This is a genomic window from Shewanella sp. 8A (assembly GCF_023475945.1).
Taxonomy (GTDB): domain Bacteria; phylum Pseudomonadota; class Gammaproteobacteria; order Enterobacterales; family Shewanellaceae; genus Shewanella; species Shewanella xiamenensis.
In genome coordinates, this window is sequence record NZ_JAMDJP010000013.1 from 1 (window position 1) to 57,671 (window position 57,671).

Below are 57,671 nucleotides of genomic sequence, written 5' to 3' on the forward strand. Positions count from 1 at the left end.
AGCTGGATGGTAAACGGGAAAGGGCATATCCACGAGTCCTTAAAATGAGCAAAAACAAGTTTCCGGTTAGACCAAAGAAAAATGCCGTTCACTCTTAAGTGAACGGCATTACGCCTAAGCGGGATTTTTTATGGCTATTAACCTTTTAACACGGCATCGAAGCAGGCTTTAAGAATGCCCAGCCCCGCAGCGAGCTGCTCGTCTGGCACTGTCAATGGCACCAAAATACGCAGCACGTTTCCGTAGGTGCCGCAGGAGAGGAGAATCAATCCTCGGTTTCTAGCCTCGGCTAAGATTTGAGCACAGTACTGAGGTGCAGGTTTGCCATCTTCCATTAATTCAATGGCGATCATCGCCCCTAGACCACGCACATCGGCAATTTGTGGATGTTCGACTTGCATGGTATTTAACGCCGACTTAATCCGCTCGCCAATCGCATTGGCACGCTCAAGCAGCTTTTCCTCTTCAAACACCTCAAGTACGGCAAGCGCCGCCGCACAGGCCAGCGGGTTACCGCCGTAGGTGCCGCCAAGGCCACCGGGGCCAATGGCATCCATGACTTCAGCTTTACCCGTAATACCTGAGAGTGGGAAGCCACCAGCAATGGATTTCGCAAAGGTGGTGATATCAGCACTCACGCCCATTTGCTCCATCGCGAAGAAGGTCCCTGTGCGACCCGCCCCCGTTTGCACTTCATCGGCAATCAGCATAATGCCTTCGCGGTCACAGAGCGCCCGTAAACGCTGCATAAATGCGGGAGATGCGGCATAAAATCCGCCCTCACCTTGCACAGGTTCGAGAATAATTGCGGCAATATCACTTGGCTCCGCATCATTTTTAAAGATGCGCTCAATTGAAGCCATAGCATCATCATCGGATACGCCGTGGAGCGCACAGGGGAATTCAGCGCGAAACACGTTGGCAGACATTAACCCCATGCCTTTACTGTAAGGCGCGACCTTTCCCGTTAATGCCAGTGCCGCCATAGTGCGACCATGATAACCCGAGGTAAAGGCAATCACGCCCGCCCGCTTAGTGTATGCCCGAGCAACTTTAACTGCATTTTCAACCGCTTCTGAACCGCTGGTGAATAAGGCCGTCTTCTTGGCAAAATCCCCCGGCACTAACTGATTCAGTTTTTCACAGACTTGAATATAGCTTTCATAACCCAGCACCATAAAACAAGTGTGGGAGAAGTCCTCAAGCTGCGCCGCAACAGCCGCCTTAACTTTAGGATGTAAATGCCCAGTGTTGAGCACAGCAATACCACCTGCAAAGTCGATAAACTCTCGACCTTCAACATCCCACACACTCGCGTTTTCAGCGCGGGCAGTAAAAATTGGGTGAATTTGACCCACTCCACCAGCTACAGCGGCTTGGCGACGTGCCATCAATGAATCATTAGTTGTGCTCATTTTGTGTTCCTTACTTGCATTCCCAACTTGCTGAAGTCGCATTGCCTGTCAAGCGTCAGTCACTTAAACAGACATACAGATATATTTGATTTCTAAATATTCTTCGATACCGAACTTAGAGCCTTCTCGGCCGAGCCCTGAGGATTTCATTCCGCCAAACGGCGCGACTTCGGTGGAGATCAACCCAGTGTTTACGCCTACCATGCCGTATTCCAATGCCTCGGCCACTTTCCACACTAAGGAGATATCACGGCCATAAAAATAAGCCGCTAACCCAAACTCGGTATCATTGGCTTGCTTAATCACATCGTCCACATCGGTAAACTTAAACAGCGGCGCCAGTGGGCCAAAGGTTTCTTCACGGGCCACGCGCATACTGCTATCGACATGCGTCAGTACCGTGGGCTCGAAGAAGTTACCGCCTAAGCTATGGGGCTTACCGCCCGCAACCACAGTCGCCCCTTTGCTGAGCGCATCCTCAAGATGGCTCAGGACTTTTTCGACCGCCGCTCGATTGATAAGCGGTCCCGTAGTGACGCCTTCAGTAATCCCCTCACCGACCTTTAATTTGCCCACGGCAATGCTGAGCTTGCGGGCAAATTCGTCATACACACCCGCCTGAACATAAATGCGGTTAGCGCAGACACAGGTTTGCCCCGCATTGCGATACTTAGCGATCATGGCGCCTTCGACTGCCGCATCGATATTGGCATCATCGAATACGATAAATGGCGCGTTACCGCCTAATTCTAAAGATAATTTCTTCAGAGTCGGCGCGCATTGCTCCATTAACTTAATGCCCACTTGGGTCGAGCCGGTGAAAGACAACTTACGCACGACTGGGTTGCTGCACATCTCATTACCAATGCCGATAGCATCGCCAGTGATCACACTGAACACACCCGCGGGGATCCCGGCACGCTCGGCAAGCACGGCTAAGGCTAATGCGGTAAAAGGCGTTTGCGGCGCAGGTTTCACCACCATAGTACAACCGGCAGCCAGTGCTGGTGCGGCTTTGCGGGTGATCATCGCCGCTGGGAAGTTCCAAGGAGTAATAGCCGCGGTCACGCCCACGGGCTGCTTGATCACCATGATGCGTTTATCGCCCTGATGCCCAGGAATCGTATCGCCATAGACGCGTTTCGCCTCTTCGGCGAACCATTCGATAAAGGAGGCGGCGTAGGTGACTTCACCCTTCGCTTCGGCAAGGGGTTTGCCCTGCTCAGTGGTCATCATTAGCGCTAAGTCATCACTGTTTTCATTGAGTAATTCAAACCAGCGACGCAGCTTGGCACCACGCTCTTTTGCGGTAAGTGCTCGCCATGCAGGCAATGCCGCTTCAGCTGCCGCAATCGCCGCTTGCGTTTCGACTTGCCCCATCACAGGGACACTGGCGATCACCGCGCCCGTCGCCGGATTAGCGATAACGACAGTTTCTTTTGACTGCGCATCGCACCACTGACCATTGATATAACATTGCTGACGCAGCAGACTCGGGTCTTTTAACAACACAGGAAATTCCTCTCGCTGCGAGGTAATGCCTTACCTCGTATAAAAAATTCAAATAAATTAGATACCTAATTTATCTCTTAGACTGTAATACCATGCTCCCAACGCACTAAAAGGCACACGTAAGGCGTGTCCGCCGGGGAAGGGATAATGGGGCAGCGCCGCAAAAGCATCGAAACGCGTGGCTTGACCATTGAGCATTTCGGCAATTAACTTGCCTGCCAAGTGGGTATAAGTAACGCCATGGCCGCTACAACCCTGTGAATAATAGATATTTTTACCAATACGGCCGACCTGTGGTAAACGCGATAAGGTCAATAAAAAGTTACCCGTCCAAGCGTAATCAACCTTAACCCCTTTTAACTGCGGGAAGGTTTTGAGCATATTCGGGATAATCAGGGATTCAATATCCGCAGGATCGCGGGCACCATAAACAACACCACCACCGTAGATCAGGCGCTTGTCACCAGACAGCCTAAAATAATCAAGCAGATAGTTACAATCTTCGACGCAGTAGTCTTGGGGCAACAGACTTGCAGCCAACTCTTCATCCAAGGGCTCTGTGGTGATCACTTGGGTGCCGCAGGGCATTGATTTAGCTTGTAATTCAGGCATAAGTTTACCGAGGTAAGCGTTACCTGCCACCACTACAAACTTGGCTTTTACACTGCCCTTAGCGGTGTGTACGACAGGACTATCGCCTTCATCGACCCGCAGCACCGCTGAGTCTTCAAAAATCTTGCCGCCAAGGGATTCTACTGCACGGGCTTCACCCAAGGCTAAATTCAGCGGGTGAATATGGCCGCCGCTCTTGTCCAACATACCGCCGACATAGCGCTCAGTATTTACCACAGTTCGAATGCTGTTTGCATCGAGCATCTCAAGCTTGCCAACATGACCATGGCTTTCCCATAACTGCTTTTGATGGCGTAAATGGCCCATTTGCTTTTCGTTCATCGCCGCAAATACGCCGCCATCTTTGAGATCGCAGTCAATGTTGTACTTAGCGATACGTTCACGGATGATGCGTCCGCCCTCGAAGGCCATTTGACCAAAGAGCTTGGCTTGTTCTTTGCCAACGGTTTTTTCAATGGTATCAATGTCACGGCTATAGCTGTTGACGATTTGTCCGCCATTACGCCCCGAGGCTCCCCAACCAATTCGCGCCGCTTCGAGCACCACCACACTAAAACCCGATTCGAGTAAATGCAGTGCGGCAGACAGGCCTGTATACCCCGCACCAATCACACAAACATCGGCTTCAATCGATTCCTGTAAACGCGCGCGCTCAACCTTATCGTTGGCCGATGCCGCATAATATGATCCAGTGTGAGGTATGGCTGACATGATGTTCCCTTGATTTTTATGTTCATTATTTTAAACAACTATCACATCCTACACCTTCAAATCGGGAAACACTAGCCATAAAAGCACAATAATTTACACAATGTTTGATATTTCAAACAATGTGTCCTTTATGTGTTAAACAGATTTGAAAATTGAGTGTAGAGGTACAGATAAGAAGACTTGGCGGGAAGAGAGAAGGATGGCCTTTGGTATCAAGGCCATCCTTTTCGCGAGATATTTCGACTCAGTGCTTGCTCACTCTGCTCTTGAATCTCAGCACTGGAATTCCCGCTTATTTGTGTATGTTAGTACACGTTAGTTAAGCGGCATTCGTTCACGTTTTTCGGCGCGTCTTGCCATATACCACGACAGGAAAGCGATTAACGACACGCACAGAATGATAAGTGTTGCCAAGGCGTTGATCTTAGGCGATACCCCCAAGCGCACCGAGGAGAACACCACCATAGGTAAGGTCGTCGCACCGGGGCCTGAGGCAAAGCTTGCAATCACTAAGTCATCGAGTGACAAACTAAAGGATAACAACCACCCCGCCACTAATGCTGGCGAAATCATAGGCACAGTGATCAGGAAGAAGGTCTTAAGCGGCGTTGCACCAAGATCCATTGCCGCCTCTTCGATTGACATGTCTAACTCACGCAATCTTGAAGACACCACCACAGCCACATAGGCCGCACAGAAGGTCGAATGGGCAATCCATACTGTCACCATGCCGCGCTCTTTCGGCCAACCTAAAAGATCTGCCAAATGCACAAATAGCAGCAATAATGACAAACCCGTGATGACCTCGGGCATAACCAAGGGCGCTGTGATCATATTCGACAAGGTGAGCTTGGCCCATGAACGCTTAAACCGCGTCATCACAAAGGCAGCCATAGTGCCGATAATCACCGCCATAGTAGAGCTGTAAAACGCAATTCTTAGGCTGGTCCACACGGCGTCGAGGATCTGCTGATCGGCAAATAGCTCGCCGTACCACTTAGGTGAAAAACCGCCCCACACTGTCACAAGCTTGGATTCGTTAAAAGAATAGATCACTAGAATCAGCATAGGCGCGTATAAAAAGAACAACCCAAACCACAGCATTACAGAAGAAAAACTCAGCTTTTTCATAGGTCTTTCTCCAAACTACGTGCTTGATAGCGATGGAATAAGGTAATAGGAATAATCAGTAGTGCCAGCATCACAATCGCCAGTGATGAGGCCATAGGCCAATCACGGTTATTGAAGAATTCCTGCCACAACACTTTACCTATCATTAACGAATCTGGTCCGCCGAGCAGTTCAGGGATCACAAACTCGCCTACTGCCGGAATAAATACCAACATCGATCCAGCAATCACCCCACTTTTGGATAAAGGAAAAGTAATTTTCCAGAAAGTGTTAATCCGGCTTGATCCTAAATCCGAAGCAGCCTCAATCAAGCTCATATCTAACTTCACTAAGGTCGCATACAGCGGCAAGATCATAAAGGGCAAATAGGCATAGATAATCCCGATATAGACGGCGATATTGGTGTTCAAGATTTGCAATGGCTCAGAAATGACTCCTAACCACATCAATGTGTTATTGATAATCCCCGTGTTACTTAAGATCCCCATCCAGGCATAAACGCGGATTAAGAACGAGGTCCAGGAAGGTAGCATCACCAATAACAACAGCACGGTTTGCAACCTTGCTGGCGCACGGGCAATGGCGTAGGCCATAGGATAACCAATGATCAAACAACCAATGGTTGAAATGAGCGCCATTTTTAATGAGCTAAGATACGCGGTGTAATACAGCGAATCATCTAGCAACATCAAATAGTTACCCAAATGCAGGAAGATATTTAGTACATCATCTGCATATTGAAAAGTCGCCTCATAGGGCGGAATTGAAATCGCCGCCGTAGAGAAACTAATTTTAAGGACAATGGCAAAGGGCAAGGCGAAGAACAGCAATAGCCAAGTATAAGGTAGACTTATCGTCCAGAAGCGTCCTTTAAGCCATTTAAGTTTGGACTTTATCTTCATGATCTTAACACCACGCCACTGGTGTCCTCCCAACTGATAAACACTTCATCATCCCAGGTTGCATGGTCGGCGCGGCGTTCACGGTTTGTCATACTGCATTGCACAATCTGACCATTTTCAAGGCGAATGTAGTACACCGAGATCCCACCTAAATAGGCAATATCATGCACTATGCCCTTAGCCCAGTTGTATTCACCTTCAGGTTGTTCACGGCTGATAATGGTTTTCTCAGGGCGGACAGCTAGCCATACGTGTTTTTCTTCAACACTGGTGGTTACCCCGTAACCCACATAGAAAGGCTGTACTAAATCATTGGGTTTAATGATGAGATGGTCAACTTCATCCACTTCAATCTCACCGCCAAAGAGGTTCACTGAACCGATAAATTCGGCAATCATGCGACTATTTGGACTCTCGTAGATATCCATAGGAGAGCCGGTTTGAGCTATCCAACCATCACTCATAATCGAGATCCGGCCCGCCATGGTCATGGCCTCTTCCTGATCATGGGTCACCATCACACAGGTCACACCAACACGTTCGAGGATTTCAACCACTTCTAACTGCATCTGAGTACGTAGTTTTTTATCTAGTGCACCCATTGGCTCGTCAAGCAATAATAATTTCGGACGTTTTGCCAAAGATCGAGCAAGGGCGACCCGTTGGCGCTGACCACCAGAAAGCTGATGCGGTTTACGCTTCCCGTATTGCTCCATATGTACCAACTTGAGCATTTCCTGTACGCGTTGCTCAATTTCAGCTTTCGGTAACTTGTCTTGCTTTAAACCAAAGGCGATATTTTGTGCCACTGTCATATGGGGAAATAGCGCATAGGATTGAAACATCATATTGATCGGACGTTCATAAGGCGGTAGATCGGTAATATCTTCACCATCGAGAAAAATCCGCCCAGAGGTCGGTCTTTCGAACCCCGCGAGCATACGCAACAAGGTAGACTTACCCGAGCCTGAGCCTCCAAGTAAGGCAAAAATTTCGCCTTTATTGATCGTCAATGATACGTCGTCAACTGCACGCACATCATCAAACAGCTTACTGACCCGCTCAATCTTAAGCAGGACTTTTTCTTGCGTCTTTGTAGTGGGTTTATTGGTGACGCCCGAGGTGCTTGCCATAGTACTTCTCCACCCGAGTATTGATGTGATAACACGTTCAACACTTGAGATTTACACAATGAATTAATGAATAGAGATTTAATCTTGCAGACTTAATGTCCAAAGGAGCAGCCATTGTCTTGTTTATCAAAAGGGGCAAGCTGTGCTTGCCCCATGTCGATTATTGGCCAGATTTCACTTTGGTCCAGACGCGAGTTAATACACGTTGGATTTTCAATGGACGAATTTCGCCAATATACAATTTATCTAATACTTCTTTTGGTGGATAAATCGCTGGGTCATTGCGAATCGCTTCATCGACTAAGGGCTGTGCAGGATCGTTAGGATTTGCGTAAGCCACATAGTTAGAGATAGGTGCAATCACCTCAGGGCGAAGTAAGTAGTTGATAAGCTTGTGAGCATTCTCCACGTTAGTGGCGTCTGCTGGGATGGCTAACATATCAAACCACAGGTTGGCGCCTTCTTTAGGAATAGAGTAACCAATCTTATTTCCATTACCCGCTTCATCGGCGCGGGCAGCAGCTTGGAACACATCACCAGAGAAACCATAAGCCACGCAAATATCACCATTGGCGAGATCAGAGATATAACGTGATGAATGGAAATACGTCACATAGGGACGAATCTTTTCGAGTAACTCACCGGCTTTTTCGTAATCTTCGGCCTTAGTACTGTTAGGATCGAGCCCAAGATAAATCATCGCCTGTGGCACCATATCATCGGCCGAATCTAACATGGCAAAGCCACATTTAGAGATTTTTTCAGCATATTTTGGGTTAAAGATCAGCTCCATAGAATTTAATGGTGCATCTTCACCCACAGCCGCTTTCACTTTATTGATGTTGTAACCAATACCATTCGTTCCCCACAGATAAGGGACTGCATATTGGTTACCTGGATCAGCCTTCTCTAACAGCTTCATCAGGTCAGCATTGAGGTTTTTAAAATTGGTGAGTTTAGAGCGGTCTAGTGGCTTGAATGCACCGGCCTTAATCTGTTTAGCGAGGAAATGGTTGGATGGGACAACGATGTCATAGCCGCTGCGACCAGATAATAACTTAGCTTCGACAACTTCGTTGCTATCAAACACATCGTAAATCACCCGAATCCCAGTTTCCTTTTTGAAGTTTTCTAAGGTGTCTTCTGCAATATAATCAGACCAATTATATACACGCACAACTTCTTCAGCTTGAGCAGCTACGCTGGCAAGTGATCCTGCGGTTACTAGCGCCAAAGTCGTCATCTTATTAAATAGCTTCATGCTTTCTCCTTTCTCGGGTAGCAGAATTGCCTTTAACAATTCTGAAATTGTGTCACCGACCATCTGCTCGGTTATTGTTGTTATTCTCGACCAATGCTACACCTTAAAAACCGCATCGGCAGTCTCTACAGCACCATAATGCCTTCATCTCTAGGTCGCTGCAATGAATGGGATTATCAGATTTCATGCCAAATTTATCTAAATCTATATTTGCATTAACAAGCATAAAAATAGACTAGTTATCGTAACACCCTACATCTTGCAATATTAAGGCAAATGCCTCAAGCCCCTAGGGAAACCGCTGCAACCATCTTACAAAGTTATTAACTAACAGCCAGTTAAAACCAAACTTACAGGTTCAACTTTATGTATTTACTCTTAGGACCCAAGCACCGCACACACAGACACTAAATGAATGAGCACTCAAAAGAGCAGATAAATCTTCCCTTTATCCAAAGTAAGCACTTAAGGTTAAAAGCACTCTGCACCAAAGTTAAGCAAGCAACCCAAAATGGTGCAGAGAGTTTTTAATCACTGTTTGAATGTTCTCATTGTCAGGCGTTAGAATCCGTTAACAACATGACAATATTGAACAAAAACAGTGCAACCTATGTAAAACATTTTATACACTGAGTAATAAAAATTCTCGCTCCCACGAACTCACCACTCTGCGGAAATTTTCAAGCTCGGCCTGTTTGACGGCCACAAAGCCCGTGGTAAAGGACTCACCTAAATATTCCTTACAGGCATCACTTTCTTCCATCGCGGCTAACGCCTCTTCCAAGGTTAATGGTAAGCAGTGTGGGTTATTGCTCCGGCTTTCATTGGATTTACCTTGAACGGGTGTGGAGGGTTTGAGTCCCTCGACCATACCGATATAACCACAGAGTAAACTCGCAGCAATGGCTAAGTAGCAGTTAGCATCCGCACCAGGAATGCGGTTTTCAATACGACGATTTTGAGGTGAAGATTCCGGAATACGTAAACCACAGGTCCTATTTTCAACACCCCATTCCAAGTTAACGGGCGCAGAGGTTCCCGGTAAGAATCGACGGAACGAGTTAGCATTTGGCGCCATCAAAGGTAGGAGTTCAGGGATAAATTTCTGTAGCCCTGCGATATAGCTCAAAAACAACGCACTTTGTGTACCATCTTCGTTGGTAAATATATTTTTACCCGTTTCTTTGTTAATCACACTTTGATGAATATGCATAGCACTACCCGGCTCATCGGTTACGGGTTTTGCCATAAAGGTAGCGCAAACATTATGCTTTAATGCCGCTTCACGTAGAGTGCGCTTAAACACAAATACCTGATCCGCCAGTGATAACGGGTTACCGTGACTGAAGTTAATCTCCATCTGTGCTGGGCCATCTTCATGGATAAGCGTATCAATATCTAAACCCTGAATTTCGCACCAGTCATACATATCTTCAAACAGAGGATCGTATTCGTTGGCGGCATCAATTGAAAAAGACTGACGCCCCGCTTCCGGTCTGCCTGAGCGGCCAATAGGCGGCTTGAGGGGTAAATCGTGATCATCGCTGCGACTGGTCAGGTAAAACTCCATCTCAGGTGCAATAACAGGCTCCCAGCCTTTTTCATCATAAAGAGACAGCACTTTTTTCAATACGTTACGAGGTGATAATTCGATAGGATTGCCCATTCTGTCGTAACAATCGTGGATCACCTGCGCCGTAGCTTCAATCGTCCAAGGCAGCATAAATACTGCATTTTCATCGGGAACGCAGACAAAATCGATATCAGCATCATCGAGCAAACTGTAATAGATATCATCGTCGACAAAGTCACCGGTGACGGTTTGCAGCAACACGCTTTCGGGTAAGCGCATACCTTTTTCATCGAGAAATTTATCTACTGGGGCAATTTTGCCACGGGCGATACCAGTCATATCGCTGATAACACATTCGACTTCTGTGATTTTTCGTTCTTTTAAAAAAGCGATTAGCTTATTCATTTTATTTCACTCGAGTTGTAGCCCTACGACGACACGCATCGCCAAAGGCATTGAATATTGAGAGGTAAAATGGGTTTTCACTTACTTTCCATTCAGGATGCCATTGCACACCGAGGGCAAATTCAGTGGCATCGATCACGGAGAAAGCCTCCACAAGACCATCAGGAGCACAAGCTTCTGGCCGCAACCCCATCCCAAGGCGCTCCACGCCTTGAGTATGCACAGAGTTAACCTCTGCAGAGTTACGGCCCCAAGCCTCGTAAATGACCCCCCCAGGCTCCACAGTAATACTGTGGGATGGCCCATATTGCACCTCTAACGAGGCCTCTTTATCTTCTCTATGTTCAATAAAACCGCCCACTTCGTGTAACTTCTGGTGCAGACTGCCACCAAAAGCCACGTTCATTTCTTGAAAACCACGGCAAATCCCAAGCACGGGGACTCCCGCAGCAATGGCAGCTCGAATAAGTGGTAGTGTCGTAGCGTCACGCTTAGGATCGTGGTGAGTACCGGCTTCACTCGGTACCCCCGCATAAAGGTGTGGCTCAACGTTAGAGGGCGAACCCGTAAACAGAATACCGTCAAGTCTTGCCAGAATGGCTTCGATAGGTTGGTCCGCGCCTAAGGATGGGATCACAAGTGGCCACCCCTTAGCACCATTTACCACACCTAATAGGTATTTTTCGCCAACAATATTAAAAGGGTGTGAACCCAATCGTTGGTTACACGCAATAACACCAATAAGGGGTAACAGGGTAGACATAACTCACCTTCCAAGCATTTATTCACGAGTACAATGAACAAGTTAATTTTTAATGTTCATTTTTTCACACAGTACACCGAAATTTAACCTCAGGCAAGAGGTTAAACACTTGTTAATGATAGTTTGATTTAAATGCGTAATTTTTAGTTTTAATACAGAAACTTAAACTAACAATCTTTGTTTTTTGATGATAAAACAACCGCCAGCAGTATTGTCAGGATAAAAATTAGCCAAAGATAAAGACTGAAAACCTAAGTTCATTTGAAAAATATTATTTACACTTTGAATGATATATTACAATCCAAAGCCGGACTAATATGGTGAGTAACTGGTGGGATCTCAAAGATAACGCCACCCTAGGCAATCTAGGACAGCGTTACGCAATTAGAAATTAGCAGGGGTTGTAGCACTGATCAGCCGACAAGGCTCATCGAAGGGATTGCGAAATCGATGGGGTAGCTCACTATTAAAGTAATAGCTATCACCCGCTTCTAAGATATATACCTCGTCGCCAACGGTAAGCTCGAACTTACCTTCAATCACCATGGCAGCTTCTTCACCTTCGTGTTTCAGCATTTCCTCGCCCGTATCCGAACCCGGTGGATAGGTTTCACTCATCACCGACATGGCTCGATTGGGAAAATCACGACCAATCAATTTGAATTCTAATGGCCCAGTACCTATGTTGAGGAGTTCATCGGAGCGATATACCACTTTTTGCTCACACTCAATTGAAGCTTCAATTGAGAAAAAATCGACTAAAGACATAGGGATACCCGACAATACTTTTTTCAAAGAACTGACGGATGGGCTAACACTGTTTTTTTCGATCATTGAAATCGTACTGTTAGTCACACCAGCACGCTTAGCCAACTCGCGTTGGGATAAGCCTTTCATTTTTCGAACAGTTCTGAGACTGGCTCCAATATCCAAATTTCACATCTCCCCAAAGGATCGGTCGCCCCGATAGATGAAGAACGGTTGTTCAGGATAAACACCATCCCAAACACATTTTAGCCCTAAAAGCGTGAGTTTAATCGCTTCCGTTGTATTCTAGCTAAAAAGTGTGTTAAATAAAACGAACACTTTAAAGCAGTATCACAAAAGTGTGATGAGTATACTGAGACAAGCCCAATTTACAATAAAAACAATTTTTTGGAGCCCTAATGGCCACTAAACCTCCAGTGCATAGTGAACAATACCCTCACTCTTATTATCTTGATACTGCTAAAGAAATTTACGCTCACCCTCAACTTGAAGGCAGCATAACGGCAGATGTCTGTATTGTGGGTGGCGGCTTTAGCGGCATTAACACAGCGATTGAGCTAAGACAGCGAGGCTTAAGTGTGGTGTTGCTTGAGGCCAAACGAATTGGCTGGGGCGCTTCAGGACGCAATGGCGGCGAGCTGATCCGCGGTATTGGCCATGACCCAGCGCAATTTATAAACGAAATTGGACAAGAAGGTGTCAGTGCGATCCAGCAAATGGGCTTTGAAGCCGTGGAGATCGTCAGAAATCGGATACAGACCCATGATATCGATTGTGACTTACAAATGGGCTATTGCGATCTTGCGGTGAAGCCTCGACATATGATTGAGCTTCAAGACGAATTCGACAGTCTTAAAAGCCTAGGATATCAGCATGAAATAAAGCTGCTGACCCAATCCCAACTCAGTGAAGTTATCGGCTCAGAATTTTACCAAGGTGCCCTAGTGGATATGGGAAGTGGCCATTTACATCCACTTAACTTGGCCTTGGGCGAGGCTCGTGTTGCCCGTAAATTAGGTGCGCAATTATTTGAATACAGCGCCGCAGAAAAGATTATTTCAGGCAATAAACCGCGAGTATTAACGGCAAAAGGCGAAGTGACTTGCCAATATCTCGTACTCGCTGGCAACGCCTATATTGGCCATAAATTAAATAGCTACATCGGCGGTAAGGTGCTTCCTGCGGGGAGTTATCTACTTGCAACCGAACCACTGACAGAAGCGCAATGCCAAAGCATTATCCCGCAAAACATGGCATTTGCAGATATGCGAATTGCACTAGATTACTTCCACTTATCAGCGGATAGACGCTTACTGTTTGGTGGACTTTGTACTTATTCAGGCAAAGACCCAAAGGATATAGAGGCAGCGCTTAGGCCCAATCTTGAAAAGGTATTCCCACAATTAAAAGGCGTACGCATCGATTACGAATGGGGCGGCATGATAGGCATTGGCGCCAACCGTATGCCGCAAATTGGTCGCCTACCCGATGCGAGTAATATTTTTTACGCCCAAGCCTATGCAGGTCATGGCGTAAATGCCACCCACATGGCAGCAAAACTCCTAGCCGAAGCCATTTGTCAGCAAGCAGGATATTTTGATGTATTCGCCAAGATTAAGCATATGACCTTCCCTGGCGGCCCCACATTACGCTCGCCTATGCTGGCTGCGGGTATGCTGTACCACAGGTTTAAGGACTTATTCTAAGGTTTGCCCTGTCGTTGGATAAACGAGCAAGTATCCAACGACCTATAGGGCGCGGGTTAATTTAATCCGCCTACGCCGCCTTGCCCACAGAATAAAAGGCAGTGAACCAAGATAATGCACGATTAACGCCACCAACACGCCAAAACCGATACCACTGGCGGTTAACGGGATGCCAGGCTTAAAGTTAACAATAGTCTGCTCTAAATATTCAAAACGAGCGGGATTGAACATATAGGCGGTTTTCTCGAAGAGATTGCCCTGCTCAAAAGTCTGCATTCCCTGTTGAAGTGTTTGCAGCAGAGCCAACGTCTGGCGCTTTTGCTCGGCATCCGCCCTAACGCTAGGCTCTTCATTTTGCAAATGGCGGGCGATCATGGTTTCCACATCGCTGAAGTGATACGCCTTAGCCGTGGCCTTATAGCCCTCAACTTGCCATTGAGTCGAAGTATAGAGCCCCGCCAAAAATTGCTGATAATGATCGGCTAATTGGGGGAGTTGCAGCGCCATCACTAAGATAAAGCCAAAGATCAATTTATCGAACAATCTGGTTATCATGACAAACTCCTTGATAAGTCAAAGGACATATCACCGTCAATTGATTGCGGCAAGGTTAGCATTCCGAAGGACTGCACTCCACCTAATATCGTTTAACGCTCGATGGGTAAATCGTTGCGACTGCCCCAATCAGCCCAAGAACCATCGTAAAGTACAGCATCAGTATGCCCCGCAGCGACCGAGGCTAAGATTAAAATACAGGCGGTAATACCCGAGCCACAGCTAAAAATCCTTAACGGTTTATCGCTAACAAGCCCTTGAAACAGCTTAACCAATTCGGCCACATCTTTGATTTTGAAGCCATTGAGCACGTCACCAAAGGGGAGATTGACCGAATGGGGAATATGCCCACTGCGCACTCCAGGTCGCGGCTCGCTCACTTGGCCTAAAAAGCGCGCCGATCCCCGTGCATCAATAATCGCACTATCGCTATCATCAAGCTTGGCTAACACAGCCTCAGCATCCATCACCTTCGCAGGCTGATATTCCAGTACAGCAGTCAGTTCCTCACTATCGCTTGCGCCATAATCTATCCCTTCTTCCTGATAGCGAGATGAGGTGACTCTGTATTCAGCCATCCATTGAGGTAAGCCACCATCGAGCACATACACACGGTGAAATCCCATTACTTTGAAAATCCACCAAGCGCGCGGAGATGAATAAATACCTTGATTATCATAGATAACAACCACGCTGTTCGGGCTAATACCAAGCTTGGCAATTCCTTCTACAAACTGTTCAAATTTGGGTAAGGCATGGGTTTGAGAAGACGTTTTATCGCAAAAATCCTCTTCAACATCAAAGCGCCTCGAGCGAGGAATACATACAGGCTCTGAATAGACAATCGGCTCTTTGCCCAAAACCACGGCCATACTGGCGTCGAGTAACACTAAATCAGGCGAGGTAAGATGCGCTTCGAGCCATTGGGTACTGACGAGAGGATATTCCATTGGTTGTCCTTATTGTTGTTTTATTGATTCAAATTCAACACCCCATCGCGATTATCTTGCATTAATGGCGTATTGAAGTTTCGGGGTATTTTTACAGCAATTTAACCTGAAAACGCCCCCTAAATACTTTCAAAAGATTTAGGCTTAGTGGTGATTCACCTCCACTAAACCAGCTATTTTCTACAGGTGCAACAAGCATTTTTCGATAACCTTGATACTTAACGGCCTATAATCGCTGAATCAAAACTAAGCCAATACATTGAATAACAATATAAAAAAACACGCTCAACTTGAGGTTTTGAAAGGCTAAACCGAGATAGCGCCAGATAAACCATCTTATCTTTAACCCTAGCTCACCAGCTAGCCATCTTCGCCCTTACTACCTCTAGTCTAATAGGTACCATTTACTCTTTATCTGTAGGTAAAGTGAGGCTCACAATTCTACGTGCACAGCTCAAAATAATTGGCCTCATAATAAAGACTTATGCTATAAGTTACCCCATTAGGAATAGGCTAATATGGACATAAAATGCGTGTTTGCGGTGAGACTAAGGCTAAAATTGAGCAGCGATGTTTTTCGACACTGTTTTTTTTACTGAGTACCTCACTATTATTGTTATTCTTAGTCAGCCATCAAGCTAAAGCTCAAGAAAGTCAAAATGTTACACAAAGCTCCTCATCTCAGACTGTTACCTTAGCAGCCGAAGATAGTTGGCCCCCATTTGCAAACCAGTTTGGCCAAGGCATTTCTCATCGACTGATCGAAGCCGCATTTAAACAAGCTCACATTGAGGTCAATAGTCTTGTTGTGCCCTACAGCCGAGCCTTGATGATGGCCGAAAAAGGGGCTGTCGATGGAGTATTTAATGTCACCAGAGAAGCCAGCACAGAGCAACGTTTCGTCTTTGGGGAGATGCCATTATTTGTCGCAACAGCCTCATTCTATCAACGAAAGCAACGTTCTTTACTTGCTGAAAACAAATGGCAAATACCAAAAGGCAGCAATGTTGGAGTAATAAAAAGCTATGAATATGGGGACGAATTTCCTGAATTAGTCAAACAACGTCAATTGAACATCGTCACGGTCGCCACCCAACAGCAACTTATCAATTTGCTGCTGATTGGCCGAATCGATGCGGCTGTTATGTTTGATCTTGTCGCACAAGAAAACCTACAAAAGATGGGCGTAAGCAATGAAGTCATCGCCGCCTTTGACAACCACAGCAGTCAGATTTATTTAGCGTTCTCGAAGGAAAACCCTAAAGCTGCGTTATTGGCTAAAGCCCTCGATCAAGGCTTATCCATGCTGAAAGAAAATGGCCAATATCAGCAATTGTTGAGTGCTAATTAATTACCTAATCCAGCCTTGAAGTTAGCTCCCCACACTCTGTTCTTGAATGCGGATAATCTCTTGATTGACCCACTGCAATAACTGTTTAATGGCTTTAGATAAAATCTGATTTTGGCGCACAATATAGCCTAGGCTTGTACTTGGAAAATCCGGCAGTGGTGTCACCTTACTCTTTAAGTTTGTCTTAGTGTAAATGGAAAACTCAGGCACAATAGCTACCCCAAAGCCAGCCTCCGCCCAATCGATTTGGGCATCAACACTGCCGACTTCCATAATCCGATAGCGAGGCAAATTTAAGCTAGGTAAGGCGGGATCAAGCAGCTCGCGGGTACGGGTATCGTGCCCAAGTAAAATCAAGGTAGGTTGCTCCGCTAATGGCATATCATCACGCCCTTGACTCTGCTGCCATAGCGCTAAATTATTCCCAAGTGCGCACCATTTGATTTGCTGCAACTCAGTAAAATGTAGCGGCTGACTTTCTTTCTGTGCGATGACAAAACCTAAATCCGCCTCGGCATTGGTGACCAGTTCCGAGGCTTGAAACGAAGTCGTATTAAGCAGGGAAAAATCAATCCCGGGGAATTCCGCTTTAAACAATTGAAAAGGCTGAATTAACAACAAGCGAGAAATGATGTCGCTAGCCGCTATGGTTAAGGTACCTTGGCTAAGATCGTTGATGGCATTGAGATCCGCCTGACACACTTGCAACTCCATCAAGGTCTTCTGACTGCTCTCGAGCAAACGGAACCCCGCCTGAGTTAACCTAAACGGATTACGTTCAATCAACTTCACCCGCGTGTTTTGCTCAAGTTGTTTGATATGCAGGCTGACATTGGGCTGTGTCATATGCAGCGCCGCAGCTGCCTTACCAAAGTGTTTACACTCAGCCAATGTCACAAAGGTTTTTAGCCAATGAAGTTCGAGCATTGCTTTTATCTCCATCCATCATTCCCAATGGCGTCATGATATATGACTTTCTTATCGATGCGATAACTATAATTAATTTCTCTTATTCGATAACGGGGTCTAGCATAACCGCTTAATTCCTGTGGAGATGATGTTATGCCGTCTATCGTAGTTGTGGGTGCAAATTGGGGTGATGAAGGCAAAGGCCGCATCGTAGATTATTTAGCCGCAGATGCTGCTGCGAGTGTTCGCTTTCAAGGCGGTAACAACGCAGGCCATACAGTCGTAAACGACTATGGCACCTTTAAATTACACCAATTACCTAGCGGTATTTTCAATCCAAACTGCGTTGCAGTACTTGGCCCAGGCATGGTGATCAGCCCTGAAAAACTCAGTGTTGAGATCGCCGAAGTCGAAGCGGCTGGCATTGAAGTTAAGTTATGCATTTCTGACCGCGCAACCCTTTGCTTACCGATCCACGCACTGGAAGATACCTTAGAAGAACAACGTCTAGGCGATCTGGCCTACGGTTCAACCCGTCAAGGTATCGCTCCAGCCTATGGCGATCGTGTGATGAAAAAAGGCATTCTGGTTGGTTGGTTAAAGCAACCAGAAGTGCTGCAAGAGCGCATTCAATTTATGCTTGATTGGAAGCTACCACAGTTAAAGGCGCTCTATCCAAGCTGTGACTTTTCCCAAACTGCCGCCGAAATGACTCAGTGGTTATTAGATGTCACCGCGCCATGGCGTCCCTTTATCTGTAACGTGACAGAGCCATTAAAAGCGCTGCAAAAACAAGATGCTAACTTACTGTTTGAAGCGCAATTAGGCGCAGGTCGTGACTTAATTTACGGTGAATATCCGTACACAACCTCTTCTAACGTGACGGCGGCTTTCGCAGGTTTAGGCAGTGGCTTACCCGCGCTGCGCCCAGAGCGCATCATTGCCGTAGCCAAAGCCTTTAGCTCATCTGTCGGTACTGGTACTTTAGTTACCGCGATGGAAGAGCAGGATGACTTCCGTAAAAACGCCAACGAGTTTGGTGCGACTACGGGTCGTCCACGTGATATGGGTTACTTCGATGCCGTTGCGACTCGTAATGGTGTTGAGCTGCAAGCAGCAACTGAAATCGCCCTGACCAAGATTGACTGCCTGACAGGCATGAAAGATCTCAAGATTTGTGTTGCCTACGACGGTGAGCACACTGAGAACCCAATTTGGCCACAAACGGCTGCATTAAGCCCAGTGTATGAGCAAATGGAAAGCTGGAGTGAAGACATCACCACTTGCCGTACCTTCGAAAGTCTGCCAAAGGCTGCACAACATTATGTTGAACGCATCGAAGCCCTCATGGGCGTGCGCGTCAGCATGGTGTCAGTTGGGCCTGAGCGCGATCAAATGATCATTCGCTAACGCATCGATTACCCTACAAAAAAGCCATATTCGTTTCGGCGAATATGGCTTTTTACTTTTGCTTTTTATACTCATCCTCCATTCCAATGGGACTGAGCGACTCTCTTGGGTTTTGTTTCACAAAATAAACCGCTAGACTGCCCTCAAATGAATAATCCTATATCGATGATTTTATGCCGCAATTTAGCCCGACTTATTCTTTTCCTGTGCAAATTTACTACGAAGATACCGACTTTTCTGGTGTGGTGTATCACCCGAACTTTTTGAAATACTTCGAGCGTGCCCGTGAGCATGTGATTGGCGCCGAGCGTTTACGCGAGCTCTGGCAACAGCAACAATTAGGTTTCGCCGTGTATCGCAGTGATATGTTGTGCCATGAAGGCGTGGAATTTGCCGACATCATCGATATCCGCACTAAGTTCTACTTTGAGAGTAAATACCGCACTGTATGGCAGCAGGAAATTTGGCGACCCAACGGCAAAAAACCTGCGGTCACGGCCACCATTGAAATGGTCTGTATGAATCAAGCGCGACAACTCGCGCCGATGCCAGCAGAGTTAATCGCTCAATTAAGCTTAGGAATGTGACCCCATATTGACACAAAGCATTTTGGGTGCAGGACGGAGTCGATGCCAGTGCATCTCAAGCTCTACTGCCCGCATTGGCTTGGCGTAGCATATGCCTTGAATCCGATCGACGCCCATCTTGACTAAGAAATTAAGCACCTCTTGGGTTTCGACGCCTTCGACCGTTACTTCATAACCGAGTTTTTTAGCAATATTAATGCTGGCCTCAAGGATATATTCAGAGGGTTCGTTCGGTTTCAGATCCTCAAGAAATGCTTTATCAATCTTCACTTCGTTTGCAGGTAAATGTTTTAAATAAGCGAGGGAAGAATGACCAGTACCAAAATCATCGATGGCGAGTTTTACCCCAAGGCTGCGGATTTGCGCTAAGGTATCAACGGCTTTATTTAAATCTGCCATCAAAGTACTCTCAGTAATTTCAATCATTAAGCATTCTGGCGGTAACTGGTAATGCTTTAGGCGCGCATCGATTTCATGGGGTAAGGTTTCACTATCGAGATCGCGAGTCGCTAAATTCAACGCAACACAAACAGAAATCCCCGCTAATCGCCATTTTACCTGCTGCTGGAGCACTTGTTCTAAGGCCCAATGGCTAACGAGATCGATCATACCCGCGCATTCGGCAAGTGGGATAAATTCCCCAGGAGAAACCAATCCTAGCTCTTCATGTTCCCAGCGGATTAATGCCTCGACCTGAGTGCATCCGCCTGAAGCAACATCCTGCTTAGGTTGGTAAACCATGTATAAATGATTGCGTTGTAAACCATTAGGCAAGCTATCAATAATCTTTAATTCTCGCAGCTGGCGAATATCGTCATTCTCACTGTAACAGGCTATTTCAATTCGAGTTGAACGGGCTTTTTTGAGTGCCAAATCGAGTCTTCTGAGCATATTACTCACGTCGGCATGGTGCTGCGCTAATTGCAAACAGCCAATTTGTAGGCGCACACTGACTGGCGTATCCTTAATTTTAAAGGGTACCTGCAAGCGACCACGTAAATGCAGCAACGACTCCTGCGACAAACTCTGCTCATAATAGAGAAAAAACTCATCACCATTTAAGCGGGCAATCAGTTTCGGCTTTAGGCTTAAGCCAGTTAACCGCTCGGCAAACTGTTTTAGCAAAATATCGCCAAACACAAACCCAAAAAGATCGTTCACATAGCGAAAACGATAAATATCAATAAGTACTAAAGTACCTTGTGTGATAGGCATTAACGAAGCCAGTGCGCGTTTAAGCCCAACACGATTATTTAACCCTGTCAGCTTATCTTTGCCCATCCCCGCGGGTAACGCGGCTAACATCTCATTTAAGGAATGATACAGGGACGCATACTCTTGCGGCACATCTGCAATATTAAGTGGGCTTCGGTCCGTCTTTTGCTTTTCAAGTTGAGGGCATAACTGTGCTAAGAATTGCTGCTGTTGGCGCAATGCTTGGGATCTTGTGCGTAAAAGAAACAGCACGGCGATCAAAACGATAACCAACGCTAAACTGATAAACTCCAGAATAACCATATCTAGGCCTCAATCTTACAGCGTAAGCTAATGACCAATATTTCCTCACCATAGGACAAGATTAATTTCCTTCTAAGCCCTAGGATTACTGGTAACTTTCTTTGATTGAATGGAATTTATCCATAAATTCATCACTTGCTAAGTCATTCGCCGAGACGGGTAATCCACGGCTAACAAACACATCCATCCGCTGCTCAAAATCAGCTCCTGCGCGTAACTCACCAGTGTAGAATGCCGCGGCGCGAATAAAATCTAAGTAGGTAACATGGTCGGGTAAATAGGGCAAATCAGCCCATCGCTCAACCACTTCCATCACCTCTGGTGCAAAATCCCAACTTTTTAACACGGCACGACCTAAAGGGCCTTGCATTTTACGTACTAAAGAACGCAATTGCTCAATACTGGTAAATAACTCAGGATGGGCCTCCGCCTCGGTGAGCACAGGCAAAGCACCGATATTATGGACTAAACCTGCAAGGGTTAAAGTGTCTAAATTTAACTGGCTAGGACGACGCTTATTGTACATCTGCAATATGGCACAAGCCGCTGCCGTCACATCGATAGAAGTACGCCAAACCTCATCCATCACTTCCCACACCATTTCATTGGTGGAAATAAATAGCTGCTCCATCGCCACTGATGTCGCAATACTCTTAATTTGGATTAAGCCAATGCGGGAGACTGCGCTATTAATACTCTCGGCGGGAATCCCACGACTATACAAGGCACTGTTGGCCACTTTAATAATACGCGCCGAAATGGCCGCATCTTGACCAATCACCTCAGCCACTTGCTTAAGACTTGCATCTGAGCGGCTCACCACTTCTTGCACCCGCATGGCGACTTCAGGCAAGGTTGGCAATACTAAGGCATCATCTTTTAATTTTTTAAGTAATCCGACTAACAGTAGATGTTCAGTAGACATCTTCGCTCCCATCAATCTGCAAACATAAAGCGGTAATAGTTGGAGTATATCAGTTGACGATCATTTGATGGGCAGAAAAAAGCATCAGACGTTAATTATTTGTATGACGCTGTTATCAATTTAGTCTCACGACAAAACATTTTACGCTTTGATATCTCAGATTAAGTTAAAGGTGAAAATCAATGGAAACACACAAATGGATTCATGGTCTCGCGCGATCGTCAGAGTAAGAATGGTAGGTATATTCGTAAAACGCGAACTATACCTAATCTTAGACGTAGCAATTTGCATAACCCTACTTTGATTGTGTAAAATGCCGCCCCCGCGCACTGCGCCTCCATCTACCAACCAATTCGAGAGTCATTATGTTTAAACCAGAGTTGTTATCTCCCGCTGGGACGCTGAAAAACATGCGTTACGCCTTTGCCTATGGTGCAGATGCCGTGTATGCCGGTCAGCCGAGATACAGCCTAAGGGTACGTAATAACGACTTTAAAATGGAAAACCTCGCAACGGGTATCGAAGAAGCCCATGCGTTAGGTAAAAAGCTTTATGTGGTGAGTAACATTGCCCCCCACAACGCTAAGCTCAAAACCTATATCAAGGATATGGAACCCGTGGTAGCGATGAAGCCCGATGCGCTGATCATGTCAGACCCAGGTTTAATCATGATGGTGCGTGAAGCCTTCCCTGAGCAAGTGGTGCATTTATCGGTACAAGCCAACGCCATTAACTGGGCATCGGTCAAATTCTGGCAGACCCAAGGCATTAAACGGGTGATTTTATCCCGCGAATTATCCTTAGATGAAATCGAAGAAATTCGCCAACGTTGCCCCGATATCGAGTTAGAAGTGTTTGTCCACGGCGCCCTGTGTATGGCCTACTCAGGCCGTTGTTTGCTGTCGGGTTACATCAACAAACGCGATCCAAACCAAGGCACTTGCACTAACGCCTGCCGTTGGAAATACGATGTGCATGAAGCGCAGCAAACCGACTCGGGCGATATCATCGCTCTGTCGCCACAAGCTAATGCGGTGCAAATCGAGACGCCGACCCTAGGCGCGGGTCCTGCGACCGATCAAATCTTCCTGCTGCAAGAAGCCAATCGCCCCGGCGAATACATGCCAGCGTTTGAAGATGAGCATGGCACTTATATCATGAACTCTAAGGACTTGCGCGCAATCCAACACGTTGAGCGTTTGGCCAAAATGGGCATCGACTCGCTGAAGATCGAAGGCCGTACTAAGTCTTTCTACTATGTGGCCCGTACCGCACAGCTATACCGTCAGGCCATCGACGATGCCGCCTCAGGCAAGAGCTTCGATCGCAGCTTGATGAACCAACTCGAAGGCTTAGCGCACCGCGGTTATACCGAAGGCTTCTTACGTCGCCACGTGCATGATGAATACCAAAACTACGACTATGGCTACTCGGTCAGCGATACCCAACAATTTGTCGGTGAATTAACAGGTAAACGCAATCTGGCTGGCCTTGCCGAAATCGAAGTGAAGAACAAATTCTCTGTCGGTGATAGTGTTGAATTAATGACGCCGCAGGGCAATATCAGCCTCACTATCGAACAACTCGAAAACCGCAAAGCCGAAGCGGTTGAAGCGGGATTAGGTTCGGGCCATACCGTTTACTTGCCCGTGCCGAAAGAGGTTGATCTGAACCACGGCATTTTACTGCGTAACCTGCCTCAAGGTCAGGATACCCGTAACCCACACGAAGCAGGCTAAGGCATGGCATTACTGATCGACGACAGCTGCATCAATTGCGACATGTGTGAACCTGAATGCCCAAATCAGGCCATCACCATGGGGGAAGAAATCTATGAAATCGACCCAGACCGCTGCACCGAATGCGTAGGCCACTACGATAAGCCGACCTGCGTCTCCGTCTGTCCGATTGATTGTATTGACCCAGACCCTAACCGCGTCGAGTCCCACGACGAGCTGTTGGTCAAATTTGCCATTCTCACGCAAAAAATTTGAGTGAGCGTCAGCCGTTTAAACTTAACCAAAAGCCCCGCAATGTCAGCGGGGCTTTGTTTATCGGTTGATTACAACCACGTTCGCATCAGCTTAAGCTTGGTGATTTAGCTAAAATCACCGTCGGTTTTGCCTCAAGCTGCAAACGCACAATGGCATCGGCCAGCTTTTCAACGCTTAAGCGGATCGGCGCAGGTAAGCTGGCAAATTCGATACTGAGCAGCAGATTTTTCACCTCAAGCCCTAACTCGGTATCGCCCTCGATGCTGAGTTTACGTTGGAAAAACAACGTGTCTGGGTCTTCTTTCGCCGCCGCAACTAACAATAATTCCGCAGACTTGGCACTAAATGTCACTTGGGCATCGGTCAGTTCACGCACCTGCCAACGGCCATCGAAACTCACTTCAAAATGCAGATTTAGATCTTCAACTCGAATCGCAACCCACTTACCTGCCAAAAAATCTAACTCGCCATCTTCGGCCTGCGGTGCCAGTAGCTGCGTTAGGAGTTGGCTAAGTACCTTGGCCTTGAGGCTAAAGGGCACTTTGGAGAGTGGCAAACGGATCAGTTTTGGGGTGAGTTCTAACAATTGTTTAGCAAGATTAGCTGAAAAAACAGCGGACATAAGCAGTTACCTAAGGATAAAAAACACTATATCTCCCAGTTTACCGAGATTTTATGATCTTAAACCTGTTTTAAATCAATTCACCGCCATTCAATCTTCCCTACACTCTGCCCCTGTTATTTTATCGGGAGCACCATTATGGAGTTGTTGTGTCCAGCAGGAAACCTAGCCTCGCTAAAGTCGGCGCTGCAGGCCGGAGCCGATGCTGTCTACCTTGGGTTAAAGGATGATACCAATGCACGTTCATTCGCGGGCTTAAACTTCACCCCTGCAAAATTACAGGAAGCCGCCGAGCTCACCCATCAGCGGGGCAAGAAAATCTTCCTCACCTTAAATACCTTTCCTAAGCCAAATGAAGAGCACCGTTGGTATCAAGCTATCGACTTGGCGGCCAGTATTGGCGTTGATGCCTTAATCGTTGCCGATCTGTCGCTGCTCGACTATGCCCACAGGCAATATCCGCATATTCCGCTGCATTTATCGGTACAGGCCAGCGCCACCAACTTGGGCGCACTGAGCTTTTATAAAGAGGCTTTTAATATCGCGCGGGTGGTATTACCCAGAGTGCTGTCGATGAAACAAGTACGTGACTTAGCCAAGGTCAGCCCTGTCGATTTAGAGGTCTTTGCCTTTGGCAGTCTGTGCATTATGGCCGAAGGCCGCTGCCACTTATCCTCCTATGTTACCGGTCAATCACCAAACACTGGTGGCTCTTGCTCGCCAGCGAAACACGTGCGCTGGCAAGAACAGGGCAAAGACAGATTGACCCGCCTCAACGAAGTCTTGATTGATAAATCAGGGCTCGATGAACAAATGGGCTACCCTGTGGTCTGTAAAGGCCGTTATCTCACCCAAGACGATGATAAACCGCAATATCTGCTCGAGTCTCCCACCAGCTTAAATACCCTTAGCTTGCTGCCTGAGCTTGCCAAAGCGGGCATAGTGTCACTTAAGATTGAGGGGCGTCAGCGCAGCCCTGCCTATGTAGAACAGGTGACTAAGGTTTGGCGTCAAGCGATTGATACCTATCTTCATCAACCAGATAAATTCCAGACGCAGGCCCATTGGGAGCAAGCCCTCGCTAAAGTCTCCGAAGGCCAAATTACTACCTTAGGCGCCTACGAGCGTGACTGGCAGTAGCCCTAGCGATAACCACGAAGAAGAAACGATTATGAAAATTTCCCTCGGCCCACTGCTCTATTGCTGGGAAAAACAACAGGTCATCGACTTTTACCAGCAGGTGGCCAATAGTCAGATCCCGTTAGTTTATTTGGGTGAAGCCGTCTGTAGCCGTCGACGCGAACTCAAATTTGGTGACTATCTCGAACTGGCCAAAATGCTGAAATCTGCGGGTAAAGAGGTAGTGCTGTCGACACTCGCCCTTATCGAAGCGCCCTCGGAATACACAGAGCTTAAACGTCAGGTCGATAATGGCGAATTTAGCATTGAGGCCAACGACATGGCGGCCGTGTATCTCGCCAAGGAGCACAAGCTGCCCTTTGTCTGCGGCGCCAGCATCAACAACTATAATCGCGCTAGTCTAGATATTTTGCAGCGCTTTGGTATGCAGCGCTTTGTGATGCCAGTAGAACTGTCGAAGGCTTGGCTGAGCCAAGTGGTCGCGCAAAAGCCCGTATTCGAAGTCGAAGTGCTCGGCCATGGCTACTTGCCGCTCGCCCACTCGGCGCGCTGCTTTACCGCTAGGCATCAACATTTGTCGAAGGACAGCTGCGAAACCGTTTGCCGCCAATACAGCAAGGGTTTACTAGCACAAACCCAAGAAGCTCAACCTTTGCTGAGGTTAAATGGCATTCAAACCCAGTCGGCCAGCTGTGTCGATTTACGCAGTGAAATCAATGAAATGATAAAGGTTGGCGTAGATGTGTTTCGGGTTTCGCCCAGCAGCGTAGCCTGTATCACTCAGGCCGATGCGCTGTTCGAGGCATTAACTAGCGAGGCAACGGACGCTCAGTTTCCTCTTAGCGATGAGCACTGTAACGGTTACTGGTTTGGCGAAGCAGGGCTAAAATCCTTCGTCAGATAAAAGACATAGCCTACTTCACTCAAGCGTTGGCTCCTGGCAGAATGTGGGGAGACATGATGGTGGCGTTAATAGCAGCGCCACCGTCCAACTTAATAGACTCCCAAGCCCAATCCATTCCAGCAATGCAGGCCACCATAAATCGGGCCTTGGCAATTGCAGTATCATTTCTTGATAGAAAGGTCTGTCTCCTTCCGTTAAGCCCAATGCTAACAGCGGCACATAGAGAAAAGTCATCATACTGAGCAATACCAACAGCGCTAATAATATCGTCAAGCGCTGACGGTGCTGCGAGCCGAATCCCACCCATAGTAGATAACAAATTGCACTTAAGCTGCCAAAGTAGAAAAACCATTTAAGTGCGAGGATATGCAAGTGATACACATTGACCGGAAATAGCCCAACACAGGCCAAGGCTAAAAACGTCAGTGCTAGAGAGCAAAAGAAAGGATACCCCCAAAACCCGCTTACAGTCTGTAGTGAGGAAAGACAATAAAAAACAACGCTTAAACTGCCAAAAAATAAACCGCCATTGAGTACCACTGCAAAGCTAGAATGGCCATAGGTACCCAATTCACTCAGTGTATGATTTAAAAAATTGAAGGAGCGTGTTTCAGAATAATCAAATCCGAATACCGCCACACAGATCCCCAGCATCAATCCAAAAATACCAAGAAAACCAAACTTAGTGGCAAGTGCCGAGCCCCTTGTCGCCATATTCATTTTTATAACAGTCATGGATAATTTAGCCAAACCAAAGTAGTACTAACTTACATGGAATTACAAAGAATTAAAGCGGCCCCTATCCTCTTTAGCGTAATATTTTATTTCATCACTATTCGCGATTTTTTAGTCATCGCAAAAACACTCCGAATTTAGTCATTTTTCAATAAAATATATGCAAATCCAAAGTTAAAAATGAATAAATAATCACAATAAATTCAATTATCGCTGTATCGTCCCAAAAGGTTAACCCATCATTGCCACCAGTGTTAGTTCGCTCACATTAAGTTAGCAACAACTGAAGCCCCGATACGATTCATGGACAAAAAAGCATCTAAAAGTGTATTTAGTGAAGATCCATTGAGAAAATTTTGAACAAAATATCACAAAAAAACCAATAACCCCAAGAGCAAAACAACTCAATAAACAATTCGCAACATAACAATGTAATCACTTGATTCAATTAAAATAAACTGCATCGAAACGTAATTTCGCACCCAAATCATTCATTAGAAATCGCCCAAATAACTATGCTATTTTGCTGCTTATCTCAAACAAATTTCCGAATCGTTTTACATGGCGGCGCTAAGCGAGTAATCTTCCCCCTTCTCGATTTTGAGTTGAATGAAAATGCACCTCACCCCAGCAAAGAATGCGGTTTTGAGAGAGCATTGATTCAAGTTTATTTGTGCGACTCGTACTTTAAGGTGTACACCATTGGCTACTGAACATAAAAACCGCAACATTAAGACGATACTCACCTTTATCGTCCCTTCGCTGATCGGTCTGCTGCTGTTTATGACCCCTATCAGCTATAACGATGCGATAACTATTCCCATCGCAATCATCTCTAAAGCACTGCAAAGCGTGTTAAGCGATGTATTAACCTTAATCGTGACTGTGATTGTTGTCGCCATGGCCTTTGCCTCTGTGCTGACAAAGTTACTCAAACCTAAGTTTGTGCTGAACAATCACTTCCTCAATGGTTTACTCAACATCAGCCCGCTGTGGCTTACCACCCGTGTCGTTGGCGCTGTCTTTATCGTGCTGACCTACTTTGGCATTGGCCCCGAAGCGATTAACTCTTCAAGTACCGGTGCCTTAGTGCTGAACGACCTGTTACCGGTACTCTTCTCGGTGTTTATCTTCGCTGGTATGTTGCTGCCACTGCTATTAAACTTCGGTCTATTAGAGCTATTTGGTACTCTGCTGACCAAAGTGATGCGCCCCGTGTTTAACCTGCCAGGTCGCAGCGCCATCGACTGTATGGCCTCTTGGTTAGGTGATGGTAGCGTTGGGATCCTGTTGACAAGCAAGCAATACGAAGCGCGTTTTTACACCCAAAGGGAAGCCGCAGTTATCGGTACCACCTTCTCGGCGGTGTCAATTACCTTCAGCTTAGTGGTGATCTCACAGGTAAAGTTAGAGCATATGTTTGTGCCCTTCTACCTGACCGTGTGTTTAGCGGGTTTTGCGGCCGCCGTGATTGTGCCTAAGCTGCCGCCACTGTCGTGGAAAAAAGATAACTATATCGACGATACGCCACGTCAACCTGATGATGAGATGATCCCCGCAGGACACGGCGCACTCTCTTGGGGCTTTGATAAAGCGCTCGAGAAAGCGGCCAGTGCTGGTGGTATCAAAGCCGTCTTAAATGAAGGTATTAAAAACGTTATCGATATGATATTTGGCATTCTCCCTGTAGTAATGGCCATTGGTACCACGGCGCTGATCATCGCCGAGCATACGTCCATCTTCAATTACTTAGGTATGCCGTTTATTCCGTTACTGGAACTGCTGCATATCCCTGAAGCCACCGAAGCCTCTAAAACCATCGTTGTTGGCTTTGCCGATATGTTTATTCCGTCGATTTTAGCCAGCTCTATCGAATCGGATATGACCCGCTTTGTGATTGCCGCCTTATCAGTAACCCAGCTGATTTACATGAGCGAAGTGGGCGCACTGCTGATTGGCAGTAAGATCCCAGTGAATTTTGTTGAGCTTTTTGTCGTGTTCGTACTGCGCACCTTAGTGACTCTGCCAGTCATTGCTGGCGTGGCTCATTTGCTGTTCTAAGCGCAACATCACCTTAAATATCAAGGGGAGTCAGATTTAACTGACTCCCCTTTTTTGTATCACTTATAAATGCATTCATTAACGAACTCATACACAAACAGGCTGTTTTGATTACTTCGTTGGGTGTGGGTTAGTCGTACAAACTCCACTCGCCACCATATAACTCAGTTTTACAGGAAGTCATTTAGAATTTCTGGATACTACTGTTGAAAGATAAAGTTTGGCCGTTTAATTCTTTAAGTGCTGTCTTTTGGTGAGCCATGGCATTCGCGTAATTTGTAAGTTTTAAAAAGAAATACGCAGCATGTTTTGGGACAAAAGCATGTTAGATTCCCAACTCTAATTATTGAGTTTCGGATTAAAATTTCTATGGAGATAACTACCAAAGCAGCGGCGCGCGTTAGCGCGTCCAGCCCGCAGTGCGATGCTGCCTTTGCTTGTTAGTGGTTTTTCACAAATAGCTCGCATTTATAGCCGCCTTCCTCACTTTCCAGGTTTTCACTAACGTAGAGGGTATATTTCCCTGGCTTAGAAAATATCGTCTCATTACCACCTTTGTTATCCCAGCGATACCCAGTCGTGGTTGGGGCTATTTCAATTTCTTTTGCACTTTCAAACTGTTGAGAAGACATTAAAGACTTCATGGTTGATGGCGCTGCGCCAACTACCAAAAATAGCCATAAGTTTTCATCGTGCCTATATAAAGCAAGCTCCTTTCCGTGGTGCCCACTAAGATTAACTCGAAGAACATCGCCACGGCTTAACATGCGTGGAGTGCAAGACAGCATATCATCTGATTCTATCCAGATAGCCTCTGGAGCCTCAGATTCCTCAGCGTTCCCATGCAAGCTAATAAAAGCAAAGATAAAAAGCAGGACTCTATTCATCATTCACCACTAACGCCCGCCTAAGGGGCTGGCAACGCATAACACTAAACTCAAACACAACAACCGAAACCACCGCGGCTCATTGGGACTGGAAACGCCACGCGTTGACAGTCCCTCTTGAGGCGTTTGTTAGCTTTAAATCATATTTTCCGCATCATGACGGCAAATCTGACACTTAAAGTCTTCTTCTAAATATGACTGATACAAAGACTCATCATCAACCAAACCACCATTAGTACATGATGATTCGTAGTTACCTTCATCATCTTCAATAAAGCCAACTGGGCCTTCACAAACAACAGCTTCAAGTAAAGGAAGAATAACTTTTTCATAGTGATAAATTTGCTTTCCCTTAATAGACGACAGATCGCCATTATTATCTCTTAATATCTCAGCAATAATCAGGCTAATATTCCCATCTAAACCACATTCTGCGGCTTTGTCCATGATGTAATGTTCGTTATCTAATAGATGATTGATGACATCTAAATTCATTTTTATCTCCATTTGCATATGTAAAGGACTGATTTAAGCTAACATTTTATTCATGCGCGTTTACCTCGTTAGACCAGTGAAAACGCGCACAGTTAACTATCTGTATGCAAAGAACTTATCAACTTTCTGCCAAATACACCATCTGGAAAAACGCGCATGCGCGTTTTCCAAATAAATCCGGCCACCCAATATAAATCAATAACATAATGCACTTTATGTTTGCCTACAACTTGTCCGAAGTTAAAATGGTTTAAATAGGGACAATCAACAATCGCGGGGACAGCATCTAAGGCAATAAATTGCGCTAACTCATTAAAAAATGGGGTATTTAAGACGAAATAAATTGGCCCATAGAGCTTGGGATGTGTTCTGGATGAGGCTTTTGAAGTGATATAAGCAGTTGTCATTTACTGTTAAAGTGCTGGCAGCATTTAGCAAAATGCCGTCGTCGCTTTTCTAAGTGTTCGCAGTAATCGGTCAGTTCTTGCAAGGTGCCCACTGGACCGTAAAATAGCTTGCCAAATTCGGTTGTCAGCTTGAGCCAATTGTCATGGGGAATATTTAATCTGTTCAGTATCTTGGCGCTACTTTCGCTGATGCATCCACGTTTATCATTGCGAATGATTCGGCCGGTATCATCCACCAATTGAAGGTAATCGGTTAAGGAAAATGCAATGCCATTGGGTTGGTTGTCGCACTCATTACCAATAAAAGGTAGTAGATTGCTCGGCTGCTCACCTTTTAACGCCGCCCGAATGCGTAGTTGAATACTGGTATGGTCGGATTGTTCTGGCGTATCAGCCAGTTGAGCTCTGATCGGATTTAAATCGACGTAAGTCATACAGGCTAACACGGCGGCTTCATCCAGTAAGGCCTGAGATTTAAACCGACCTTCCCAGAACCTGCCTGTGCAGTTATCTTCTTGATTTGCTTGCCTTGCAATCGGTTCATTCAAACAGCGCATAAACCATGAAATATCACACAAACGACTGCGATAAAGGGCGATTGAATGCTTTAATCTGCTGACCTCATGCGCTTCAACTAACTCACCTTTGGCGAACTTTTGTGTTAACTCATCGCCTTTAAACAACTTATGCCACAGCTCAAGCACTTCGCGGTCAGTCCAACGATTTGCACTGTCGATATCCACCCGCAGCACCAAATGCAGATGATTCGACATCACCGCAAATGCTGCCACATCAATAGCAAAAACGGCTTCAAGTTCAAATAATAATGACTCGACCCAAACACGGCGATGGTCATAGTTTTTACCCGAGTAACTATCATCGCCACATAAAAAAGCCCGCCGAACAACGCGGCTACAGCAATGGTAATAGGGAGTGTCTTCAAGACTTATCTGAGTTCTACGAGGGCGCGGCATACAAACCTCCTTGTTCAATGCTTAACCAAAGCATAGTAGGAGGTTTACTACCGCGCTATTAAAGCTGGGTGTCCAATTTCGGAATAAAAACTCATGCATATATGCAATTAGAGTGGTGGGCAAAAATGGAGTGCTGAATCGCTTTGGGGCAAAAATAAGTTAACTCAATCTATCGACAGTCAATGCACCCAGAACGGAATCTTGTTGGATTAACTCCAGCCTAATCCACCTAGCTGTCATCTGCATGTCACTTAAGCTTCATCATTCAGTCAAAGCCCGTCACTAATCTCTAAGGCAGTCAACAGCCGCATAGGGTGAATATGAGATGACTGGAGCTAATTACAGGGGACTTGATCGCACGCTTATCGACGCACTTAAGACTCCCCGCAATTCTTCCCGTAACACTCCTTCCAACTCTTCCGACAATGCTCCATCCAGTGTTTACGACACTTCCTTCTCAACCCCACATATTGCCAACGCCAGCAATGCCGCAAATAACCAAACCATCACAGTCAACGCCCTCTGGCTATCGGATATCCATCTCGGTTGTAAGGATTGCAAAGCCGACTATCTGTTAAGCCTATTAAATACCGTGCGTTGTCAACACTTGTATCTGGTCGGCGATATTGTGGATTTATGGGCGCTCAAACGCCGCCTGCACTGGCCCGAGAGCCACAATAAGGTATTGCAAAAGCTGATTGAACTGGCACAAAACGGCACTCAGGTGATGTATCTGCCGGGTAACCACGATGAGTTAATCAAGCCCTATGCCGAACTGACACTACTGAATATCAAGATTGCTCGCCAACATATCCATCAGGGGATTGGCGGCCACAAACTATTAATGCTGCATGGCGATCAGTTCGATGCCGATGTTTGCGTTGGCCGCTTCTACGCCATCTTAGGCGATCATCTCTACGACTTGTTGCTATTCCTCAACCGCAATCTCCATCGTCTGCGTGAACGTTTAGGCTACCCGTATTGGTCACTCGCCAGCTATATCAAATCCCGCGTTGGCAAGGCGCAGACCGCTATCGCCCGTTTTCGCCAGGCCGTAGTGAATTATGCCCAGCACTATGATGTGGACGGCGTGATCTGCGGCCATATCCACCAGCCAGAGCTATCGATTCACGCTCGAGATAACCAATACAGTACGCCGGATAAACGCCAAATAGTCTATGCCAATGATGGTGACTGGGTAGAAAACTGTAGCCTGATCACCGAAACCTTAAACGGGGAATTACAACTCTGCCGCTGGAATGAGCAACACTTAAATCTCGATATTCTGAGCAGTATTGTGCTGGCGAAAACGCCGCCCAAAGCGCCCATTCGAATGCCTACTCAAGCCTCAAAACCTATTCCACAAACGGCTACAAACAGCCCCAAACAAGCAGAAATCCAACCAAGGGATGTCGCCTAATTATGAACCCATTAACACCTCATACCCCAAACACTGAATCATTAAGTCCTAACACATTAAGCGCCAACGCATTAACGCAGGACGCAGCCATGCTAATGCCTACCTTAAAAGCCTGTTCGATGATCTTTACCGTCGATAATGTGGTGGAGCAAAACCTGCCCGCCCTCAAGGACAAACCTTGGTTAGCCAAGCCGACTAAGGCCATGCTGCGCTACCTGTTGAATGAAAAACAATGTAACGAGATAGCCAATCAATTTGCCTATCTGCAAGGGGTCGATTTTGTCGAGCAAGTGCTCGCCAGCTTCGATTTTAGCTTTACCGTGCCCGCCAACGAGGTCGAAAATATTCCCTGCGAGGGCCGCGTGGTGATCTTCGCCAATCATCCGATTGGCTCCCTCGATGCCCTCGCCCTGATTAAACTCGTCAGCGAAATCCGCCCCGATATCAAGGTTGTGGCGAACGAGCTCCTGATGGCGCTCGAACCTTTGCATTCAATCCTGCTGCCAGTGCGTAATATGACGGGCGGCACACCGAAACAGCACCTCGAAAAAATCCACCAGCATCTGCGCAATGAAGGCGCGGTACTGATTTTCCCGTCGGGGGAAGTCTCTCGCCTGCGTCCGAGCGGCGTGCGCGATACCCAGTGGCACTCGGGCTTTTTAAAGATGGCGATTTCCTGTAATGCGCCGCTGCTGCCGATTTTTTTGGATGCCAAAAATTCTGCCACCTTCTACGGCGCCTCGATGATTTACAAACCCTTAGCTACATTGCTACTGGTCAAGGAGATGTTTAAACAGGCCAAGCGCAATATGCCTATTCGCATCGGCGAGCTTATTCCGAATGAAGCCGTGCGCTCAATGGATTTCCCGCTAAAGACCAAGATAAAACTGCTTAAAAATCATCTGTATCGCATTGGCAAAGATAAAGACCCGCTGTTTATTACCCAAAGCGCCATCGCCCACCCTGAGTCGCGCCGAGAGTTGCAGGCCGCGCTGCAACAATGTGAACTCCTCGGTGAAACCCAAGATAACAAGCTGATTTATTTGTATCAGCATCAGGACAGCAACCCCATCATGCGCGAAATTGGCCGCCTGCGGGAAATGGCCTTTCGCGCCGTCGGCGAAGGCACGGGCAAGCGCCGCGATATCGATAAATACGATTCCTACTACCAACATCTGGTGCTGTGGGATAAAGAACAGTTTGAAATTGTCGGCGCCTATCGTTTCGCCAGCGGCGAGCAAGTGCTAAATCGCTACGGCGACAACGCCCTCTACAGCCAATCCCTGTTCCAATATACCGACAGCTTTATGCCCTACGTCAAACAAGGCTTAGAACTTGGCCGCAGTTTTGTGCAGCCCAAATATTGGGGCAAACGCAGTCTCGACTACCTCTGGTTTGGCATTGGCGCCTTCCTCGCTAAACACCCAGAATATCGCTACCTGTTTGGCCCTGTTTCCATCAGTAATCAACTGCCTGGCAGCGCGCGGGAGATGCTAGTGCATTTCTACTCCAAGGAGTTTGCGCCAGCAGAGCAGCTCGCGGTATCCATGTCGCCCTTTGGACTATCCAAGCAGCGCAAATTGCAGTTGGATGAAATCTATTCGGGCGAGGATTACCAAAGCCACTTTAAGCAGCTAAAACAAATGCTGGCGAGTATGGGCGCCGCGGTGCCAACCCTGTACAAGCAGTATGGCGAGCTGTGTAAGCAGGATGGGGTGAAGTTTCTCGCCTTTGGTATCGATGCCGATTTTGGCGACTGTGTCGATGGTTTGGTTCTGGTCGATACCCATAAACTCAAGGGGAAAAAGTATCAACGTTATATCGGTGCTCATTTACCTGAAGACTTACGCAATCCTTTGATGGCTGAAGATGGATCAGACGAGCAGGATTAAGCATAATCCTGTTTAAGGTATTGGCTAAATAAACATCGGTCTGTTATAAGTATCTGTAATACAGTGCATTAAGGATACATATCCTTGTAAGGGTTTATCATGCCGATCATTATCGCCGATATTATGCGCACCCGAGTCGTCACAGTCGAAATGGACGATCGTTTAACCGTGGCGAAGGAGATTTTCGAGCAGGCAAACTTCCACCATCTGCTGGTAGTGGATGAATATAAACTCGAAGGCGTACTGTCGGAGCGCGACTTGCTGCGTGCTATCAGTCCGAATCTGGGCAGCAGCGCCGAAACCTCGAAAGATCTCGAAACCCTGCAAAAACGCGTCCATCAAGTAATGACCCGCAATCCGGTAACCGTAGCGCCACATGTGTCGCTCGATGTCGCCAGCCGTACCTTGCTGGAACACAATATTGGTTGTTTACCCGTACTGGAAAACGGCGATCTGGTGGGGATAGTAACTTGGAAGGATTTACTGCGAGCCTATTGTGAACACAATGAGGTGAATGAAAGCGAGTGCTAACGGCACTCGCTTTCGACTTTATAAACTAGATCGCCCAGCCGCCCATATAGAAGGCTACAAGGCCCAACGTAATGGCGAGTACGCCTAACTTAAGTTGACGAATTTCACCGCTAAAAATACGGCCAACCACTAAAGTCACAAACCCGAGCATAATACCGGTCACAATGTTACAGCTGAGGATGATGAACACAGCGCAGGTTAAGCCCGCCATCGCATCGACCTTGTCATTAAAGTCCAGCTTAGTCACATTGCTGAGCATCAATAGCCCGACATACATCAGCGCAGGCGCAGTGGCATAAGCCGGCACCAAATAGCTGAGCGGAGCAAGGAATACCATTAGCAGGAATAATCCGCCCACTATGGTCGCGGTTAAACCCGTCTTACCGCCCGCCGCCGTACCCGCTGCCGATTCGATATACACGGCCGCAGGTGCGCCGCCAACGATACCCGCAAACATGCTGCTGACAGAATCCGAAGTTAATGCCTTGCCACCGCCAACGATATTATCGTCTTTATCCAGCAGATTAGCTTGACCCGCTACCGCGCGGATGGTGCCGGTGGCATCAAAAATCGCCGTCATCACCAGTGCGAGTACAATCGGTAATACCACAGGATTCAAGGCGCCCATAATATCCATTTGGCCAATCAGCGAGTGCTCAGAGGTAAAATCAGGCACGGCGAATAAACCTTGGAATTTCACGCTTGGATCAAACACTAAACCGAACAGGGATAGGCCGATAATCACCAGTAAAATCCCGCCGGGTACGCCGCGACGCTCTAAACCAATCGTCGCAGCTAAACCTAGGACGGTGGCGATAACGGGCAGGCTGTTAATATCGCCTAACTTCACTGGCAGACCCGCGTCATTGGCCACAATCAACTGCACACTGTTAGTAGCAATTAAGAGTAAAAACAAGCCAATACCGATACCTGTACCATGGGCAATCCCCTTGGGTAGGTTAGCCAGCACCCATTGACGCACACCCGTAACGCTCACGATGGTAAAAATTACGCCCATCCAAAAGATGGCGCCTAAGGTGACAGGGATACTCATGCCCTGACCTAACACCAAGCCGAAGGCGGTAAAGGCGGTGAGTGAAATCGCACAACCAATGGCCATGGGCAGATTCGCCCAGAGTCCCATCAGCAGCGAGCCAAAGGAGGCAATTAAACAGGTAGCGACGAACACGGCACCGGGGTCGAATCCGGCTTTACCTAACATATTGGGTACCACAATCACTGAGTACACCATAGCGAGGAAGGTGGTTAACCCTGCAATCACTTCTTGGCGAACTGTGCTACCACGTTGTTGAATTGAAAAAAAACGGTTCAGAAATGAACCAGAGGGTACGGCTGTTGAACTCAATTGCTCAGACATATCTTGTTATACCTTGTGATCTCTTAAAATAGGGTCGATACCAATTGGTTTTACCATTGGCGACGCCGGCTACGGCAGATTAGAGCCCCAAATCCAATGACTTGGGTGAGAGATCCACATCATTCTCCTACATCGGGAAAAATCCATGATCTGCAAGCAGTGACGCTTTGCCCAGTTAAAATCACTTTAACCATGCAAACGCAGCCTTTGTTGGCCGCGGATAATACTGTAAACGCCGCCAGATAGCTAAGACCTCGCCTGCACTTCAGTAAATAATTAGCCAAAAAAGTCAAAATCAGTGTTTAAAAAAACACCTAAACTGCATATCAAACTGCCGATAGCGATCACAGAAATAAGATTAACGCTCTGTCAGTAAAACAAAAAATGATGGGATTTTTAAAATTTTCATAATTTTTCATATATTGTCAAAGCCCATTCATCCCAACAGGCAAGTCCATTCACATCTCCCCTTTATAGTGCTCCCATCAAAAATCGCTTTCGAACGGAGCTCTTCCCAATGACAAAGCCCACCATGCAAACATCGGATAAGTCCTCACGCAGCAATGAGTTAAAGGCGCTGGGATTCATCATTTTCATACTCTTTCCCGCACTGACTATCGCGGGGATCAGTCTCTACGGTTTCATCATTTGGATGATCCAAGCCTTCGGCGGCGTTGTCGGCCACTAATTCACTGAAACTTTGAGGACGCTATTATGAAGTGGTTAATCAACCTCTGGCGCACACTAAACAAACCCACAAAAGCTCTCACCTTAGGCGCTGTCAGCATCAGTGCTTTTATCATGGGCATCATCTTCTGGGGCGGATTTAACACCGCATTGGAAGCCACCAACACCGAAGCCTTCTGTATCAGCTGCCACAGTATGGAAAGCAAGCCTTACCAAGAGTTACAGGAAACTGTGCATTGGTCGAATCATTCAGGTGTGCGCGCCACCTGCCCCGACTGCCACGTGCCCCACAACTGGAGCCGTAAGATTGCCCGTAAGATGGAAGCTTCCCACGATGTCTGGGGCTGGTTATTCAATACGGTCAACACCCCTGAAAAATTTGAAGCTAAACGTCTCGAAATGGCGAGCCGCGAATGGAAACGTTTCGATCGCGACAATTCTCTGGCGTGTAAAAACTGCCACAACTACAACTCGATGAAGTGGGAAAGCATGTCACCGCTGGCGCAAAAACAGATGAAACGCGCCGCCGAAATTGACCAAAGCTGTATCGATTGCCACAAAGGCATTGCTCACCATCTACCTGAAATGGGCACGGCCCGTGCACCTGAACTCATCGCCGAAGTCGGCGCTGGCGTCAGCTCACTGGAAACCAACCAAACCTACTACAGTGCCCTAACTAAGCCACTGTTCTTTAGTGAAAAAGGTGACGTTGAAGCCGGTACCTTAAACGTCGCGACTAAAGTCAAAGTGCTCGAAACTAAAGGTAAGCGCATCAAAATTGCTATCGATGGCTGGCGTAAGAAAATCGGCGCAGGCCGCGTGATCTACATGGACTTTGGCGTAAACATTCTGTCGGCACAGTTAAGCAAAGATGCAGCAGAAACCGAAGGTGTTATCCAAACCTTTGAAGAGAAAGAAGACCCAATGACAGGCCTGAAATGGCAACGGGTTGAAGCCCAAATCTGGACCGATAAGGATTACCTGCTCACCGAGCTGCAACCACTCTGGGGCTATGCCCGCGATACCTTCCGCTCAAGCTGTAGTGTGTGCCATACCCAGCCAGATGAAGCGCATTTCGATGCCAATACCTGGCCAGGCATGTTCCAAGGCATGTTGGCCTTCGTGAACATGGACCAAGACACTCAAGCGCTGGTGCAGAAATATCTGCAAGAACATTCGTCAACCTTCGTGAAAAAAGAGCACTAATTCGGGAGTAATACCATGAACAGAAGAGACTTTTTAAAAGGCTTAGCCTCAACCTCTTTCGTTGCTTTAGGTGGCAGCTCAGTGTTAGCGCCCTTAAATGCGCTCGCCAGCACAGGCTTAAATGAAGACGAATGGCTGACCACAGGCTCACACTTTGGCGCCTTTAAAATCAAACGTAAAAACGGTGTAATTGCCGAGGTCAAAGCCTTCGATTTAGATAAATATCCAACGGATATGATTAACGGTATCCGCGGTATGGTCTATAACCCATCCCGCGTGCGTTACCCTATGGTTCGCTTAGATTTTTTACTCAAAGGCCATAAGAGCAATACCCAGCAACGGGGAGATTTCCGCTTCGTTCGCGTGACCTGGGATAAAGCATTAAAGCTGTTTAAACACTCACTCGATGAAATCCAAACCCAATACGGTCCATCGGGCTTACACGCGGGGCAAACAGGCTGGCGCGCAACCGGGCAACTGCATTCCAGCACCAGCCATATGCAGCGTGCGGTGGGGATGCACGGCAACTATGTGAAGAAAATCGGAGACTACTCCACCGGTGCCGGCCAAACCATTCTGCCCTATGTATTAGGCTCAACCGAAGTGTATGCCCAAGGCACCTCTTGGCCGCTGATCTTAGAAAACAGCAACACGATTGTGCTCTGGTCGAACGATCCTTACAAAAACCTGCAAGTGGGTTGGAACGCCGAAACCCATGAGGCTTTCGCTTACCTCGCGCAGTTAAAAGAGAAGGTCAAACAGGGCAAGATCCGCGTGATCAGTATCGACCCTGTAGTCACCAAAACCCAGGCTTACCTTGGCTGTGAGCAGTTATATGTCAACCCACAGACTGACGTGACGCTGATGCTGGCCATCGCCCATGAGATGATCACCCAAAAGCTGTGCGATGATAAATTCATCCAAGGCTACAGCTTAGGCTTTGAAGAGTTTGTGCCTTACGTGATGGGCACTAAAGACGGTATCGCCAAAACCCCTGAGTGGGCGGCGCCAATCTGTGGAGTTGAGCCACACATCATCCGCGATCTGGCGAAAACCTTAGTTAAGGGCCGCACCCAAATCATGATGGGTTGGTGTATTCAGCGCCAACAACACGGTGAGCAACCTTACTGGATGGCTGCAGTCCTCGCGACCATGATAGGTCAAATCGGCTTACCCGGCGGCGGCATCAGCTATGGTCACCACTACTCTAGTATTGGTGTGCCTGCAACAAATGCGGCGGCGCCAGGCGCCTTCCCGCGTAACTTAGACGAGAACCAAAAACCCCTGTTCGACAGCACCGACTTTAAAGGCGCAAGCAGCACCATTCCCGTCGCCCGTTGGATTGATGCGATCCTCGAGCCCGGTAAAACCATTGATGCCAACGGTTCGAAAGTAGTGTATCCCGATATTAAGATGATGATTTTCTCGGGCAATAACCCATGGAACCACCATCAAGACCGTAACCGCATGAAGCAAGCCTTCCATAAGTTGGAATGCGTGGTCACTATCGATGTGAACTGGACGGCGACTTGCCGCTTCTCCGACATAGTGCTGCCCGCTTGCACCACCTATGAGCGCAACGATATCGACGTATACGGCGCCTATGCTAACCGCGGTATTTTGGCGATGCAGAAGATGGTGGAGCCGCTGTTTGAGAGTTTGTCAGACTTTGAAATCTTCACTCGCTTTGCCGCATTGATGGGTAAAGAGAAAGAATACACCCGTAATATGAGCGAAATGGAGTGGATAGAAACCCTCTATAACGAGTGTAAAGCCGCGAACGCGGGTAAGTATGAGATGCCAGATTTTGCCACCTTCTGGAAGCAAGGTTATGTGCACTTTGGTGATGGAGAGCTGTGGACACGCCACGCCGACTTTAGAAACGATCCTGAAATCAATCCATTAGGTACGCCGTCTGGCTTAATTGAAATCTTCAGCCGTAAGATTGAACAGTTCGGTTATGACGACTGCCAAGGCCATCCCATTTGGATGGAAAAAGCCGAGCGTAGCCATGGTGGCCCGGGTTCGGACAAATACCCTGTGTGGTTACAATCTTGCCACCCGGATAAACGTCTGCACTCACAGATGTGTGAGTCGAAAGAATACCGCGAAACCTACACAGTCAATGGCCGCGAACCCATCTATATCAGCCCTGTGGATGCCAAAGCGCGCGGCATTAAAGATGGCGATATAGTGCGTGTCTTTAACGACCGTGGCCAACTGTTAGCGGGCGCAGTGGTATCGGATCGCTTCCCTAAAGGTGTAGTGCGAATTCATGAAGGCGCATGGTATGGCCCAGTGGGTAAAGATGGCAGCGTTGAAGGCGGCGCCGAAATCGGTGCCCTGTGTAGCTATGGCGACCCGAATACTCTGACCTTAGACATTGGCACCTCTAAGTTGGCTCAAGCCTGCTCAGCCTATACTTGTCTGGTCGAGTTTGAGAAATACCAAGGCAAAGTCCCTAAGGTCAGCTCCTTCGATGGTCCTATCGAAGTCGAAATCTAACCGAGCCCACAAGGCGATGCGCCTAGTCAACTAGGCGCATTCCACTGTTATTCTTGAGGAACATGCGATGAGCAACGTCGATATCAATCATGCCAGAGCCTTAGTGTATCAGCTGCTGTCTTCTCTGTTTGCCCGTGAAATTGATGAGCAGCGCCTTAAGCAACTCACCAGTGAGCAAGCGCAGCAATTCTGGACACAACTGGGTTATGCGCCCGAGTTTAGTGCGCCAGTCGTCAGCATACAGAAGGTGCTGAATGGCTTAACGAGCGATGAAGCCTTGCTCGAACTTGCCGCCGATTATTGCGGTTTATTCCTTGTAGGCACAAAGCACAGCGCGTCGCCCTATGCCAGCCTGTACTTGAGCTCCGAGGAAGAACCCTTGCTATTTGGGCAGCAGCATCAACAAATGAGCGAGTTTTTACACCAGAGTAAACTGCAAGTGCAGAGTCACTTCCCTGAACCTGCCGATCACTTAGCCGTGATCCTCGCCTATATGGGACACTTAGCTTGCCACAGTGAAGATGCTGCCCAGTTAAGCTTCCTAAACGCTTGTATAGATTCATGGTTATCAAAGTTTGTCGCCAAGGTCGTTGAGTGCGATAGCAAGCACAGCAATGGCTTTTACAGTGCTCTCGCCACACTCACCCTCGCTTGGGTGCAGCAAGATAAACAGCAGTTAGAACAGGCAATGCATTGATCGCCATAAGCCTAAAACCCGAGTAGTGTTAAACCAGAGTCGCATTAAGACTCAAGGTGATGACTCATGTCTTGTCCTAGAATAAAATAACGAAAAGCGGCTCCCATGGGAGCCGCTGTTTTATTCCTCGATTTGCATTAGTTAGGCAGAAATACGAGCAGGAAAGGACGACTCACTTATAGAGTTAGCGTCCTGTCGCGAATCCTTTGCTGCTAGCCCTGTGTTGCGAGCCACTGCTCAAACGCTGTCATCGACGCCTGCCAGCAAGCGATTAATTCAGTGACGGCTTTGCTATCCAATACATTTTCCCCTGTGGTGTTGTGTGTTTTCTCCCACTGCTGACAACACTCGGTCAGTGCTTTTAGCCCCATGCTGGCACTGCTGCCCTTAAGCGCGTGCAATAGTTTTGCGCCCTCGCTGAAATGCGCCACAGAGCTTAACGCCGAGAGTCGCTCAATTTGCTCGGCACTGGAGGTTCGATAGAGCGCCAACATATCACTCACGGCTTTCAAGCCTAAGACCTCAAGATCTTGCTGTAACTGGTTAAGATCTAACAAGGTTTTAGCCGATTGAGCCAATGACTCCGAAGATGCGAAGGTTAAGGAAGGACTCGCTGGCAACGCAGGACTCTCACTCCCCGAAGAAGATGGCGCACACGCTGGCAACGAAGCAACGCCCAGCCATTCAGTCAGCGTTTGTAGACTCAAGGGTTTGGCTAACACAGTATCAAACCCCGCCTCCCGATAGAGGCTAAGATCCTCCGTCTGCATCTGCGCGGTAAAGGCGGCGAACTTCACACTCTCATTAACACTCTCATTAACAATGTCATTTGTCAGTAATGCCTTTAGCTGTGGTAATAATGCAAGCCCTGAACCATCACTCAGTTGGATATCGAGCATCACAGCATCGAATGCCTTATCGCCACTCACATGCGCTAGCGCCTGCTGGCAACTGACGGCCAAACAAGAACTATGGCCTAAATGCGCTAAAAATCCCTGCGCGACCATGGCGTTGACCTTGTTGTCCTCTATCACTAACACCCGCAGGGGATTAACCCGTTTTTGCACCTCTGTTTGCGTATCCAACGCCTTATCACACTGGGTAAAACTCAGCTCAAAACCAAACTCGCTGCCCTTGCCTGGCTCGCTCTTGACCCAAATGCCTGACCCCTCTGCATCCATCAGTACAACTAACTGTTTGCAGATGGCAAGCCCTAAGCCTGTCCCACGGCAGCGCCCCTGATTAGGCAATACGCAGTAAGGCATAAATAATTGCTCGCGCACCTCGGGCGCAATCCCCACGCCGGTATCGGCCACCACAAAGGCCAACTTATCGCCTCGCACGCTGACATTCAGACTCACGCCGCCTTCGGGGGTGAATTTAATGCCGTTACCAATCAGGTTAAACAGCACTTGCCTCAGCTTAGGGCCATCGATCTGAATACACGCGGGTAACTGGGGACGATTTAGTCTTAGACTCAATCCCGCCAAATTGGCGCCCGCTACCATAATTGCCAGCACTTCATCGAGCAGTGCGTTGATATCCGTAGGCCTAGGCTCATTGGTTAAATTGCCCTGCTCGAGGCGGGAGAAATCGAGAATATCGCTCAGCACGGTTTGCAGCAGCGTGCCGCTGTATTGCGACAGCGCGAGCATCTGTTGCTGCGCGGGCGGTAACTGACTATGGCCGAGCAAGGTAAGCGTCCCGAGTAAGCCGTTGAGCGGGGTGCGAATCTCATGGCTCATGGTCGCTAGGAATTGGGATTTTGCCTGACTCGCCTCCTCGGCAACGATTCTTGCCTTAGCATGGCCTTTGGCCTCCGCATCAAGGCGCAGGTTGGCTTCGGCCAATTCCTGTGTGCGCGTGGCCACGGTTTGTTCAAGGGCCTTTTTATGCTCGGTCAGCTCATCGGCGACCAGACGTAAATCCGCCTGCAATTTCAGGTTGTGGGCTGTTTTTCGCTTAAATGCCTCGATGGCATTGGCCATGGCGGTCAACTCATCGTCGCCGTGGGCATCGAGGCTCACATTGGTGTCCCCTAAACTTAAGCGCGACATAGCCTCGGTCGCCTGATTTAACCTCAAGGCAATGCCGCGATAGATCACCCGATAAACCACGACTGCTATGATAACCAACATTAATATGCCCGTGCCCCACAACCCCAAGCGGGCGTAAGACAACTGCATTAAATAATCACTACGCGCCAACTCCGCCCGCTGTTGCTGTTGATTAAGCGCACTATCCACCAGCGTATTGAGGCTATAGAGTTTTTCCGCTAACTCCTGCTGCTGCCGCTGTTGCCGCTGCAAACTTTGACTCAGTTCTCGCTGTAATTTAATAATTTTGGGGGTATGGAGAAGAACAGCCAGTTCCGCCTTTAGCGCATTGAGCCTGCCGGGATCGCGTATCAGCTCAGAAACTGTCGTTAGCGCCATTAAATCGATACCCACCTCTGCCGCAGGCGAATCTGTGTTTGCGCTCGATGCCTGATCGATAGCCGTCCCTTGTTTTGGATGATTCTGCGCCATGGGGTGCGATGATGCAGTGCTGGCAAAGGTTGCCAATAAACGGGGAACACTCAATTGCAGCTCGGACTGTAATTCAGATGCTTCAAATAACTGACTGAGCAGCGCAATTTGATGCACTAACTTGAGCGCGCGATTGAGCTGTTCTTGGATATCGAGCTCACGTTCAATCACATCATCAAGCAGTTGCCCACTGCGTTTATTCCCCGCCATATCGGGATAAGCTTGGCTGAGTTTTGCTAAAATCGCCGAGTCGACTACCGCCAATTCGGATTGCAATAACTCAGAGGCATGGGCTGCGGCAAGTGATAACTCACGGGCCCTAAGCTGCAACTCATCGCCCAAGGTAATGCGCTGGCCCACACTCTTACCCAATAAGGTTAATTGCTCGATGATTTGCTCAGCTAATACAGATAAATGATTATCTTCGTTCACATCCAGTGTCAGTAACACTTTGATGCTATTTAACATTGTGGCGCTTTCAAGGTTGAGCTTACGGCCGATAAATTCCCGCTGCCGCTCATCCTCCACTTGGCCTAACTGGGTCACGCCATCGGATAAGGCATTAGAGGCCTGCACTAATTGGCGCGCGGCTTGAGAGGCGGGTAAGGATTCTTCATACAGATAACTGTCAGCCTGCTTGAGCCAATGTAAACTCAGGCTACCTAAGCTAACCAGTAGCAACAGCAATACCCCAAGCACACCGAAGGCTAGCATGAGTCTGCCGGTTAAACTACTTCGCGATAAAGATAAAGGCGCCACACTTGTTCCTTCTGTTACAATGCCTTCGAAATGTTCACTGTGGATGATACGAGACAATGGGAAAATTTTGGCAAGCTTTGCTCACACTCACCACTTTTGGCCTGTTATGTTTATCGCCTGCCAATGCCAACAGCCAAACTTGGCCATTAGAGCAACGCCATCCCTTTAATGCCAAAATTCAGCAGGCGCAGGCGCTTGATTATCATCCTCTCACTAAAGCTCAACAAGCTTGGCGTCTATGTGTCCTCGTCCCTCACCTGAAGGACGCTTATTGGATTGGCATCGATTATGGCCTAATCCAACATGCCAAATTCCTTGGCGTATCTTTAGATCTGTTCGAAGCGGGCAGCTACTACCATCAGGATAAGCAACTCGAACAGTTACGCACCTGCATGAGCGGTGACTACGACGCAATTTTACTCGGCGCAGTGAGCCCCAATCTGCTCGAACAGTTTTCCGAGCCGCTAACCAAACCCGTGCTCGCCTTAGTGAATAAACTTAATTCAGAACAAGTGCAGACCCATATCGGCGTTAACTGGTATCAAATGGGGCTAAGCGCGGGCCATTTTATTAAGGCGGATGCCAAGGCACATACGCCAACCCAGCCGACCACCTTGGCTCTCTTAGCCGGCCCCGAAAACCTCGGCGGCACCGATTTAGTCGAGCAAGGGATTCGTCATGCGCTTGAAGGTAGCAATGTTAGCATCAGTGCAATTCAGCACGCCGATAACAATCGCAATCTCTACCGCGATCAACTACAGATACTGCTAAAAGCCCAGCAGCCTAACTATATTCTAGGTAGTGCGGTGGCGATAGAAGCCGCCGTTAGCACCCTCAAACAAAAACAGCTGACGCAAGATATCAAGCTGGTGAGCAGTTACTTATCTCCCGCGATTCTGCGCGGCTTGATGCGGCAAAAAGTGGTCTACAGCAATGATGATTTGGTCGTGTTGCAGGGCAAACTCGCCATCGATGTTACGGTAAAACAGCTCGAAGGCGCCGCGCCTTTTGGCGATATAGATCCAGCTATCGTTGAGCGCACCGCCTCAAAAAATACCCTGTCGGCACTTGGCTTTAGCCTTGCCGAAGCGGATTTTTATCCCTTGTATCAAGTGCGCCCTTGAGCGCTTAACACAAGATCTAAGTTAGAGATCAGTCATCCACCTTAGCGGCAAATAAATACCCCTCACCATGGACAGTGACAAAGAGCTCGGGATTGAGCTTATTACGTAGACGGCGGATAATAACATCTATGGTTCTGTCATTCACATCATGATTGCGATGACTGGTTTGCTGCATTAAGCGCTCGCGAGAAAGTACCTGCTGCGGATGCAAAGCAAAGGCGGTTAATAACTCAAATTCGGCCTTAGTGAGCTTGATAAGCTCCTCCCCTTGGCGCAGCTTACGGCTATTTAATTCAAGCTGATAGCCTTCAAAACTTATCAAATCATCGGGCTGTGATAATTCCTGCACCAGCGCCTGTTCGGCTTGTTTTACCAAAGAAATCCGCCATAGCAGGTTTTTTACCCTCACCAATAGTTCCCGCAGTTCGAAGGGCTTAGTCACATAATCATCGGCGCCCATCTCCAGGCCAACGATTTTATCAATCGATTCATCACGGCCAGAGACTAAGATAATCCCCACATGGGAGCGGCTGCGTAACTCGCGGGTTAAACTTAAGCCATCGACCCCAGGCAGGTTAATATCTAACATAATTAAATCGATATGTTGACGATTAAACTCGTACCACATTTGCTCGCCATCGGCAGCCTCAATCACACGATAACCTTCCTTTTCAAAGTATCCCTTCAATCGCGCACGAATAACTGCTTCATCATCGACAACGAGCACACTATAGGCCATGTTCAACTTCTCTTATTTTGCTTAACTGAATTATTCATACTTTTTCATATTTGCATATGAAGGAAAGGTAAAATATGCGATCTACATTACTTTATTGCACAAAAATCTGCCGAGCTTTTACACTCTCCTCAATATGACATATGCTTAGGCATATTGATTGGTGTGGGCGCTAACAAACTATGAAAGATAAAGAATTAGTGATTGATGAAAGACGACATTTTTCACGGATCCTCTTTGCCGCAAGTGCGTCAATACACCAAGGTGAAAAGCAATGGCAAACCTCAATATTGGATCTCAGCCTAAATGGCGCTTTAGTGGAAGAACCCGCAGGATTTAGCCATTCAGATGAGCCTATCATCCTTAACTTTACTCTGCAGGGCTCCGATATTGAGCTGCAAATGGAAACTGAGTTGGTGCATCAACGTAATCACCAACTAGGGCTTAAATGTAACATTATCGATGTCGACAGCATCAGCCACCTCAAACGCATCGTTGAGCTAAACTTAGGCGATGCCTCAATTCTGAACCGTGAATTGGCGCTCTTTGTAGAAAAACATCATTCCGCCGATTAAACACCACGGATAGTGATTGGGTGGTACGGGCTTGACTCCCGAGTAAAAACAAACAGCGCTTAAGGCGCTGTTTGTTTTTTAGATTAGATTGCTTCAAGGGCTTCTGATAGCTTGGAAACGCCCACCACTTCCATTCCCACTGGCGGTTTTTTCGGCACGTTCGCTCGAGGCACTATCGCTCGTTTAAAACCATGCTTAGCGGCTTCGACTAAACGTTCTTGCCCATTTGGCACAGGTCGAATTTCGCCAGATAAGCCCACTTCACCAAACACCACTAAATCACTCGGTAAAATATCGCCACGAAAACTCGATACCATGGCCAGTAGCAGGGTTAAGTCGGCACTGGTTTCGGTTACTTTAACCCCGCCAACCACGTTCACAAACACGTCCTGATCCGACATTTGCAAGCCACCGTGGCGATGCATCACCGCAAGCAACATGGCCAAACGGTTTGCATCCATCCCCACTGCCACACGGCGCGGATTGGACATGGCAGAATTATCCACAAGCACTTGCAGTTCAACCAGTAACGGGCGCGTACCTTCCCACACCACCATGACCAAGGAGCCCGAGGATTCTTCCTCGCCGCGGGAGAGGAAAATTGCGGATGGGTTAGCCACTTCCTTCAAGCCACGTTCCGTCATGGCAAATACGCCCAGCTCGTTGATCGCCCCGAAGCGGTTCTTGTGGGAGCGCAAAGTACGATAACGGCTGTCGCTATCCCCTTCAAACATCACCGAGCAATCGATACAGTGCTCGAGCACTTTTGGCCCGGCGAGGCTGCCATCTTTGGTGACATGACCCACCATAATAACAGCAATGCCATTTTGCTTCGCGAAACGGGTTAGATAGGAGGCTGATTCACGTACCTGCGACACGCTGCCGGGACTCGACGCTACATCGCTCATATGCATAACTTGAATAGAGTCGACAACGATGACTTTTGGTGATTCTTTCAGGGCGACTTCGCAGATCAACTCCACACTGGTTTCGGATAACATCCTCAGTTTATTGGTTGGCAAGCCAAGACGATGGGCCCGCATCGCCACCTGTTGGAGCGATTCTTCCCCAGTAACATAAAGCGCGGGCATTTTCTCGGCTAAATGGCATAGGGTCTGAAGCAGCAAAGTACTCTTACCAGCTCCGGGATGGCCGCCAATCAAAATCGCCGATCCAGGCACAATGCCGCCTCCAAGTACCCGGTCGAGTTCACCAAAGTGGCTCACTATACGTGGCAAGGCATTGAGATCAATTTGGTCTAAGGTTTTGACTTCGCTACTGCCTGCACCAGCGTAACCGGCAAACTGAGTCCCCCGTCCGGGCGAGGCAGCACCTAAGCGCACTTCAGTTATCGTATTCCACTCGTGACAAGCACTGCATTGCCCTTGCCAACGGGGAAAATCCTGTCCACACTCATTGCACACGTACGCGGTTTTATTCTTTGCCATAACTTATTAAAATCTGTATAAAATCAATTTAAGTAACTGTGAATACTGCCGACATTAGACTAACACAGCACGCATAAAATCAGCATTAGAAAAGACCACTACATGAGTTTAGATAACCATAGTGCACTCATAGAACAACTCAAGCCGCTGCTCATGGAACCTAACTTCCAGGAGATTTTCCAGCAGCTGACTGTCGATGAAAACAATTCCACCCGTTTTTTATTAAAAATGGAGTTGAATCGTTTAGCTTCGCCCTGCACGCGGATTATTGACCTTAGGGATAAGTCAGAGTTGCCCTGTAGTGAAGTCATGCTGGGTCAGCAGCGCCATTTTCTCGATGAGCCAGCTAAACATAGCCTGCAAGAGGCCATGTCCTTATACCGTAACAAATACACTTTAGGTGTATATGAATACGTCATCGCCGCCCATCAACTTCGGCGACAAAAACTACGCCAGGTGACACAACAAAGCGATACCGTCGAACTCGAACCCTTTATGGTGCCAGGCGTTGTACTCGGCAGTTATTTTAATCGCACTGAAGAGCGGATGAATTACAGTATCCGCATTGCCGTTTCCCAACCTGGCAGACCTGAAATGCCGGGGATCACCGTTGATTTATCCATTGGTGGTGCGCGCATTCGCTTGGCGGCGAATCATCCTTTTGACCTCGATAAACCGCTAAAGGTAAAGCTTCTCGAGCTAAGTGAAGAATATTATTACCCCGATCTACAACTTGGAGTCGATTACCACATTGTTGATAGCCAAACTAATGGTGAATTTATTTGGTTAAGATTGAAGCGTATTGGTGGCACTGATGCGCTAGGTGAAATGCTGGGCAATTTGATTCGAGGCTATAAACTCCGTTATAAACTCGATGTGAACGATGTTTTGGTGACAGCATCCGGCCTGGGATTCGAGCGTCATTATCTGCCGCATTTGCCACATTTACCGTTATTTTTGAATCAACAAACCCAATCAATTAGCCATATGCTGCTGAGTCGAGATAATCAGCAGATAGTGCATTATTTTCAAGATGAGAACGATATCAGCCAGTTACCAGCAATGCTGACATCAGCACGGCTTTCTGCGCTACTTAGCCATCCCGAAAATCCTGACTATGGGTTATTTTTTACGTTTACCTACAACGCCCAAGGCTGCTTGTATTTTTATTCGGCTACCTTAGCCGAATTAAAAGCTAAAGGCTTGGTATCATTGTTTTTAGGTTTTGCTTCAACCAAACCAAGCTGGCGTATTTTTAAACTGGTTCCTGATAAAATTTACCATGCTAAAGGCTATCGCCGAGCGACATTGCCTGGGGATGATGCCAAATATAGTCCGCTGGTCGAACAACAGTTAGCGCTGTTTAGCCATATGCTACAACTTATCGATCTGACCAATGAGGATGAAAGAGCGACCTATAAAGCCTGGCAGGATGATAGCAATGCCAATGCCCTAAAAGCTTTCGGCCAGCAACGGCTCAGCACCCACCAAATCAAACCGATTGCAATGCAATTTAGTGAGCGGCGGCAGGAAGCACGCTTCGCCTTTAAAACCTTAGTCAATGTCTCGCAGGGTGGCCTAAAAGCAACAGGAATCACCTTAGATATCTCAGGTCGTGGCATGCAGCTCACGCTCGACAATCCCACGGCGTTTGTAACCAATAAACCCTTGATGATCAGTTTACCTAAACTGCAAACCATTGCCGGCAAAACTCAACTCGAGAATTTACCCTACCGCTTAGTTCGAACCCGTAAGAATGGCGTCACGTTACATTTAGCCGCTGTCATGGGCCATACGCCCCATGTCGGTGTCGAGTTTTTAAACAAATTGATCGCCCACAATAAAGAAAAGCTAGAACAACTCACTGAAAATAATAGTGAAGCAAACGAACTTGCTGATGGACTAAAAAATATCCTATTACGCGAACTCCATTCTGTGCCCTACTTCGTTGAAAAAACGACTAAATCAGCACAAGTGGCTTGCTTAGGCGTCAGTACTGAACATGATGAAATTAGTGATATTTTTGCCGCGGGTTCTTCAGATACGTTGCAATATAACCTCGCTCCGCTGCTCAAGGATGGCTTTTTTAAACGGGATATTCTCGACCCCATCCGCCAAATGAAACCCCAGCAGGATATGGATTTTATTGAAGTCTTTATTCAACTGACGCGTCAGTCCCGCGGCCGATTCCATTTAAAATGTATACCCGCGATTGAAGTCGGTGATGCTCAAGCTAAAGTCGCGTTTATCACCCAAAGTAAATTGGCTGGACGCTTTATGGCACTGCGAATTTACCGAGGAGCCACCGAAAAACCAGATATGGGATATCTGCGCCGCGAATTGGAATATATCAATATCCATGCAAATCACAGGGCAAAACAACTTGAAGATCAGCTCTGGCGTATTATCGGTGTAGGTGAATTGCTGGATATCACCCAAGAGGTGGAATTAAGATACCCAGTGTTACATAAACAGGCCTAACTTATTCCTCGTCTTTTAATACCGCGAGTTCAAAGCCTAAATACCAATCGCGGATCAGCGGAAAATGGTCACTCATCGCATCCAGATGAGTCAGCATATCCGCATGGCCATAGTCGTGTTTAAAGCCGTTCGCCTTTGAGAGCAAAGTGAATTTCACTTGGCGAAAGCCACACTCAGAGATCATATCGGCGACATCTTCAGGATGCCCAAGCACAGTATCGTTTTGCCCCGCTATAAACCAAGCGACGGGCCAGTTGGCTGCCTTAGCCGCCTTGGCATAATCAAAACCGTCATCGTGATCGCGCCACTCACCTCGCACCCAATCAATACTTTGATTCAATGATGCCCGACTCTCGTTATCCATACCGACACGCAGTTTATCGGCGGCGAGATATCCCTGCCCAACCGCTAAACTTGGTGCAAGGCGATTCCAAAACACATCGACCATCAACCATTTTTTGAAAGATTTGACGCGAATAGTGCGTTTACTGCCGAAGGTGAGCAGTGAACGCACACTTTGCTGCAGTTCAGGGTAACGCGCTAAGGCGCTCGCCATCAACACTCCGCCCCAGGAATGGGCGCACCAATGCACACGTGAGGGGGATATTTTCCCCTGTTCCTGACAGGCCTGATTATGAATATTCAAAATATACTGTTGTACTAATAGCAATTGCTCACGGATCACCTCACCTTGTCCTAAGGTAAAATCTCGACTGATTTTTGGTAAACTTAATCCTCGTCCAGCGGTATCGAGCACATAAACCACAAAACCCGCCTTAGCAAGAAAACATCCCAAACCACGACCGCTCTGGCTGTAAAAAACTCGGCCATTTGACATAGCGCCATGCAACATCAGGATCGGCGGTTTAGAAAAATCAGCAGTAATTGGCAACAACTGGCGCAAGTGTAACTGTCCATCCCGATAAGGAAGATAGAGGGAGGTTTGTGAAAATATTTGAGCAGAATGCTCATCTGGAGTTGAAGTCAAAGTCAGTCACTGGTAGTCCATTAATGAACACTAAACTACCAGTTAAGCCTCAAAAAACAAGAGTCATTACTCTAATGTCGCCACATAATCGACTGAGACTCTTATTAACACTGCAATAGATAAGGCAATACTCTAAGGTCCAAACTACGGATCCGAGCATCTGCTGCGGCGGCAAGTTTGGGCTTGGCATGGAAGGCAATCCCAAAGTCAGCCGCCTGCACCATAGGAATATCGTTAGCACCATCACCTATCGCCACACGTTGCCCCACTGGGATTTGCCATTCTTGGCTACAACGGTTGACCACATCGGCCTTAAACTGGGCATCGACGACTTTTCCGGTGACGGCTCCCGCCAGCTGACCGTCCGTTATGACTAATTCATTGGCAAAGGCCGCATCTAAATTCAGCAGCTGTTTTAAGTGACCAACAAACGGCGTGAAGCCTCCTGAAGCCACAACGAGGCGCCAATGGTGCGACTTAAGCTCGGTCAACATAGCCTCAAGACCCGGCATCAATGGCAAAGTGTCACACAAGGTTTGAATAATCTTGGCATCGGCGCCCTGAAGCTGGGCAACCCTTTGGCGCAGACTCTGCTCAAAATCCAACTCGCCCTGCATCGCGCGCTCAGTGATCGCCGCCACTTGCTCGCCAACCCCAGCCCTCGCGGCAAGCTCATCAATACATTCAATTTGGATCGCGGTAGAATCCATGTCCATCACCAGTAAACCGGGCTCGCTCAGTTTAGGTAATGGGCCATGAATTAAATGTAACTCTACCTGAGATGGACAGGTTGCTAACAATTCGGCACTGGGCTCTACAGGCAGCGCTAATTCGACGCAATGCAGTGCCACTTGACGACGAATAGGTGCAATGGAGAGCATGGTTAATTTGAGACTTTCAGCCAGAGAAACAATCCAAGTCGCAAGAGAGTCCTCAAGACTTAAATCTTCGTAAATCAGACGCATAGCAAATACACTCAGGGATGACCGCGTAGACGATTCCTGATAAGCCTCAAAACTGAGCCCCTGATATTCAAAACGAGGTAAAGGGTTAGCTGCTAACCATACAAACAGCGGATTTTGGTTCAAGCTTTCCATAGGACTCGTGTTCTCCAACTATCGGGCTCACGCAGAATCAATTATGATTAGGCAAGCGCTCTCATTATTAAGGGTCAAAGTGTTATATCTTAAAGGGCTAAAGAAAAGCCATAAAATCAGTAGACTGCTCCAAATCGCCATCGCCTTGACCTTGATGGTCGGCTTAGTGCAATTGTGGCAAACAAGCCTACTACAAGGTCAGCTGCTTCTAAAGTCCCAAACGCAAAAGATGGCCAGATTACTGGTGCAGCAAACGGCCTATAGCGCGGCGCCCGCCCTACAATTACAAAATGATGAGCAACTCCAGTGGCTCGCCAGCGCTCTAGTTGAAGATCCTAAGGTGATGTCAGCTGCAATATTTAGCGATCAAGGAATACGCTTAGCCTTTGCTCAAAGCCTGACTAAAGATGCCTTAGATCCCGAATCAGAAGAAATGAGTCTGCTACTGAGCAAATATCCCCCCTATGTTGAACCCGTGACTCAGGATGGCAAGAATTTAGGTTATGTCGAGGTTAGGCTCGATACCAAACTATTTTTTAATGAAATCAAAGAAGCGCATAACCTGAATATGGAGCAGCAACAAATAATGCTGCTGGTTGCTGGCCTAATAGGCATGTTGTTATCCCGCGCTTTATCTTTTAAACGCGCCGATTTTGACCGTCGCCGCACCCGCGCCAAATTGCGTAAAAACCCTAAAAAGAATAAAGCGATAAAAGCCCCTGAAGCGGCTGAGGAATCGAAGTCTGCGGGTCATCAGGATGAGCAGTTGGATGAAGTCATCGCGAGTGATACAGAGGCCGCTCAAAAGCCGACAGAAAATAAAGAAACCGAAGAAAATAAACAAACTACAGATACTTTGCCTTTAGGAAAAATCACAGAAAACGCTAAAGTGCCGGATGAAAACAGTAATCAAGCCAGTATTCAGCCTAAAGTGAAGAAGGCCAAAGCCATTACAGAAACAAAAACTGAGTCTGAGCAAATGCCAGAGCAAGTGTCTGATCTGAAAACTGAGTTGAAACCAGAAACAGCACCTGAGATAGGAGCAAAGGATGATTCATCATCCAACACTATGCCTCAGTCTAAAACGCAGTCGACGCAAGCTGTTGCGTCGGCCACAGAGCCACAAACCTCAGTATCCACCCCGAATAAACCTAAGGTTAAATCGGTCCGCCGCGTGAAGACCAATACCTCGAAATCCTCCGCGGAGAAAGTCCCTGTTCAACCGAGCGATTTAGACACAGACTCAACGGGTTAATTGAAGCGTCTCAGGTCAAACTGAGGCATCTTTGGTCTGCGCCGCATTACAGGATTTTATCCATCGAACATTTGGCAGCACGGTTTAGCAGGCTAATCTAAAAGAAGACAGGGTAATAAAAAGGGTTCGCAATGCGAACCCTTTTCTTATGACTGCATTAGCAACACATTACAGCGTAATTGCAGCGTCTAATGTCATCACGATCATATCGTTGAACGTGGTTTGACGCTCATCAGAAGTGGTTTTTTCGCCAGTACGGATATGGTCAGATACCGTTACCACACACAGTGCACGGGCACCGAATTCATGGGCAACACCGTATAAACCAGCGGCTTCCATCTCTACGCCTAACACGCCCATTTTTTCCATCACGTCAAACATTTGTGGATCAGGAGTGTAGAACAGGTCGGCAGAGAAAACGTTACCAACACGGATCTTAGTGCCTTTCACTTTGGCAGATTCGATCACGGCATTCATCAGCTCGTAGTTCGCGATAGCCGCGAAATCTTGGCCTTTGAAACGTAAACGGTTAACTTGAGAATCGGTACAAGCCCCCATGCCGATGATCACATCGCGCACTTTAACGTCAGTGCTGATCGCGCCACAAGTACCCACGCGGATCAGGTTCTTAACGCCGTAGTCTTTAATTAATTCGGTTGCATAGATTGAGCATGAAGGAATACCCATGCCTGAACCCATAACAGAAATACGTTTACCTTTGTAAGTACCAGTAAAACCTAGCATGTTTCGAACGTCAGTCACTTGCTCAACATTTTCTAAGAATGTTTCAGCAATATATTTTGCACGTAATGGATCGCCAGGAAACAGAACCGTCTCAGCGAATGCGCCCTCTACAGCATTAATGTGTGGTGTTGCCATCGAAATAACCCCTGTTTATTTTATTAAGACTTAAGTCTTTGTTTACTGACGGCCCAATGCTGGCCGCCAAATCGAGATCTTGCACGTTTACTTAGATAAACGACTCACCGTATTCCATCGGCTCAAGCTTGAAGTAGCTAGCGATAGATTGGCCGATATCGGCGAAACTGTTACGGCGACCGAGTGAGCCGGCTTTCAGTCCTGCGCCATAAGCCAATACAGGCACATATTCACGAGTATGGTCCGTACCTTGCCATGTTGGGTCGCAACCATGGTCAGCGGTGAGGATTAACAGATCGTCCTCATCCAGCAGCGCCAGCATTTCAGGTAAACGCGAGTCGAAATACTCCAGCCCTTTCGCATAACCTGCTACATCACGGCGGTGGCCATAGTGGGAGTCAAAATCAACAAAGTTAGTGAATACGATAGTATTTTCACCCGCTGATTTCACTTCGGCTAACGTTGCATCAAATAACGCTTCTAAACCGTTTGCCTTCACCTTTTTGGTGATGCCACAGTAAGCGTAAATGTCGGCAATCTTACCCACACTCACCACTTCACCACCGGCGGCTTTTAACTTATCTAACACTGTCTTCGCTGGCGGCTCGAGGGAGTAATCCTTACGGTTACCAGTACGAGCAAAGTCGCTTGGGCCAGTACCATCGAATGGACGCGCAATCACACGGCCAATGTTATAAGGTTCTAACTCTTCACGAGCGATTTCGCAAAGACGATATAAATTTTCTAAGCCAAATGTGCCTTCATGGCAGGCAATCTGGAATACAGAATCTGCCGAGGTGTAAAAAATTGGCTTGCCAGAGCGCATATGCTCTTCGCCTAATTCTTCCAGAATAGTAGTACCAGAAGCATGGCAGTTACCTAAAAAGCCATCGAGTCCCGCACGGGCCAAAATCTTATCGGTCAGCTCTTTAGGGAATGAGTTTTGGTGCTCGCTAAAATAGCCCCATTCGAATAATACGGGTACTCCCGCCATTTCCCAGTGACCGCTCGGGGTATCTTTACCCGAACTTAATTCCTGAGCGTGGCCATAGGCACCAATCAGCTCAACATTGTCCGCAAAGCCTGGTGCAAACGCCCCAGTACTCTCCATCGCGGCATGGGCTAACCCTAAACGGGCCAAGTTTGGC

The 57,671-nt window shown here is 47.4% G+C and carries 49 protein-coding genes (1 of these 49 running past the window's edge); 20 read left to right on the plus strand and 29 right to left on the minus strand.

Annotated elements, in window-relative coordinates; translation table 11 throughout:
* Window positions 1–137 precede the first annotated feature (137 nt).
* From gabT to M0413_RS11715, 10 genes are all read right to left on the minus strand, one after another.
* A complete protein-coding gene (gabT, locus tag M0413_RS11670; protein WP_249554322.1) occupies window positions 138–1,415 on the minus strand; it encodes a 4-aminobutyrate--2-oxoglutarate transaminase in 1,278 nt (425 codons plus the stop codon).
* Window positions 1,416–1,478: 63 nt separating this feature from the next.
* Window positions 1,479–2,927: an NADP-dependent succinate-semialdehyde dehydrogenase gene (gabD, locus tag M0413_RS11675; RefSeq protein ID WP_249554324.1), complete on the minus strand. Its 1,449-nt coding sequence runs from the start codon at window positions 2,925–2,927 to the stop codon at window positions 1,479–1,481.
* A gap of 57 nt (window positions 2,928–2,984) precedes the next feature.
* Window positions 2,985–4,271, minus strand: a complete 1,287-nt coding sequence (locus tag M0413_RS11680; RefSeq protein ID WP_249554327.1) for an NAD(P)/FAD-dependent oxidoreductase — start codon at window positions 4,269–4,271, stop codon at window positions 2,985–2,987.
* 315 nt (window positions 4,272–4,586) lie between these two features.
* Complete coding sequence (locus tag M0413_RS11685; RefSeq protein ID WP_037415420.1) at window positions 4,587–5,402, minus strand: ABC transporter permease subunit; 816 nt, start codon at window positions 5,400–5,402, stop codon at window positions 4,587–4,589.
* Window positions 5,399–6,304 (minus strand): ABC transporter permease subunit, encoded by a 906-nt coding sequence (locus M0413_RS11690; protein ID WP_037415417.1) that lies wholly within the window; start codon window positions 6,302–6,304, stop codon window positions 5,399–5,401. The genes M0413_RS11685 and M0413_RS11690 overlap by 4 nt, the downstream gene beginning before the upstream one ends.
* Window positions 6,301–7,437: a polyamine ABC transporter ATP-binding protein gene (gene potA / locus M0413_RS11695; RefSeq protein ID WP_037428537.1), complete on the minus strand. Its 1,137-nt coding sequence runs from the start codon at window positions 7,435–7,437 to the stop codon at window positions 6,301–6,303. The genes M0413_RS11690 and potA overlap by 4 nt, the downstream gene beginning before the upstream one ends.
* A gap of 160 nt (window positions 7,438–7,597) precedes the next feature.
* The gene (locus M0413_RS11700) at window positions 7,598–8,698 is read right to left on the minus strand and encodes a polyamine ABC transporter substrate-binding protein (protein WP_037415411.1); all 1,101 of its coding nucleotides are present in this window, start codon (window positions 8,696–8,698) and stop codon (window positions 7,598–7,600) included.
* Window positions 8,699–9,320: 622 nt separating this feature from the next.
* The gene (locus M0413_RS11705; protein ID WP_037415407.1) at window positions 9,321–10,676 is read right to left on the minus strand and encodes a glutamine synthetase family protein; all 1,356 of its coding nucleotides are present in this window, start codon (window positions 10,674–10,676) and stop codon (window positions 9,321–9,323) included.
* Between the two features lies 1 nt (window position 10,677).
* Window positions 10,678–11,439: a gamma-glutamyl-gamma-aminobutyrate hydrolase family protein gene (locus M0413_RS11710; protein ID WP_037415404.1), complete on the minus strand. Its 762-nt coding sequence runs from the start codon at window positions 11,437–11,439 to the stop codon at window positions 10,678–10,680.
* A gap of 384 nt (window positions 11,440–11,823) precedes the next feature.
* Window positions 11,824–12,372 carry a cupin domain-containing protein gene (locus tag M0413_RS11715; RefSeq protein WP_037415400.1) on the minus strand — a complete coding sequence of 183 codons (549 nt, stop codon included), beginning with the start codon at window positions 12,370–12,372 and terminating at the stop codon, window positions 11,824–11,826.
* A gap of 233 nt (window positions 12,373–12,605) precedes the next feature.
* Here M0413_RS11715 and M0413_RS11720 point away from each other — a divergent pair, with 233 nt between their 5' ends.
* Window positions 12,606–13,913, plus strand: a complete 1,308-nt coding sequence (locus tag M0413_RS11720; RefSeq protein WP_249554328.1) for an NAD(P)/FAD-dependent oxidoreductase — start codon at window positions 12,606–12,608, stop codon at window positions 13,911–13,913.
* Window positions 13,914–13,955: 42 nt separating this feature from the next.
* Here M0413_RS11720 and M0413_RS11725 read toward each other — a convergent pair whose 3' ends face one another.
* Window positions 13,956–14,468: a DUF2937 family protein gene (locus M0413_RS11725; RefSeq protein ID WP_069454462.1), complete on the minus strand. Its 513-nt coding sequence runs from the start codon at window positions 14,466–14,468 to the stop codon at window positions 13,956–13,958.
* 92 nt (window positions 14,469–14,560) lie between these two features.
* Window positions 14,561–15,418 carry a sulfurtransferase gene (locus M0413_RS11730; RefSeq protein WP_249554330.1) on the minus strand — a complete coding sequence of 286 codons (858 nt, stop codon included), beginning with the start codon at window positions 15,416–15,418 and terminating at the stop codon, window positions 14,561–14,563.
* 529 nt (window positions 15,419–15,947) lie between these two features.
* On the opposite strand from M0413_RS11730, the gene M0413_RS11735 reads away from it, so the two are divergent.
* Window positions 15,948–16,769 (plus strand): substrate-binding periplasmic protein, encoded by an 822-nt coding sequence (locus M0413_RS11735; RefSeq protein WP_249554332.1) that lies wholly within the window; start codon window positions 15,948–15,950, stop codon window positions 16,767–16,769.
* A 21-nt stretch (window positions 16,770–16,790) separates the two neighbouring features.
* Here the strand turns inward: M0413_RS11735 and M0413_RS11740 are convergent, their stop codons facing one another.
* Window positions 16,791–17,696 carry a LysR family transcriptional regulator gene (locus M0413_RS11740; protein ID WP_249554406.1) on the minus strand — a complete coding sequence of 302 codons (906 nt, stop codon included), beginning with the start codon at window positions 17,694–17,696 and terminating at the stop codon, window positions 16,791–16,793.
* Between the two features lie 135 nt (window positions 17,697–17,831).
* Here M0413_RS11740 and M0413_RS11745 point away from each other — a divergent pair, with 135 nt between their 5' ends.
* Together M0413_RS11745 and M0413_RS11750 are read left to right on the plus strand one after the other, a co-directional pair.
* Entirely contained in the window at window positions 17,832–19,088 is a 1,257-nt protein-coding gene (locus M0413_RS11745) for an adenylosuccinate synthase (RefSeq protein ID WP_037415384.1), read from the plus strand.
* Between the two features lie 173 nt (window positions 19,089–19,261).
* Complete coding sequence (locus tag M0413_RS11750; protein WP_069454459.1) at window positions 19,262–19,675, plus strand: thioesterase family protein; 414 nt, start codon at window positions 19,262–19,264, stop codon at window positions 19,673–19,675.
* Here M0413_RS11750 and M0413_RS11755 read toward each other — a convergent pair.
* Window positions 19,664–21,193: a putative bifunctional diguanylate cyclase/phosphodiesterase gene (locus M0413_RS11755; RefSeq protein WP_249554334.1), complete on the minus strand. Its 1,530-nt coding sequence runs from the start codon at window positions 21,191–21,193 to the stop codon at window positions 19,664–19,666. The two genes, M0413_RS11750 and M0413_RS11755, sit on opposite strands and share 12 nt — an antisense overlap.
* A gap of 85 nt (window positions 21,194–21,278) precedes the next feature.
* Window positions 21,279–22,118, minus strand: coding sequence for an HDOD domain-containing protein (locus M0413_RS11760; RefSeq protein WP_037415376.1), 840 nt, complete (start codon window positions 22,116–22,118; stop codon window positions 21,279–21,281).
* 365 nt (window positions 22,119–22,483) lie between these two features.
* On the opposite strand from M0413_RS11760, the gene trhP reads away from it, so the two are divergent.
* Window positions 22,484–23,857: a prephenate-dependent tRNA uridine(34) hydroxylase TrhP gene (gene trhP, locus M0413_RS11765; protein ID WP_037415375.1), complete on the plus strand. Its 1,374-nt coding sequence runs from the start codon at window positions 22,484–22,486 to the stop codon at window positions 23,855–23,857.
* 3 nt (window positions 23,858–23,860) lie between these two features.
* On the plus strand, window positions 23,861–24,112 hold the full coding sequence (locus tag M0413_RS11770; RefSeq protein ID WP_011621854.1) for a YfhL family 4Fe-4S dicluster ferredoxin: 252 nt from the start codon (window positions 23,861–23,863) through the stop codon (window positions 24,110–24,112).
* 85 nt (window positions 24,113–24,197) lie between these two features.
* Here the strand turns inward: M0413_RS11770 and ubiT are convergent, their stop codons facing one another.
* Entirely contained in the window at window positions 24,198–24,734 is a 537-nt protein-coding gene (gene ubiT, locus M0413_RS11775; protein ID WP_249554336.1) for a ubiquinone anaerobic biosynthesis accessory factor UbiT, read from the minus strand.
* 138 nt (window positions 24,735–24,872) lie between these two features.
* Between ubiT and ubiU the strand changes: the two genes are divergently transcribed.
* A complete protein-coding gene (gene ubiU / locus M0413_RS11780) occupies window positions 24,873–25,874 on the plus strand; it encodes a ubiquinone anaerobic biosynthesis protein UbiU (RefSeq protein ID WP_037415373.1) in 1,002 nt (333 codons plus the stop codon).
* A gap of 31 nt (window positions 25,875–25,905) precedes the next feature.
* Window positions 25,906–26,778, plus strand: coding sequence for a U32 family peptidase (locus M0413_RS11785; RefSeq protein WP_249554407.1), 873 nt, complete (start codon window positions 25,906–25,908; stop codon window positions 26,776–26,778).
* A gap of 15 nt (window positions 26,779–26,793) precedes the next feature.
* Here M0413_RS11785 and M0413_RS11790 read toward each other — a convergent pair whose 3' ends face one another.
* Window positions 26,794–27,513, minus strand: coding sequence for a DUF998 domain-containing protein (locus tag M0413_RS11790; protein WP_249554338.1), 720 nt, complete (start codon window positions 27,511–27,513; stop codon window positions 26,794–26,796).
* A gap of 702 nt (window positions 27,514–28,215) precedes the next feature.
* On the opposite strand from M0413_RS11790, the gene M0413_RS11795 reads away from it, so the two are divergent.
* Entirely contained in the window at window positions 28,216–29,574 is a 1,359-nt protein-coding gene (locus tag M0413_RS11795; RefSeq protein WP_037415367.1) for a YjiH family protein, read from the plus strand.
* A 440-nt stretch (window positions 29,575–30,014) separates the two neighbouring features.
* Here the strand turns inward: M0413_RS11795 and M0413_RS11800 are convergent, their stop codons facing one another.
* The 4 genes from M0413_RS11800 to M0413_RS11815 form a co-directional block, all read right to left on the minus strand.
* Window positions 30,015–30,464, minus strand: coding sequence for a hypothetical protein (locus tag M0413_RS11800; protein WP_144376572.1), 450 nt, complete (start codon window positions 30,462–30,464; stop codon window positions 30,015–30,017).
* Between the two features lie 132 nt (window positions 30,465–30,596).
* Window positions 30,597–30,956 (minus strand): hypothetical protein, encoded by a 360-nt coding sequence (locus M0413_RS11805; RefSeq protein WP_249554340.1) that lies wholly within the window; start codon window positions 30,954–30,956, stop codon window positions 30,597–30,599.
* Between the two features lie 92 nt (window positions 30,957–31,048).
* Window positions 31,049–31,363: a hypothetical protein gene (locus M0413_RS11810; RefSeq protein WP_249554342.1), complete on the minus strand. Its 315-nt coding sequence runs from the start codon at window positions 31,361–31,363 to the stop codon at window positions 31,049–31,051.
* Window positions 31,360–32,337 carry a transposase gene (locus tag M0413_RS11815; RefSeq protein ID WP_249554344.1) on the minus strand — a complete coding sequence of 326 codons (978 nt, stop codon included), beginning with the start codon at window positions 32,335–32,337 and terminating at the stop codon, window positions 31,360–31,362. The genes M0413_RS11810 and M0413_RS11815 overlap by 4 nt, the downstream gene beginning before the upstream one ends.
* Before the next feature lie 325 nt (window positions 32,338–32,662).
* Between M0413_RS11815 and M0413_RS11820 the strand changes: the two genes are divergently transcribed.
* From M0413_RS11820 to M0413_RS11830, 3 genes are all read left to right on the plus strand, one after another.
* Window positions 32,663–33,757: a UDP-2,3-diacylglucosamine diphosphatase gene (locus M0413_RS11820; RefSeq protein ID WP_249554345.1), complete on the plus strand. Its 1,095-nt coding sequence runs from the start codon at window positions 32,663–32,665 to the stop codon at window positions 33,755–33,757.
* A gap of 119 nt (window positions 33,758–33,876) precedes the next feature.
* Entirely contained in the window at window positions 33,877–35,649 is a 1,773-nt protein-coding gene (gene olsF, locus M0413_RS11825; protein WP_502957299.1) for a bifunctional ornithine lipid synthase OlsF, read from the plus strand.
* Window positions 35,650–35,748: 99 nt separating this feature from the next.
* Entirely contained in the window at window positions 35,749–36,180 is a 432-nt protein-coding gene (locus tag M0413_RS11830) for a CBS domain-containing protein (RefSeq protein ID WP_055647269.1), read from the plus strand.
* A gap of 25 nt (window positions 36,181–36,205) precedes the next feature.
* Here M0413_RS11830 and M0413_RS11835 read toward each other — a convergent pair whose 3' ends face one another.
* Entirely contained in the window at window positions 36,206–37,558 is a 1,353-nt protein-coding gene (locus M0413_RS11835) for an NCS2 family permease (protein ID WP_037415303.1), read from the minus strand.
* Between the two features lie 517 nt (window positions 37,559–38,075).
* Here M0413_RS11835 and torE point away from each other — a divergent pair.
* The 4 genes from torE (at window position 38,076) to torD (ending at window position 42,653) form a co-directional block, all read left to right on the plus strand.
* On the plus strand, window positions 38,076–38,246 hold the full coding sequence (torE, locus tag M0413_RS11840; protein WP_011071462.1) for a trimethylamine N-oxide reductase system protein TorE: 171 nt from the start codon (window positions 38,076–38,078) through the stop codon (window positions 38,244–38,246).
* A gap of 26 nt (window positions 38,247–38,272) precedes the next feature.
* The gene (gene torC / locus M0413_RS11845) at window positions 38,273–39,451 is read left to right on the plus strand and encodes a pentaheme c-type cytochrome TorC (protein WP_240292342.1); all 1,179 of its coding nucleotides are present in this window, start codon (window positions 38,273–38,275) and stop codon (window positions 39,449–39,451) included.
* Window positions 39,452–39,466: 15 nt separating this feature from the next.
* Window positions 39,467–41,956, plus strand: a complete 2,490-nt coding sequence (torA, locus tag M0413_RS11850) for a trimethylamine-N-oxide reductase TorA (protein ID WP_249554349.1) — start codon at window positions 39,467–39,469, stop codon at window positions 41,954–41,956.
* Window positions 41,957–42,023: 67 nt separating this feature from the next.
* Window positions 42,024–42,653, plus strand: a complete 630-nt coding sequence (gene torD / locus M0413_RS11855; protein WP_249554351.1) for a molecular chaperone TorD — start codon at window positions 42,024–42,026, stop codon at window positions 42,651–42,653.
* Window positions 42,654–42,865: 212 nt separating this feature from the next.
* On the opposite strand, the gene torS is transcribed toward torD, so the two are convergent.
* The gene (gene torS / locus M0413_RS11860; RefSeq protein ID WP_249554353.1) at window positions 42,866–45,940 is read right to left on the minus strand and encodes a TMAO reductase system sensor histidine kinase/response regulator TorS; all 3,075 of its coding nucleotides are present in this window, start codon (window positions 45,938–45,940) and stop codon (window positions 42,866–42,868) included.
* A gap of 56 nt (window positions 45,941–45,996) precedes the next feature.
* On the opposite strand from torS, the gene torT reads away from it, so the two are divergent.
* A complete protein-coding gene (torT, locus tag M0413_RS11865; RefSeq protein WP_249554355.1) occupies window positions 45,997–47,064 on the plus strand; it encodes a TMAO reductase system periplasmic protein TorT in 1,068 nt (355 codons plus the stop codon).
* Window positions 47,065–47,092: 28 nt separating this feature from the next.
* Here torT and torR read toward each other — a convergent pair whose 3' ends face one another.
* Complete coding sequence (gene torR, locus M0413_RS11870; RefSeq protein WP_037430273.1) at window positions 47,093–47,803, minus strand: two-component system response regulator TorR; 711 nt, start codon at window positions 47,801–47,803, stop codon at window positions 47,093–47,095.
* Between the two features lie 179 nt (window positions 47,804–47,982).
* Between torR and M0413_RS11875 the strand changes: the two genes are divergently transcribed.
* A complete protein-coding gene (locus tag M0413_RS11875; RefSeq protein WP_086024078.1) occupies window positions 47,983–48,375 on the plus strand; it encodes a PilZ domain-containing protein in 393 nt (130 codons plus the stop codon).
* 83 nt (window positions 48,376–48,458) lie between these two features.
* Here M0413_RS11875 and radA read toward each other — a convergent pair whose 3' ends face one another.
* Window positions 48,459–49,823 carry a DNA repair protein RadA gene (radA, locus tag M0413_RS11880; protein ID WP_037430274.1) on the minus strand — a complete coding sequence of 455 codons (1,365 nt, stop codon included), beginning with the start codon at window positions 49,821–49,823 and terminating at the stop codon, window positions 48,459–48,461.
* Between the two features lie 102 nt (window positions 49,824–49,925).
* On the opposite strand from radA, the gene M0413_RS11885 reads away from it, so the two are divergent.
* Entirely contained in the window at window positions 49,926–52,304 is a 2,379-nt protein-coding gene (locus M0413_RS11885; RefSeq protein WP_169546887.1) for a PilZ domain-containing protein, read from the plus strand.
* Between the two features lies 1 nt (window position 52,305).
* Here M0413_RS11885 and M0413_RS11890 read toward each other — a convergent pair whose 3' ends face one another.
* Both M0413_RS11890 and serB read right to left on the minus strand, forming a co-directional pair.
* Entirely contained in the window at window positions 52,306–53,259 is a 954-nt protein-coding gene (locus M0413_RS11890) for an alpha/beta fold hydrolase (protein ID WP_413740199.1), read from the minus strand.
* 137 nt (window positions 53,260–53,396) lie between these two features.
* Window positions 53,397–54,389, minus strand: a complete 993-nt coding sequence (gene serB / locus M0413_RS11895; protein WP_249554359.1) for a phosphoserine phosphatase SerB — start codon at window positions 54,387–54,389, stop codon at window positions 53,397–53,399.
* A gap of 43 nt (window positions 54,390–54,432) precedes the next feature.
* Between serB and M0413_RS11900 the strand changes: the two genes are divergently transcribed.
* Entirely contained in the window at window positions 54,433–55,644 is a 1,212-nt protein-coding gene (locus M0413_RS11900; protein WP_249554361.1) for a YtjB family periplasmic protein, read from the plus strand.
* A 168-nt stretch (window positions 55,645–55,812) separates the two neighbouring features.
* Here the strand turns inward: M0413_RS11900 and deoD are convergent, their stop codons facing one another.
* Window positions 55,813–56,523, minus strand: coding sequence for a purine-nucleoside phosphorylase (gene deoD / locus M0413_RS11905; protein WP_011621831.1), 711 nt, complete (start codon window positions 56,521–56,523; stop codon window positions 55,813–55,815).
* Between the two features lie 91 nt (window positions 56,524–56,614).
* Window positions 56,615–57,671 carry the 3' portion of a phosphopentomutase gene (locus M0413_RS11910; RefSeq protein ID WP_069453334.1) on the minus strand. 158 nt of this gene lie beyond the right edge of the window, so only the last 1,057 of its 1,215 coding nucleotides appear in the window; the start codon falls outside the window, past its right edge; it ends in the stop codon at window positions 56,615–56,617.

What these genes read in the sequence shown, in the direction of transcription:
- gabT (WP_249554322.1), bottom strand. Translation starts at nt 1,415, where the DNA reads ATGAGCACAACTAATGATTCATTGATGGCACGTCGCCAAGCCGCTGTA.
- M0413_RS11680 (WP_249554327.1), bottom strand. Translation starts at nt 4,271, where the DNA reads ATGTCAGCCATACCTCACACTGGATCATATTATGCGGCATCGGCCAAC.
- M0413_RS11685 (WP_037415420.1), bottom strand. Translation starts at nt 5,402, where the DNA reads ATGAAAAAGCTGAGTTTTTCTTCTGTAATGCTGTGGTTTGGGTTGTTC.
- M0413_RS11690 (WP_037415417.1), bottom strand. Translation starts at nt 6,304, where the DNA reads ATGAAGATAAAGTCCAAACTTAAATGGCTTAAAGGACGCTTCTGGACG.
- potA (WP_037428537.1), bottom strand. Translation starts at nt 7,437, where the DNA reads ATGGCAAGCACCTCGGGCGTCACCAATAAACCCACTACAAAGACGCAA.
- M0413_RS11700 (WP_037415411.1), bottom strand. Translation starts at nt 8,698, where the DNA reads ATGAAGCTATTTAATAAGATGACGACTTTGGCGCTAGTAACCGCAGGA.
- M0413_RS11705 (WP_037415407.1), bottom strand. Translation starts at nt 10,676, where the DNA reads ATGAATAAGCTAATCGCTTTTTTAAAAGAACGAAAAATCACAGAAGTC.
- M0413_RS11710 (WP_037415404.1), bottom strand. Translation starts at nt 11,439, where the DNA reads ATGTCTACCCTGTTACCCCTTATTGGTGTTATTGCGTGTAACCAACGA.
- M0413_RS11720 (WP_249554328.1), top strand. Translation starts at nt 12,606, where the DNA reads ATGGCCACTAAACCTCCAGTGCATAGTGAACAATACCCTCACTCTTAT.
- M0413_RS11725 (WP_069454462.1), bottom strand. Translation starts at nt 14,468, where the DNA reads ATGATAACCAGATTGTTCGATAAATTGATCTTTGGCTTTATCTTAGTG.
- M0413_RS11730 (WP_249554330.1), bottom strand. Translation starts at nt 15,418, where the DNA reads ATGGAATATCCTCTCGTCAGTACCCAATGGCTCGAAGCGCATCTTACC.
- M0413_RS11735 (WP_249554332.1), top strand. Translation starts at nt 15,948, where the DNA reads ATGCGTGTTTGCGGTGAGACTAAGGCTAAAATTGAGCAGCGATGTTTT.
- M0413_RS11740 (WP_249554406.1), bottom strand. Translation starts at nt 17,696, where the DNA reads ATGCTCGAACTTCATTGGCTAAAAACCTTTGTGACATTGGCTGAGTGT.
- M0413_RS11745 (WP_037415384.1), top strand. Translation starts at nt 17,832, where the DNA reads ATGCCGTCTATCGTAGTTGTGGGTGCAAATTGGGGTGATGAAGGCAAA.
- M0413_RS11750 (WP_069454459.1), top strand. Translation starts at nt 19,262, where the DNA reads ATGCCGCAATTTAGCCCGACTTATTCTTTTCCTGTGCAAATTTACTAC.
- M0413_RS11755 (WP_249554334.1), bottom strand. Translation starts at nt 21,193, where the DNA reads ATGGTTATTCTGGAGTTTATCAGTTTAGCGTTGGTTATCGTTTTGATC.
- M0413_RS11760 (WP_037415376.1), bottom strand. Translation starts at nt 22,118, where the DNA reads ATGTCTACTGAACATCTACTGTTAGTCGGATTACTTAAAAAATTAAAA.
- trhP (WP_037415375.1), top strand. Translation starts at nt 22,484, where the DNA reads ATGTTTAAACCAGAGTTGTTATCTCCCGCTGGGACGCTGAAAAACATG.
- M0413_RS11770 (WP_011621854.1), top strand. Translation starts at nt 23,861, where the DNA reads ATGGCATTACTGATCGACGACAGCTGCATCAATTGCGACATGTGTGAA.
- ubiT (WP_249554336.1), bottom strand. Translation starts at nt 24,734, where the DNA reads ATGTCCGCTGTTTTTTCAGCTAATCTTGCTAAACAATTGTTAGAACTC.
- ubiU (WP_037415373.1), top strand. Translation starts at nt 24,873, where the DNA reads ATGGAGTTGTTGTGTCCAGCAGGAAACCTAGCCTCGCTAAAGTCGGCG.
- M0413_RS11785 (WP_249554407.1), top strand. Translation starts at nt 25,906, where the DNA reads ATGAAAATTTCCCTCGGCCCACTGCTCTATTGCTGGGAAAAACAACAG.
- M0413_RS11790 (WP_249554338.1), bottom strand. Translation starts at nt 27,513, where the DNA reads ATGACTGTTATAAAAATGAATATGGCGACAAGGGGCTCGGCACTTGCC.
- M0413_RS11800 (WP_144376572.1), bottom strand. Translation starts at nt 30,464, where the DNA reads ATGATGAATAGAGTCCTGCTTTTTATCTTTGCTTTTATTAGCTTGCAT.
- M0413_RS11805 (WP_249554340.1), bottom strand. Translation starts at nt 30,956, where the DNA reads ATGAATTTAGATGTCATCAATCATCTATTAGATAACGAACATTACATC.
- M0413_RS11810 (WP_249554342.1), bottom strand. Translation starts at nt 31,363, where the DNA reads ATGACAACTGCTTATATCACTTCAAAAGCCTCATCCAGAACACATCCC.
- M0413_RS11815 (WP_249554344.1), bottom strand. Translation starts at nt 32,337, where the DNA reads ATGCCGCGCCCTCGTAGAACTCAGATAAGTCTTGAAGACACTCCCTAT.
- M0413_RS11820 (WP_249554345.1), top strand. Translation starts at nt 32,663, where the DNA reads ATGACTGGAGCTAATTACAGGGGACTTGATCGCACGCTTATCGACGCA.
- olsF (WP_502957299.1), top strand. Translation starts at nt 33,877, where the DNA reads ATGATCTTTACCGTCGATAATGTGGTGGAGCAAAACCTGCCCGCCCTC.
- M0413_RS11830 (WP_055647269.1), top strand. Translation starts at nt 35,749, where the DNA reads ATGCCGATCATTATCGCCGATATTATGCGCACCCGAGTCGTCACAGTC.
- M0413_RS11835 (WP_037415303.1), bottom strand. Translation starts at nt 37,558, where the DNA reads ATGTCTGAGCAATTGAGTTCAACAGCCGTACCCTCTGGTTCATTTCTG.
- torE (WP_011071462.1), top strand. Translation starts at nt 38,076, where the DNA reads ATGACAAAGCCCACCATGCAAACATCGGATAAGTCCTCACGCAGCAAT.
- torC (WP_240292342.1), top strand. Translation starts at nt 38,273, where the DNA reads ATGAAGTGGTTAATCAACCTCTGGCGCACACTAAACAAACCCACAAAA.
- torA (WP_249554349.1), top strand. Translation starts at nt 39,467, where the DNA reads ATGAACAGAAGAGACTTTTTAAAAGGCTTAGCCTCAACCTCTTTCGTT.
- torD (WP_249554351.1), top strand. Translation starts at nt 42,024, where the DNA reads ATGAGCAACGTCGATATCAATCATGCCAGAGCCTTAGTGTATCAGCTG.
- torT (WP_249554355.1), top strand. Translation starts at nt 45,997, where the DNA reads ATGGGAAAATTTTGGCAAGCTTTGCTCACACTCACCACTTTTGGCCTG.
- torR (WP_037430273.1), bottom strand. Translation starts at nt 47,803, where the DNA reads ATGGCCTATAGTGTGCTCGTTGTCGATGATGAAGCAGTTATTCGTGCG.
- M0413_RS11875 (WP_086024078.1), top strand. Translation starts at nt 47,983, where the DNA reads ATGAAAGATAAAGAATTAGTGATTGATGAAAGACGACATTTTTCACGG.
- radA (WP_037430274.1), bottom strand. Translation starts at nt 49,823, where the DNA reads ATGGCAAAGAATAAAACCGCGTACGTGTGCAATGAGTGTGGACAGGAT.
- M0413_RS11885 (WP_169546887.1), top strand. Translation starts at nt 49,926, where the DNA reads ATGAGTTTAGATAACCATAGTGCACTCATAGAACAACTCAAGCCGCTG.
- serB (WP_249554359.1), bottom strand. Translation starts at nt 54,389, where the DNA reads ATGGAAAGCTTGAACCAAAATCCGCTGTTTGTATGGTTAGCAGCTAAC.
- M0413_RS11900 (WP_249554361.1), top strand. Translation starts at nt 54,433, where the DNA reads ATGATTAGGCAAGCGCTCTCATTATTAAGGGTCAAAGTGTTATATCTT.
- deoD (WP_011621831.1), bottom strand. Translation starts at nt 56,523, where the DNA reads ATGGCAACACCACACATTAATGCTGTAGAGGGCGCATTCGCTGAGACG.